Source organism: Pseudomonas sp. GM102 (assembly GCF_000282555.1).
Classification (GTDB): domain Bacteria; phylum Pseudomonadota; class Gammaproteobacteria; order Pseudomonadales; family Pseudomonadaceae; genus Aquipseudomonas.
In genome coordinates this window covers 1-44,523 of sequence record NZ_AKJB01000068.1, presented here as the reverse complement: position 1 = coordinate 44,523, position 44,523 = coordinate 1, and the positions used below count along the sequence as shown (strand labels likewise).

The 44,523-nt window shown below is 58.8% G+C and carries 46 protein-coding genes; 16 read left to right on the top strand and 30 right to left on the bottom strand.

Annotation, left to right across the window (positions count from 1 at the left end; all coding sequences use genetic code 11):
• Positions 1 to 87: 87 nt before the first annotated feature.
• The 3 genes from PMI18_RS11680 to PMI18_RS11690 all read right to left on the bottom strand — a co-directional run bounded on the left by PMI18_RS11680 (position 88) and on the right by PMI18_RS11690 (position 2,574).
• On the bottom strand, positions 88 to 954 hold the full coding sequence (locus PMI18_RS11680; RefSeq protein WP_007902475.1) for a carboxylate/amino acid/amine transporter: 867 nt from the start codon (positions 952 to 954) through the stop codon (positions 88 to 90).
• A 416-nt stretch (positions 955 to 1,370) separates the two neighbouring features.
• Positions 1,371 to 1,970: an FMN-dependent NADH-azoreductase gene (locus tag PMI18_RS11685; protein WP_007902473.1), complete on the bottom strand. Its 600-nt coding sequence runs from the start codon at positions 1,968 to 1,970 to the stop codon at positions 1,371 to 1,373.
• 274 nt (positions 1,971 to 2,244) lie between these two features.
• Positions 2,245 to 2,574 (bottom strand): hypothetical protein, encoded by a 330-nt coding sequence (locus PMI18_RS11690; protein ID WP_007902470.1) that lies wholly within the window; start codon positions 2,572 to 2,574, stop codon positions 2,245 to 2,247.
• A 49-nt stretch (positions 2,575 to 2,623) separates the two neighbouring features.
• Between PMI18_RS11690 and PMI18_RS11695 the strand changes: the two genes are divergently transcribed.
• The 4 genes from PMI18_RS11695 to PMI18_RS11710 all read left to right on the top strand — a co-directional run bounded on the left by PMI18_RS11695 (position 2,624) and on the right by PMI18_RS11710 (position 6,852).
• Positions 2,624 to 3,547, top strand: a complete 924-nt coding sequence (locus PMI18_RS11695) for a LysR family transcriptional regulator (RefSeq protein ID WP_007902468.1) — start codon at positions 2,624 to 2,626, stop codon at positions 3,545 to 3,547.
• A 14-nt stretch (positions 3,548 to 3,561) separates the two neighbouring features.
• Complete coding sequence (locus PMI18_RS11700; protein WP_007902466.1) at positions 3,562 to 4,365, top strand: alpha/beta fold hydrolase; 804 nt, start codon at positions 3,562 to 3,564, stop codon at positions 4,363 to 4,365.
• Between the two features lie 3 nt (positions 4,366 to 4,368).
• A complete protein-coding gene (locus tag PMI18_RS11705) occupies positions 4,369 to 4,926 on the top strand; it encodes a peptidylprolyl isomerase A (RefSeq protein WP_007902463.1) in 558 nt (185 codons plus the stop codon).
• 93 nt (positions 4,927 to 5,019) lie between these two features.
• Complete coding sequence (locus PMI18_RS11710) at positions 5,020 to 6,852, top strand: ABC transporter ATP-binding protein (RefSeq protein WP_007902462.1); 1,833 nt, start codon at positions 5,020 to 5,022, stop codon at positions 6,850 to 6,852.
• 107 nt (positions 6,853 to 6,959) lie between these two features.
• On the opposite strand, the gene PMI18_RS11715 is transcribed toward PMI18_RS11710, so the two are convergent.
• The 3 genes from PMI18_RS11715 to PMI18_RS11725 all read right to left on the bottom strand — a co-directional run bounded on the left by PMI18_RS11715 (position 6,960) and on the right by PMI18_RS11725 (position 8,768).
• The gene (locus PMI18_RS11715) at positions 6,960 to 7,448 is read right to left on the bottom strand and encodes a GNAT family N-acetyltransferase (RefSeq protein ID WP_007902458.1); all 489 of its coding nucleotides are present in this window, start codon (positions 7,446 to 7,448) and stop codon (positions 6,960 to 6,962) included.
• Between the two features lie 102 nt (positions 7,449 to 7,550).
• Positions 7,551 to 8,039: a GyrI-like domain-containing protein gene (locus PMI18_RS11720; RefSeq protein WP_007902456.1), complete on the bottom strand. Its 489-nt coding sequence runs from the start codon at positions 8,037 to 8,039 to the stop codon at positions 7,551 to 7,553.
• Positions 8,040 to 8,105: 66 nt separating this feature from the next.
• Positions 8,106 to 8,768 carry a LysE family translocator gene (locus tag PMI18_RS11725; protein ID WP_007902447.1) on the bottom strand — a complete coding sequence of 221 codons (663 nt, stop codon included), beginning with the start codon at positions 8,766 to 8,768 and terminating at the stop codon, positions 8,106 to 8,108.
• 137 nt (positions 8,769 to 8,905) lie between these two features.
• Here PMI18_RS11725 and alaC point away from each other — a divergent pair, with 137 nt between their 5' ends.
• Positions 8,906 to 10,123 (top strand): alanine transaminase, encoded by a 1,218-nt coding sequence (gene alaC / locus PMI18_RS11730; RefSeq protein ID WP_007902446.1) that lies wholly within the window; start codon positions 8,906 to 8,908, stop codon positions 10,121 to 10,123.
• Between the two features lie 166 nt (positions 10,124 to 10,289).
• Here alaC and PMI18_RS11735 read toward each other — a convergent pair whose 3' ends face one another.
• Together PMI18_RS11735 and PMI18_RS11740 are read right to left on the bottom strand one after the other, a co-directional pair.
• Positions 10,290 to 11,642 carry a GntP family permease gene (locus PMI18_RS11735; protein ID WP_007902445.1) on the bottom strand — a complete coding sequence of 451 codons (1,353 nt, stop codon included), beginning with the start codon at positions 11,640 to 11,642 and terminating at the stop codon, positions 10,290 to 10,292.
• 83 nt (positions 11,643 to 11,725) lie between these two features.
• Positions 11,726 to 12,259 (bottom strand): gluconokinase, encoded by a 534-nt coding sequence (locus PMI18_RS11740; RefSeq protein WP_007902444.1) that lies wholly within the window; start codon positions 12,257 to 12,259, stop codon positions 11,726 to 11,728.
• Positions 12,260 to 12,475: 216 nt separating this feature from the next.
• Here PMI18_RS11740 and PMI18_RS11745 point away from each other — a divergent pair, with 216 nt between their 5' ends.
• The 3 genes from PMI18_RS11745 to PMI18_RS11755 all read left to right on the top strand — a co-directional run bounded on the left by PMI18_RS11745 (position 12,476) and on the right by PMI18_RS11755 (position 14,822).
• Entirely contained in the window at positions 12,476 to 13,507 is a 1,032-nt protein-coding gene (locus PMI18_RS11745) for a LacI family DNA-binding transcriptional regulator (RefSeq protein WP_007902443.1), read from the top strand.
• Positions 13,508 to 13,574: 67 nt separating this feature from the next.
• Positions 13,575 to 14,207, top strand: a complete 633-nt coding sequence (locus tag PMI18_RS11750; RefSeq protein WP_007902441.1) for a glutathione S-transferase family protein — start codon at positions 13,575 to 13,577, stop codon at positions 14,205 to 14,207.
• Between the two features lie 234 nt (positions 14,208 to 14,441).
• Positions 14,442 to 14,822: a hypothetical protein gene (locus PMI18_RS11755; protein WP_007902439.1), complete on the top strand. Its 381-nt coding sequence runs from the start codon at positions 14,442 to 14,444 to the stop codon at positions 14,820 to 14,822.
• Positions 14,823 to 14,876: 54 nt separating this feature from the next.
• Here PMI18_RS11755 and PMI18_RS11760 read toward each other — a convergent pair whose 3' ends face one another.
• Positions 14,877 to 15,776: a LysR family transcriptional regulator gene (locus tag PMI18_RS11760; protein ID WP_007902437.1), complete on the bottom strand. Its 900-nt coding sequence runs from the start codon at positions 15,774 to 15,776 to the stop codon at positions 14,877 to 14,879.
• 99 nt (positions 15,777 to 15,875) lie between these two features.
• On the opposite strand from PMI18_RS11760, the gene gstA reads away from it, so the two are divergent.
• Positions 15,876 to 16,478, top strand: coding sequence for a glutathione transferase GstA (gene gstA / locus PMI18_RS11765; RefSeq protein WP_007902435.1), 603 nt, complete (start codon positions 15,876 to 15,878; stop codon positions 16,476 to 16,478).
• Between the two features lie 111 nt (positions 16,479 to 16,589).
• On the opposite strand, the gene PMI18_RS11770 is transcribed toward gstA, so the two are convergent.
• From PMI18_RS11770 to PMI18_RS11785, 4 genes are all read right to left on the bottom strand, one after another.
• Positions 16,590 to 17,603: an ABC transporter substrate-binding protein gene (locus PMI18_RS11770; RefSeq protein ID WP_007902434.1), complete on the bottom strand. Its 1,014-nt coding sequence runs from the start codon at positions 17,601 to 17,603 to the stop codon at positions 16,590 to 16,592.
• The gene (locus PMI18_RS11775; RefSeq protein ID WP_007902432.1) at positions 17,600 to 18,148 is read right to left on the bottom strand and encodes a sigma-70 family RNA polymerase sigma factor; all 549 of its coding nucleotides are present in this window, start codon (positions 18,146 to 18,148) and stop codon (positions 17,600 to 17,602) included. The genes PMI18_RS11770 and PMI18_RS11775 overlap by 4 nt, the downstream gene beginning before the upstream one ends.
• A 246-nt stretch (positions 18,149 to 18,394) precedes the next feature.
• Positions 18,395 to 19,186, bottom strand: a complete 792-nt coding sequence (locus PMI18_RS11780) for a phosphate/phosphite/phosphonate ABC transporter substrate-binding protein (RefSeq protein ID WP_007902430.1) — start codon at positions 19,184 to 19,186, stop codon at positions 18,395 to 18,397.
• Between the two features lie 138 nt (positions 19,187 to 19,324).
• A complete protein-coding gene (locus tag PMI18_RS11785) occupies positions 19,325 to 20,266 on the bottom strand; it encodes a fatty acid desaturase (protein ID WP_007902426.1) in 942 nt (313 codons plus the stop codon).
• A 342-nt stretch (positions 20,267 to 20,608) separates the two neighbouring features.
• On the opposite strand from PMI18_RS11785, the gene PMI18_RS11790 reads away from it, so the two are divergent.
• The gene (locus PMI18_RS11790) at positions 20,609 to 21,022 is read left to right on the top strand and encodes a GNAT family N-acetyltransferase (RefSeq protein ID WP_007902420.1); all 414 of its coding nucleotides are present in this window, start codon (positions 20,609 to 20,611) and stop codon (positions 21,020 to 21,022) included.
• Between the two features lie 88 nt (positions 21,023 to 21,110).
• On the opposite strand, the gene def is transcribed toward PMI18_RS11790, so the two are convergent.
• The 3 genes from def to PMI18_RS11805 form a co-directional block, all read right to left on the bottom strand.
• Entirely contained in the window at positions 21,111 to 21,650 is a 540-nt protein-coding gene (def, locus tag PMI18_RS11795) for a peptide deformylase (protein WP_007902418.1), read from the bottom strand.
• Positions 21,647 to 22,591, bottom strand: coding sequence for a YihY/virulence factor BrkB family protein (locus PMI18_RS11800; protein ID WP_007902417.1), 945 nt, complete (start codon positions 22,589 to 22,591; stop codon positions 21,647 to 21,649). The genes def and PMI18_RS11800 overlap by 4 nt, the downstream gene beginning before the upstream one ends.
• Positions 22,592 to 22,761: 170 nt before the next feature.
• A complete protein-coding gene (locus tag PMI18_RS11805) occupies positions 22,762 to 22,953 on the bottom strand; it encodes a CsbD family protein (protein ID WP_007902415.1) in 192 nt (63 codons plus the stop codon).
• Positions 22,954 to 23,144: 191 nt separating this feature from the next.
• Between PMI18_RS11805 and PMI18_RS11810 the strand changes: the two genes are divergently transcribed.
• Positions 23,145 to 23,522: a hypothetical protein gene (locus PMI18_RS11810; protein WP_007902414.1), complete on the top strand. Its 378-nt coding sequence runs from the start codon at positions 23,145 to 23,147 to the stop codon at positions 23,520 to 23,522.
• Positions 23,523 to 23,725: 203 nt separating this feature from the next.
• Here the strand turns inward: PMI18_RS11810 and fadD1 are convergent, their stop codons facing one another.
• Both fadD1 and fadD2 read right to left on the bottom strand, forming a co-directional pair.
• Entirely contained in the window at positions 23,726 to 25,426 is a 1,701-nt protein-coding gene (fadD1, locus tag PMI18_RS11815) for a long-chain-fatty-acid--CoA ligase FadD1 (RefSeq protein WP_007902413.1), read from the bottom strand.
• Positions 25,427 to 25,797: 371 nt separating this feature from the next.
• The gene (gene fadD2 / locus PMI18_RS11820) at positions 25,798 to 27,486 is read right to left on the bottom strand and encodes a long-chain-fatty-acid--CoA ligase FadD2 (protein WP_007902412.1); all 1,689 of its coding nucleotides are present in this window, start codon (positions 27,484 to 27,486) and stop codon (positions 25,798 to 25,800) included.
• A 244-nt stretch (positions 27,487 to 27,730) separates the two neighbouring features.
• On the opposite strand from fadD2, the gene PMI18_RS11825 reads away from it, so the two are divergent.
• Entirely contained in the window at positions 27,731 to 28,675 is a 945-nt protein-coding gene (locus PMI18_RS11825; protein WP_007902411.1) for an alpha/beta hydrolase, read from the top strand.
• Between the two features lie 43 nt (positions 28,676 to 28,718).
• Positions 28,719 to 29,189, top strand: a complete 471-nt coding sequence (locus tag PMI18_RS11830) for a MaoC family dehydratase (RefSeq protein ID WP_007902410.1) — start codon at positions 28,719 to 28,721, stop codon at positions 29,187 to 29,189.
• Positions 29,190 to 29,479: 290 nt separating this feature from the next.
• Here the strand turns inward: PMI18_RS11830 and PMI18_RS11835 are convergent, their stop codons facing one another.
• Positions 29,480 to 29,947, bottom strand: a complete 468-nt coding sequence (locus tag PMI18_RS11835; RefSeq protein WP_007902409.1) for a PA2169 family four-helix-bundle protein — start codon at positions 29,945 to 29,947, stop codon at positions 29,480 to 29,482.
• 204 nt (positions 29,948 to 30,151) lie between these two features.
• On the opposite strand from PMI18_RS11835, the gene PMI18_RS0129620 reads away from it, so the two are divergent.
• Together PMI18_RS0129620 and PMI18_RS11840 are read left to right on the top strand one after the other, a co-directional pair.
• Positions 30,152 to 30,388 (top strand): DUF3820 family protein, encoded by a 237-nt coding sequence (locus tag PMI18_RS0129620; RefSeq protein WP_007949456.1) that lies wholly within the window; start codon positions 30,152 to 30,154, stop codon positions 30,386 to 30,388.
• A gap of 25 nt (positions 30,389 to 30,413) precedes the next feature.
• The gene (locus PMI18_RS11840) at positions 30,414 to 31,595 is read left to right on the top strand and encodes an aminotransferase class V-fold PLP-dependent enzyme (RefSeq protein ID WP_007902387.1); all 1,182 of its coding nucleotides are present in this window, start codon (positions 30,414 to 30,416) and stop codon (positions 31,593 to 31,595) included.
• A gap of 2 nt (positions 31,596 to 31,597) precedes the next feature.
• Here the strand turns inward: PMI18_RS11840 and PMI18_RS11845 are convergent, their stop codons facing one another.
• The 4 genes from PMI18_RS11845 to zwf form a co-directional block, all read right to left on the bottom strand.
• A complete protein-coding gene (locus tag PMI18_RS11845) occupies positions 31,598 to 32,323 on the bottom strand; it encodes an intradiol ring-cleavage dioxygenase (protein WP_007902385.1) in 726 nt (241 codons plus the stop codon).
• Between the two features lie 291 nt (positions 32,324 to 32,614).
• Positions 32,615 to 33,280 carry a bifunctional 4-hydroxy-2-oxoglutarate aldolase/2-dehydro-3-deoxy-phosphogluconate aldolase gene (locus tag PMI18_RS11850; RefSeq protein WP_007902383.1) on the bottom strand — a complete coding sequence of 222 codons (666 nt, stop codon included), beginning with the start codon at positions 33,278 to 33,280 and terminating at the stop codon, positions 32,615 to 32,617.
• A gap of 17 nt (positions 33,281 to 33,297) precedes the next feature.
• Positions 33,298 to 34,011: a 6-phosphogluconolactonase gene (gene pgl, locus PMI18_RS11855; RefSeq protein ID WP_007902380.1), complete on the bottom strand. Its 714-nt coding sequence runs from the start codon at positions 34,009 to 34,011 to the stop codon at positions 33,298 to 33,300.
• Entirely contained in the window at positions 33,998 to 35,467 is a 1,470-nt protein-coding gene (gene zwf, locus PMI18_RS11860) for a glucose-6-phosphate dehydrogenase (protein WP_007902378.1), read from the bottom strand. Before zwf ends, pgl begins: the two co-directional genes overlap by 14 nt.
• Before the next feature lie 228 nt (positions 35,468 to 35,695).
• Between zwf and PMI18_RS11865 the strand changes: the two genes are divergently transcribed.
• Positions 35,696 to 36,556, top strand: coding sequence for a MurR/RpiR family transcriptional regulator (locus tag PMI18_RS11865; protein WP_173667542.1), 861 nt, complete (start codon positions 35,696 to 35,698; stop codon positions 36,554 to 36,556).
• Between the two features lie 108 nt (positions 36,557 to 36,664).
• Here the strand turns inward: PMI18_RS11865 and PMI18_RS11870 are convergent, their stop codons facing one another.
• From PMI18_RS11870 to PMI18_RS11900, 7 genes are all read right to left on the bottom strand, one after another.
• On the bottom strand, positions 36,665 to 37,534 hold the full coding sequence (locus PMI18_RS11870; RefSeq protein WP_007902373.1) for a D-hexose-6-phosphate mutarotase: 870 nt from the start codon (positions 37,532 to 37,534) through the stop codon (positions 36,665 to 36,667).
• Between the two features lie 311 nt (positions 37,535 to 37,845).
• Positions 37,846 to 39,192, bottom strand: coding sequence for a carbohydrate porin (locus tag PMI18_RS11875; protein WP_007902372.1), 1,347 nt, complete (start codon positions 39,190 to 39,192; stop codon positions 37,846 to 37,848).
• Between the two features lie 227 nt (positions 39,193 to 39,419).
• The gene (locus tag PMI18_RS11880) at positions 39,420 to 40,580 is read right to left on the bottom strand and encodes an ABC transporter ATP-binding protein (RefSeq protein WP_007902371.1); all 1,161 of its coding nucleotides are present in this window, start codon (positions 40,578 to 40,580) and stop codon (positions 39,420 to 39,422) included.
• A 3-nt stretch (positions 40,581 to 40,583) separates the two neighbouring features.
• Positions 40,584 to 41,429 (bottom strand): carbohydrate ABC transporter permease, encoded by an 846-nt coding sequence (locus PMI18_RS11885; RefSeq protein ID WP_007902370.1) that lies wholly within the window; start codon positions 41,427 to 41,429, stop codon positions 40,584 to 40,586.
• On the bottom strand, positions 41,422 to 42,330 hold the full coding sequence (locus PMI18_RS11890; protein WP_007902369.1) for a carbohydrate ABC transporter permease: 909 nt from the start codon (positions 42,328 to 42,330) through the stop codon (positions 41,422 to 41,424). The genes PMI18_RS11885 and PMI18_RS11890 overlap by 8 nt, the downstream gene beginning before the upstream one ends.
• Positions 42,331 to 42,521: 191 nt before the next feature.
• Positions 42,522 to 43,829: an ABC transporter substrate-binding protein gene (locus PMI18_RS11895; RefSeq protein WP_007902368.1), complete on the bottom strand. Its 1,308-nt coding sequence runs from the start codon at positions 43,827 to 43,829 to the stop codon at positions 42,522 to 42,524.
• Between the two features lie 117 nt (positions 43,830 to 43,946).
• Positions 43,947 to 44,523, bottom strand: a 577-nt coding sequence (locus PMI18_RS11900; RefSeq protein WP_007902367.1) for an AGE family epimerase/isomerase, incomplete at its 5' end; no start/stop codon positions are given.

The window sequence follows — 44,523 nt, the reverse complement described above, 5'->3', positions numbered from 1 at the left end:
AGATACCTATGCCGCGATGAGGGAGTATCAGTCAACGAATTTGGTACCTGACACTCCGCTATCGCGGGCAAGCCCGCTCCCACAGGTTCAGTGTGCTGTTACTGATTGGCGTACACCCAACCGACTAATCCACACCGCCATCAGAATCACCGACCCACCAAACAACAACCGCCCCAGCTCTTCATGCTGATTCCAGATCAACAAGTTGATCAGCAACCCCACCGGCACATGCAGGTTGTTCATCACCGCCAACGTTCCGCCGTTCACCAGACACGCGCCCTTGTTCCACCAGTACAGACCCAGCGCGGTCGAGACCAGGCCGAGGAACAGCAGCACGCCCCATTGCAGCGGTGCTTCGGGCAGGAAGTTCTGTTTGCCGAACAGCAGAAACGCCGGCAACGCCACCGCCAATGCGCCCAGGTAAAAGTATCCGAAGCGCCGGTAATGCGGCAGATCGCTCGGATGGCGGGCCACCAGATGTTTGTAGAGCACCTGCCCGGCGGCGTAGGTGAAGTTGGCGAGCTGCAGCAGCAGGAAACCCATGAAGAAATCCGGGTTGATTCGGTCAAAGCGAATCACTGCCGCCCCGAGTACCGCCACCAATGCCGCGATCAAGGCCCACGGATTGAAGCGCCGGTTCAGTGCGTCTTCGATCAGGGTCACGTGCAATGGCGTGAGGATGGTGAACAGCAACACTTCCGGCACCGTCAGCACCCGGAAGCTCAAATACAAACAGACGTAAGTCACGCCGAACTGCAACGCGCCGATCAGCAACATCCCACGCATGAAGGCCGGTTCCACCGAGCGCCAGCGCGTCAGCGGAATGAACACCAGCCCCGCCAGCAGCACCCGTACCAGTACCGCGAAATAACTGTCGACATGCCCGGCCAGGTATTCGCCGATCAAGCTGAAGGAAAACGCCTGGATCAGCGTGACAAAAAGTAGATAGCCCATGGTCGCCTCATTTCGAATGGCGGCGACGATAGCGGGTTTTGCTCGTCATCGCGACAGTCAGCCAACACACAAAACCCTGTGGGAGCGGGCCTGTGTGGCGAGGGGGCTTGCCCCCATTCGGCTGCGAAGCAGTCGTAAAACATTGTATGCGGTGCACCTGACACAACTCGATTGCAGGTTTTGGGGCCGCTTCGCGACCCAACGGGGGCAAGCCCCCTCGCCACAGGAACTCGGTTCCTACAGCCCCTCATGCGAGCCATCAAATCGCAGGCAAAAAAAGCCCGATCTCGCTAATGCGTTCAATCGGGCTAGAGCACTCAGGAGCAACAAGTGCAAAGGGAGGTTCGATGCGCGTACAGCTTGAAGGGTTACGCTAGGTCACTAGACCATCCAGCGATTATCTGGCGATTAACGTGTCAGGCGACCTGGGAAAGCTTCGCGTTGGCCTGGTTCAAGCCTTTCTCCTGGAAGTCACCGCCCAGGTTCATGCCTTCGGCGTGAATGAACGTTACGTCGTGGATGCCGATGAAGCCCATGACCTGACGCAGGTAGGGTTCCTGGTGATCCGCGGTGCTGCCGGCGTAGATCCCGCCGCGAGCGGTCAGCACATAAGCACGCTTGCCGTTGAGCAAACCTTGCGGGCCGGTTTCGGTGTACTTGAACGTCACGCCGGCACGCAGCACGTGGTCGAGCCAGGCTTTGAGGGTGCTCGGGATGGCGAAGTTGTACATGGGCGCAGCCATTACCAGCACGTCGGCGGCCAGCAGTTCATCAGTCAGCAGGTTGGACCGTTCCAGCGAGGCCTGCTCGATGTCGTTGCGTTGTTCGGCAGGTTTCATCCAGCCGCCCAGCAAATTGATGTCCAGGTGCGGCACCGGCGTGGTGGCCAGGTCACGGACGGTGATCTGGTCGGCCGGGTGGGCGGCTTTCCATTGGCTGATGAAGGTCTGGGTCAGTTGGCGGGAAACCGAGTCTTGCTGACGGGCACTGCTTTCGATGATCAGAACGCGGGACATGGGATGTAGCCTCCATCTGAGAATGCTGTAGGTCGATGGAGTGAAGGTTAAACAGAGTCATATCGATGAAAAAGCGCAAATAACTGCTATAAACCATCGATAAATTCGTTTATAAGCGGAGCATGCCCTGCGGGAGCACTGTGGCGAGGGGGCTTGCCCCCGTTTGAGTGCGTAGCACTCACAGGATCTTTGGTATATCAGATTCTTAGGGCTGCTTCGCAGCCCAACGGGGGCAAGCCCCCTCGCCACAGCCCGCTCCCACAGGGTTGTAAAGTCATTTCGGGGTGCAGGTCAGGTTGATACGCATCTTGATGATGGTCCGGGTGAACTTGGCAGTGGCGTTTTTGTGTTTACCCGCAGGCACTTCGATTGTGCGGTTACGCGGCGCTTCCGGGCCATTGTTGAAAACCACCTTGCAGATCGCATCGGTGCTGCCGTAGTTGTTCACCTGAATGGAGGCGATATCGGCATCTGTATCAAAGGCGTTGTAGTCGATGCTCAAGCCGTTCAATTGCTTTTGAACGTCGATCGGATAAGCAAACGCAGTCAACGGCAACATCGCCAACACAGCACAACCCGCCATCACACAACAAAGTTTTTTCATTCAGCAGCCTCCAATAAGGACTGCCAGCTTAGGACAAGAGGAGCTCAACATGAAAGCGCCCCGCGTGACCCTTGATCAATGGCGAACATTGCAGGCCGTGGTCGATCACGGCGGTTTCGCCCAGGCCGCCGAAGTGCTGCACCGCTCGCAGTCGTCGGTCAGCTACACCGTAGCGCGCATGCAGGACCAGCTCGGTGTACCGCTATTGCGCATCGACGGCCGCAAAGCGGTGCTCACCGAGGCCGGTGGCGTACTGCTGCGCCGTTCCCGGCAACTGGTGAAACAGGCCAGCCAACTGGAAGACCTGGCCCATCACATGGAGCAAGGCTGGGAAGCAGAAGTGCGGCTGGTGGTCGACGCCGCCTACCCCAGCGCACGCCTCGTTCGTGCACTGACCGCTTTCATGCCACAAAGCCGTGGCTGCCGGGTGCGTCTGCGCGAAGAAGTGTTGTCGGGTGTCGAGGAAGTGCTGCTCGAAGGCGTGGCCGATCTGGCCATCACAGGTTTCAGTATTCCCGGGTACCTGGGCGCAGAATTGAGCGACGTCGAATTTATCGCGGTCGCCCACCCCGAACACCCGCTGCATCGCCTGAACCGCGAACTGAACTTCCAGGACCTGGAAAGCCAGATGCAAGTGGTGATCCGCGACTCCGGCCGTCAACAACCGCGAGACGTCGGCTGGCTCGGCGCCGAGCAGCGCTGGACCGTCGGCAGCCTGGCCACCGCCGCGACCTTCGTCAGCAGCGGCCTGGGCTTCGCCTGGCTGCCCCGGCACATGATCGAGCGCGAACTCAAGGAGGGCACGCTCAAAGTGCTACCGTTGGATCAGGGCGGCAGCCGTAACCCGAGCTTCTTTCTGTATTCGAACAAGGACAAACCCTTGGGCCCGGCCACGCAGATTCTCATCGAACTGCTGCGCACCTTCGATACCGCGCCGCTGGATGCGCCCTTCGCCGCCCCTGAACAAGCCTGACACGGAGTGTACCCATGGCCTATTTCGAACATGAAGGTTGCAACCTGCACTATGAGGAATATGGCCACGGCACGCCGTTGCTACTGGTCCACGGGCTAGGTTCCAGCACTCTGGACTGGGAAATGCAGATCCCGGCGCTCTCGGCTCACCATCGGGTGATCGTGGCGGATGTGCGCGGCCACGGGCGCTCCGACAAACCCCGCGAGCGCTACAGCATCGCCGGGTTCAGCGCCGACCTGATCGCGTTGATGGAACACTTGAATCTTGGTCCTACACATCTTGTCGGGCTTTCAATGGGGGGCATGATCGCTTTTCAACTGGCGGTGGACCAGCCTCAACTGCTCAAGAGCCTGTGCATCGTCAACAGCGCGCCCGAGGTCAAACGGCGCAGCCGCAACGATTACTGGCAATGGTTCAAGCGTTGGAGCCTGATGCGCGCGCTGAGCATGGGCACCATCGGCAAGGCTCTGGGCGCCAAGCTGTTTCCCAAACCCGAGCAAGCTTCGCTACGACAAAAAATAGCGGCGCGCTGGGCAAAAAACGACAAACATGCTTATCTCGCCAGCTTCGATGCGATTGTTGGCTGGGGGGTTCAGGAACGACTTTCCAAAGTGTCCTGTCCAACCCTCATCGTCAGTGCCGACCGTGACTACACCCCGGTCGCGCTGAAGGAAACCTATGTAAAACTGCTGCCTGATGCGCGGCTGGTGGTGATCGCCGACTCGCGCCACGCCACCCCGCTGGATCAACCCGAACGCTTCAACCAAACACTGCTCGAGTTTCTCACCGCAGTCGACACCACCACTCAGGATCACTGACTTATGCTGAAAAAAATCGCCCTCGTCGCCGGCTCCGTTCTGTTTGCCGCCAACCTGATGGCCGCCACGCCCGCCAAGGCGCCGCACGTGCTGCTGGAAACCACCAACGGCCAGATCGAAATCGAACTGGACCCGGTCAAGGCGCCGATCAGTACCAAGAACTTCCTTGAGTACGTCGACAGCGGCTTCTACAACAACACGATTTTTCACCGTGTGATTCCTGGCTTTATGGTCCAGGGCGGCGGTTTCACTCAACAGATGCAGCAAAAAGAAACCAAGGCGCCAATCAAGAACGAATCCAAAAACGGCCTGCATAACGTGCGTGGCACGCTGTCCATGGCCCGTACTTCCGTCCCGGATTCGGCCACCAGCCAGTTCTTCATCAACGTCAAAGACAACGACTTCCTGGACCAGGGCGACGGCTATGCCGTGTTCGGTAAAGTCGTTAAAGGGATGGACGTGGTCGATGTCATCGTCAACTCCCAGACCACCACCAAAAGCGGCATGAAAGACGTGCCGGCAGACCCTGTCTTCATCAAGTCGGCCAAGCGCATCGACTGAGAGTAAGCTGGACAGGGAGTTTTGAGCGGCCGCCGGTGCTTCCGGCGCCGCTCATATCGTTTAAAGGAGAGCCCGTGCGCGGGCGAAGAACTGATGCTTTATCGCCGTTTTGAAAAACTGATCGACATTTTCCGCGATGCACCGACGGCGGCTCCGCCGGATCGGGTTCTCCCCTTCTATACCTATTACCTGAAGCAGGTCTGGCCGAGTTTCGCCGTCCTGCTGATCGTCGGCCTGTTCGGTGCGCTGATCGAAGTGGCGCTGTTCAGCTACCTGAGCCGCATCATCGACCTCGCCCAAGGCACGCCCAACGTCAATTTTTTCAAGGAACACGGCATCGAACTGGCCTGGATGGCGGTGGTTGCGCTGGTCCTGCGCCCATTATTCGTCGGCCTGCATGACTTGCTGGTGCACCAGACCTTGAGCCCGAGCCTGACCAGCCTGATCCGCTGGCAGAACCATAGTTATGTGCTCAAACAGAGCCTCAATTTCTTCCAGAACGACTTTGCCGGGCGCATCGCCCAACGCATCATGCAGACCGGCAACTCGTTGCGCGATTCAGCTGTGCAAGCGGTGGACGCGCTATGGCACGTGCTGATCTACGCGATCAGTTCGCTGGTGCTGTTCGCCGAAGCCGACTGGCGCCTGATGATCCCGCTGCTGACCTGGATCGCCGCCTTCATCGGCGCCCTCTACTACTTCGTGCCACGGGTCAAGGAACGCTCGGTGGTGTCGTCCGATGCGCGCTCCAAGCTCATGGGACGAATCGTCGATGGCTACACCAACATCACTACCCTGAAGCTGTTCGCCCACACCAACTTCGAACAGCAATACGCCCGCGAAGCGATCAAGGAACAAACAGAAAAAGCCCAACTGGCCGGCCGTGTGGTGACCAGCATGGACGTGGCCATCACCAGCATGAACGGCCTGCTGATCGTCAGCACCACTGGCCTCGCGCTGTGGCTGTGGACGCAATCTCTGATCACGGTGGGCGCCATCGCCCTCGCGACTGGCCTGGTGATCCGCATCGTCAACATGTCTGGCTGGATCATGTGGGTGGTCACTGGCATTTTCGAAAACATCGGCATGGTTCAGGACGGTTTGCAGACCATTTCCCAGCCGGTCAGCGTCACCGATCGCGAGCAGGCCAAACCTTTGAATGTGGCGCGTGGCGAGGTGCGTTTCGATCACGTCGATTTCCACTACGGCAAGAAAAGCGGGATCATCGGCGACCTCAACCTCACCATCAAACCGGGCGAGAAAATCGGTCTGATCGGCCCGTCCGGTGCCGGCAAATCGACGCTGGTCAATCTGCTGTTGCGTCTCTATGACGTACAGGGAGGGCGGATTCTCATTGATGGCCAGAACATCGCCGAAGTCGGCCAGGAAAGCCTGCGCGAACGCATCGGCATGATCACCCAGGACACTTCGCTGCTGCACCGCTCGATCCGCGATAATTTGTTGTACGGCAAACCCGATGCTACCGACGCCGAACTATGGGAAGCGGTACACAAGGCCCGGGCCGACGAATTCATCCCGTTGCTGTCGGACTCCGAAGGCCGCACCGGTTTCGATGCTCACGTCGGTGAACGCGGCGTGAAACTCTCCGGTGGCCAGCGTCAGCGGATTGCCATCGCCCGGGTCCTGCTCAAGGACGCGCCGATCCTGATCATGGACGAAGCCACCTCGGCCCTGGACTCGGAAGTCGAAGCGGCGATCCAGGAAAGCCTCGAAACCCTGATGCAGGGCAAGACCGTGATCGCCATCGCCCACCGCCTCTCGACCATCGCGCGAATGGACCGCTTGGTAGTGCTGGAAAACGGCAAGATCGCCGAAACCGGCAGCCACGCCGAACTGCTGGCCCATGGCGGCTTGTATGCGCGGTTGTGGCAGCACCAGACCGGCGGGTTTGTCGGAATCGATTGAGGCAACACGCCCTTGTGGGAGCGGGCTTGCTCGCGAAGGCGGTGTGTCAGTTGGCATCAATGCTGTCTGTCACACCGCCTTCGCGAGCAAGCCCGCTCCCACACGGGTTACAGCGTCAACACCATCTCATGCCACGCCATCCCGCCATGGTCGGACGCCGAGGGCTTGATGTAGGCAAAACCAAACCCGGCATAGAGCGCAATGTGCCGCTCTTTGCACATCAGATGAATGCTGGCCTTGTTCAGTGCGCGCATGCGCTGGATGAATTCACCCATCAAGCGTTTCGCCAAACCCTGCCCTTGATAATCCGGATGCACCACCACCGACATGATCACCACATGCGGGCCGGCCGGGTCGTGGCCGATCAGCTCCTTGAACGCTTCGTCCGACATCTCCACCTCAAATGCAGCACCGGAATTGATGAAACCGGCTACAACGCCATCCACTTCAGCAACGATGAAGCCCTCGGGCCAGGTGGCAATGCGGGTGGCGATTTTCTCGCGGGTGGCGGCTTCATCACCTTCGTAGGCAATGGTTTCGATGGCATAGCAACGGTCCAGGTCAGCGGGGCTGACGTGGCGGATGACGGTGTTCATGGCAGCTCGGAATCGGCGTGGGAAAGGTTGGGGATCATAAATCAATAAGGTGTTGATATCGATCAGAGCGGCGGACCGACGATCCGCCGCTTGACCCGATCATCACACTTTTAGCGGCAGCCAGATTTCCAGCACGCCGGTATTGAGCTTGGGGTTGAAATCGTCGCTGTAGCGTTCGAAATCCGGAGCGTCCGCCGCTTCATGACCGGACTTCGGCAACCAGGTTTTCCAGATGTATTGAAAGGTCTGAGGCAAGGTATCCAGAGAGCCTTTGTGTTCGAACACTGCATATTTCTGAGGCTGAACTTCGATCCAGCGGTATTTCTCGGGCAGGTCGTCGAGCTTGCTGATCTCAACGCCGGCGATGTATTCAAAACCACCCTTGCCGTCGGGATTACAGCAAACACCGTAGGTCACTTCGCCCTGTTGGCCAGGCACATTGCCAAGGTGGGGGACGAATTTTTCCCACAGCTTGGGAATCTGCTTTGGGGCCGTCTCTTGGGTAAATCGTCCGCCAAGCCCTGCGATGAGCATGAAGTGCCCGTTTTCGAAGCGTGGTTCGGCCGTTTCGACGCCTGTTTGCTCATCCATGACTCAACTCCTGGTACAAAAGGTGGGTTCGGCTGGGAGTATAGAAGCCAAACCCGATTCGCCAAATTACAGTGCGTGCAACTGTTCGATGGCGCCTGGACTGATGAACTCGTTATAACCCGATAGGATCACGTAGACCGCGAAATAACAGAAGATCGCTGCCGATGCCATGTAGGAATAACGCAGTAGTTTGTCACCGAGCAATTTGCCGCCGTGGCTCGCAGCGAAGCACAGACCAACACACCAGAGCACCCCGGCGCACAAGAAACCGCCGAGAAACAGCGCCGAACTGAGCGCGCCACCACCGCCGGAACGGGCAATCAGTGTGCCGCCCACCGCGGCGAACCAGAGAATGGCACTGGGCGATGACATGGCGAGAAAAATCCCGCGGAAAAACTCACGACGGTGCGAGTTGTGCCCCACTTCCGGGGTTTGCGCCAACAGCGCTTCATGATGAATGGCCGAATAGATCATCTTCGCCGCGAAATACACCAACAGCGCCGAGCCGCCGATCCACAACACCCAGCGCACGGTTTCGTACTGCAGCAATACGGTCATGCCGGCCAATGCCAGCACCGCGTAAATCAAGTCGCCGACACACGTCCCCAGCCCCAGGGCAAAGCCTTGAAAATAGCCGCGCTGCATCGCCAGCGTGATCATCGCGATATTGGCCACGCCGATGTCCAGGCACAGCGAAAGGCTCAGCAAAAAGCCGCTGGTAAACTCCATCAACCGATTTCCTTCGCAAAATTTGTTTACATAGACGCTGGACAGTCTGCCACAGCTACCCTTACATTCCGTACAGGCCACCGCAGTGGCCAGCGTCGCTCGGACGGTTCCGGGCGCTTACGTTATCCGAGGCAACAATGGCCGAACAAGGTTCGCCGCGCCGCTTTGCGCGCATAGATCGACTCCCCCCTTACGTTTTCAACATCACTGCCGAGCTGAAGATGGCCGCCCGTCGTCGTGGCGAAGACATCATCGACTTGAGCATGGGCAACCCCGACGGCGCCACGCCGCCGCACATCGTCGAAAAACTCGTCACCGTTGCCCAGCGTGAAGACACCCACGGTTACTCCACGTCCAAAGGGATTCCGCGCCTGCGCCGGGCAATTTCCAATTGGTACAAGGATCGCTACGCGGTCGATATTGACCCGGAAACCGAAGCCATCGTCACCATCGGCTCCAAGGAAGGTCTGGCGCATTTGATGCTGGCCACCCTCGATCAGGGCGACACCGTGCTGGTGCCAAACCCCAGCTACCCGATCCACATCTACGGTGCCGTGATTGCCGGCGCCCAGGTGCGTTCGGTGCCGCTGATTCCTGGCGTGGATTTCTTCGCCGAGCTGGAACGGGCAATTCGCGGCTCGATCCCGAAACCGAAAATGATGATCCTCGGTTTCCCGTCCAACCCCACCGCCCAGTGCGTGGAGCTGGACTTCTTCGAGCGAGTGATCGCCCTCGCCAAGCAATACGACGTTTTGGTGGTGCACGACCTGGCCTATGCCGACATCGTCTACGACGGCTGGAAAGCCCCGTCGATCATGCAAGTGCCTGGCGCCAAGGACATCGCGGTGGAGTTTTTCACCCTGTCCAAGAGCTACAACATGGCCGGCTGGCGCATCGGTTTCATGGTCGGCAACCCGGAGCTGGTCAACGCACTGGCGCGGATCAAGAGCTACCACGACTACGGCACGTTCACCCCGCTGCAGGTCGCGGCCATTGCGGCACTGGAAGGCGATCAGCAGTGCGTCAAAGACATTGCCGATCAGTATCGGCAGCGTCGCAACGTGCTGGTCAAAGGCCTACATGAACTGGGCTGGATGGTCGAAAACCCGAAAGCGTCGATGTACGTCTGGGCCAAGATTCCCGAGGCTTACGCACACATGGGTTCGCTGGAATTCGCCAAGAAACTGCTGGCCGAAGCAAAGGTCTGTGTCTCGCCGGGCGTGGGATTTGGCGAGTATGGGGATGATCATGTGCGCTTCGCGTTGATCGAAAACCAGGACCGGATTCGTCAGGCAGTACGCGGGATTCGCGGGATGTTCCGGGCGGATGGGTTGGTTCAGAAAGCCAACGCCTGATTTATCAAGCAGACACAAAAAAACCGCAGCGATGCGGTTTTTTTGTGCCTGATCGTTCCCACGCTCTGCGTGGGAATGCATCCCGTGACGCTCCGCGTCACAGTGGACGCAGAGCGTCCATGGCGGCATTCCCACGCGGAGCATGGGAACGATCAATGCAGTGTGTTTAAACGAACAACGACAACAGCAGGATGAAGCCCAGGCCCACCACGGACAGGATGGTTTCCATCGCGGTCCAGGTCTTGAAGGTTTCCGCCACGGTCATGTTGAAGTACTGCTTCACCAGCCAGAAACCGGCGTCGTTGACGTGGGACAGGATCAACGAACCGGCACCGGTGGCCAGTACCAGCAGCTCACGGTTCACGCCCGGAATCATCCCCACCACCGGCACCACGATGCCCGCGCCAGTAATGGTCGCCACGGTCGCCGAACCGGTTGCGATGCGAATCACCGCCGCCACCAGCCAGGCCAGCAGGATCGGCGAGATCTGTGCGTTCACCGCCATGTGGCCGATCACATCGCCCACACCGCTGGTCACCAGCATCTGCTTGAAGCCCCCACCGGCACCGATGATCAGAATGATGGCGGCGGTCGGCGCAAGGCTTGCATCGAGCCATTTCATCATTTGGCTGGAACCGATGCCCTGCTTGTAGCCGAAGGTATACAGCGACAGCAGCAATGCCAGCAGCAACGCCGAAATCGGGTGACCGATCAGGTCCATGAACGCGCGGAAGATGTTGCCATCGGGCAGCACCACGTCGGCAAATGTCTTGAGCAGCATCAGGAACACCGGCAGCAGCACGGTCACCAGAGTGATGCCAAAGCTCGGCAGTTCAGCCGAATCCGTTTCGCGCGATAGTTGATCCACCAGCTCCTGGTTCGGATGACCGGGAATGTGCTTGGCAATGAACGTACCGAAGATCGGGCCAGCGATGATGGCCGTTGGCAGTGCAACGATCAGGCCGTACAGAATGGTTTTACCGATGTCGGCACCGAACACGCCGATGGCCAGCAGCGGACCCGGGTGCGGCGGCACCAGGCCGTGTACCGCGGACAGACCGGCCAGCAGCGGGATACCGATCTTAATGATCGACACGCCAGTGCGACGGGCCACGATGAACACCAGCGGAATCAGCAGCACGAAGCCGATTTCGAAGAACAGTGGAATGCCGACCAGGAACGCGGCGAACATCATGGCCCACTGCACCTTGTCCTTGCCGAAGGCGCGGATCAACGTCTGCGCAATCTGATCCGCACCGCCTGATTCGGCCATCATTTTGCCGAGCATCGTGCCCAGCGCCAGGATGATGCCGACGAAACCGAGTACCCCACCGAAGCCATCCTGGAACGCCTTGATGATGGTGCCGATCGGCATGCCGGACGTCAGCCCGAGGAAGGCGGCGGCGATGATCAGTGCGAGGAATGGGTGCAACTTGAACTTGGTGATCAGGACGATAAGCCCGATCACTGTGACCACTGCGTCTAGCAGCAGGAATGACTCGTGGGACATGCCAAACATGGGGGGTGTCTCCGTTGTTTGTTGTTGTTATGTAAGCGGTTATTCAAAAGCCGTCAGGACAGCGCTATCTCTTGGAGAAAAACTCAACTGGCGAGTTTCAAGCCATGATCGAGCCACCAGGCATGAGCCTGCTTCGCCAACTCATCGACGCTGTGGCTGGACGCATCCAGAGCCAGGGTCAGGGGCTCACCAACGGGCGATTCAAGTGTGGCGAACTGGCTGTCGATCAAGGTCGACGGCATGAAGTGACCCGGTCGATGGGACACACGATCGGCGGCGACTTCGGGGGTCAGCTCAAGGAAAACGAAGCCCAGGCCCGGCAAGGCACTGCGCAAGCGTTCGCGGTAACTGTGTTTGAGGGCCGAACAGGTCAGCACCGGGCGCTCGCCTTTGGCATCAACGCGGCGCAGTTCATCGCACAGGCTGTCGAGCCAGCCGGCACGGTCTTCATCGTTCAGGGGGATACCCGCGCTCATCTTTTCGATATTGGCGGCAGGGTGGAAAGTGTCGCCTTCAATGGCGGTCGCGCCGCTAAGCTGGCACAGGGACTGGCTGACGCACGTCTTGCCGCAACCGGCAACGCCCATGATGACCAGGGCGGTGATGGGATGATTCATGTAACACCTCAGCGCGCAGACAGCGCTACCTTTGCGACGTAGAACTCTAGTGCAAAAGCAGAAGTTGCCGACGCCTTCTTGTCATTTTTGTGGGTTGCAGCATGTTCGTTCTCGATGCCAAAAAAGCGAGGATCAGGCAAACCTCGTTCACGCATTTGCAGCTGCATCGAGACAGCGCTACCTTAGTGCCTTGAATTTTGTTTGGCAAGCCGTCCGATGAATACCCCTAAAAACGATAAAAATACTCGCACCACTGGCCGCCCTACCCTCAACGAAGTCGCGCGCTTGGCCGGTGTCAGCCCGATTACAGCGTCCCGCGCCCTGCGCGGCGTCAGCACGGTGGCCACCGAACTGGTGGAAAAAGTCCAGAAGGCCGCCCTCGACCTGAACTACGTGGTCAACCCCGCCGCCCGCGCCCTGGCCTCGGCCCAGAGCCATTCCGTCGTGGTTTTGGTGCCGTCATTATCCAACCTGCTGTTCATCGACACGCTGGAAGCCATTCATCAGGTTTTGCGACCAAAGGGCTTCGAAGTGCTTATCGGCAACTTCCATTACTCGCGTGATGAAGAAGAAAACCTGCTGCGCAATTACATGGCTTATCAGCCTCGCGGTCTGTTACTGACCGGTTTCGACCGCACCGAAAGTTCGCGGCGAATGATCGAGGCCAGCAACATTCCCTGCGTCTACATGATGGAACTGGACAGCGCGGCCGGGCTCAATTGCGTCGGCTTTTCGCAAGTCGCTGCCGGCGAAACCGCTGCCGGGCATTTGCTGTCACGCGGTCGCAAACGCCTGGCCTACATCGGCGCGCAACTGGACCAGCGCACGCTGTTACGCGGCGAAGGTTTCCGTCGCGCGCTGCAAAAGGCCGGTTTGTATGATCCGGCCCTGGAAGTGCTGACCCCACGAGCCTCGTCGGTGGGTCTGGGCGGCGAATTGTTCCTGCAACTGCTCGCTACCCATCCAGACGTCGATGCGATTTTCTTCGGCAACGACGACCTGGCCCAGGGCGCGTTGCTCGAAGCGTTGCGCTGCGGGATCAAGATCCCCGAACAAGTGGCGATTCTCGGATTCAACGACCTGCCGGCATCTGAGCACATGGTGCCGCGCCTGAGCAGCATCAGCACTCCACGAGAAGCCATTGGCCGTCGCTCCGCGGAGCTGATGCTGACCTTGCTGGCCGGCAATTCAGTGACCAAACCGGTACAGGATATGGGGTTTGAATTGAAGGTGCGCGAGAGCACCTGACGCACGACCATTCCCATGCTCCGCGTGCTAGATTCCCGATACCTGGAACAGCAAACGGAGTAGCTCAATGGGACATACGCTGAAGATTTTGGGTAGGGCCTCGTCAATCAACGTCAGAAAAGTCCTGTGGACCTGCGACGAACTGGGTGTTTCCTACGAACGCGAAGACTGGGGCAGCGGCTTCGCATCAACCCAGAGCCCGGAATTTCTCCAGCTCAACCCCAACGCACAGGTGCCGGTGCTCATCGACGAAGCCGGCGTGCTGTGGGAGTCCAATACCATTTGCCGGTACCTGGCCGGTAAACACCAGAACACTGACCTGTTGCCTATCGAACCGGCGGCCCGCGCTCGCGTGGAGCAGTGGATGGACTGGCAAGCCACCGAGCTCAATCCGTCGTGGGGCTACGCATTTTTTGCGCTGGTCCGGCAATTGCCGAACTTCCAGGACTCGCAGCGGATTGCTGATGGCATTCGCGGCTGGAACGCGAAAATGGGCATTCTCGAAGAGCAACTCGCAGCGACCGGTGCATATGTCGCCGGACCGCAGTTCACACTGGCCGATATCCTCATCGGATTGTCGGTCAACCGCTGGCGGATGACCCCGATGGAGCGCCCGAACTACCCCGCCGTCGACGCCTATTGCCGGCGGCTGGCGTTGCGGCCGGGGTTTATGGCGCATGCTTGCAATGGCGTGCCTTAATTTCACCTAAACGACTTACCTGGCCTCGCTTTTGAATGGGCGGTCGACCTCTGCCGCCCAATGGCAACAGTTGACCGTTGGCCCATCCCCTTCGCACTACCCTCTACCGTCCATCCAGAAAACGCTCGTACTGTCAGATATGACAGTAGCTGTGCTCCCATTCGATTTGTTTAATGATCCGGGTGAACCAATGCGAGTTCACCGCACATTTATCACGTAGAACAGGAGTTCAACATGAGCACAGATCTATTTGTGGGAAAAATGAACGTCAAATTTTCTTTCGAGGATGGAGAACCGGCGGGTCCAGACTTTGATACAGACAAAATCCAGATAGCGCCTAATGCTGTTCAAGCCTCCGAATCGAAAAAATTCGTTCAGATGACTTACAAGGAAAACCTGCCGGTGGGCCCTCATGACTTTAAGGTGGGACCGGAGGAGCCTTCGAGACTCGAATATAACAATGGCGAAAGACTTATCCAGGTGACAGGAACAGCGCATGTGACGGTGAGCAACAGTCAGCGTCAGCAGGATGGCAACTTCGATGGCACCTTCGAACTTGACGGGTTTACAAGACAGATGAAGGGCACTTTTGATTGTAAATACTTCGTCGAGTAATAGCCGTTAACCTGCATCGAAAAGCGCTAAAGGGTCCCATTAACGGACCCTTTTTTAGTTCACGGACGAGTCAGCCGATAACTGATGCACCGCCAGCATCCCCAACAACACCCGCACCGCCGCCGAAGGCTCTTTATGCGGCGCAACCACCAAGGCAAATTCCCGCTCGATACGCGGCCTCACCGGCACTACTCGCAACCCCTGACGATTGCCCGGCAGAGTCATTTCCGGCACCAAAGTCACACCGATGTTTTCTCGCACCAGGGTGAACGCACTGCTCCACTCTCGCACCTCGGCTCGCACATCCAGCAGTTGCAGCCCGGCGTCGGCGGCCAGGCTGCGGGCATTGGTCGAACAACCGCCCGTGGCCAGCACAAAGGGTTGCTCCGCCAGTTCAGCCAATGAAACACCCTCTTCATTCGAGCGGCGCGCCAAGGGGTGACCACCGGGCAGCACCGCCACCCAGGCATCACGTCCCAAACGACCGGCATTGCGCGCGGGTGCGGGGTTCAACACCACGCCGACATCCACCAGCCCGGTACTGAGCAATGTTTCCACTTCATCGTCGCTGACCTCCAGTGCCACCACTTGAATGCCGGGATACAGCCGATTCAACTGGCGCAGCAGCGGCGGCAGAAAGGTCGCCAGCACCAACGGAAAACTGGCCAGGCGAATCGTCCCGCGCTGGATATCTTTAGTGGCGTCGACGGTACTGCGAATGTTCTCGAGGGCGCCGAGCATGGTTCGCGCCTGTTCGATCACAGGCAAGCCGATGGCGGTCGGCAAGGTCTGACGGTTTTCCCGGCTGAACAGTTGAACGCCCAGGGTTTCTTCGATCAGTGCCAGCGCCTGACTGGCACCGGACTGGGTGATCCCGACCCGCTCGGCGGCCCGGGTGATGTTGCCGGTATCGGCCACCGCCACCACCATTCGCCAATGCATCAGGTTCATCATGGCAGTAGCTTTCCTAATGGCAGTGTTCTGAAAGATTAATTTTACCGAGAGTGCCGCGCACTATGACACTGGCGCAAACCCGCAACCAGAGCCCTGCCCATGAAGTTGTATTACGCCCCGCAAGCCTGCTCATTGGCGCCGCACATCGTGCTGCGCGAACTGGATCTGCCGTTCGAGCTGGTCCGCGTCGACAACAGCACCAAGCAAACCGCCTCAGGCGATGATTTCCTCGCCATAAACCCCAAAGGTTACGTCGCGGCGTTGCAGCTGGATAACGGTGATGTGCTGACCGAAGGCCCGGCGATCCTGCAATACCTGGCGGACTTGCGGCCCGAGGCCAACCTGGCAGCGGAGAACGGGACGTTCGAGCGGGTGCGTTTGCTGGAATGGCTGAATTTCGTTTCGACCGAGATTCATGGCGGGCTGGGTTGGCTGTTCAATTCGCAGTTTCCGGATGATGTGAAAGCGCTCATCAAAGAGAAGTTGTTCAAGCGTTTTGTCGTGTTGAGTCAGACGCTGGAGGGGCAGAATTACTTGATGGCTAGCGGATTCAGTATTGCTGATGCGTATCTGTTTACGGTGTTGCGCTGGACGCAGGTGTTTGGCATCGATCTGGATCAATGGCCGGCGTTGGCGCGGTTTCAGGTACGGATTGGTCAGCGGCCAGCCGTGAAAGCGGCGTTGGCTGTGGAGTTGGCGTAAGGCTTTAGATCGCTTCGCGGGCAAGCCCGCTCCCACAGGATTTGTGAACACCGAAGATCCAGTGTGGGAGCGGGGCTTGCCCGCGATAGCTATCGATCAAACACCGCTGAACTACAAACTCGAATTCACCTTCGTAGCCACCTCCCCCGGCACCCAACTCTTCCACACCTGCGGCTGATCGCGCAAAAACGCTTCGGCCACCTGACGCGGTTGCTGGCGTTTTTCGCTCATCTGCCCAAGGGTCTGGTTTAGCAGATCAATTGGCAAATCGACTTTTTCGAAGAACGCCACCAGGTCCGGGTACTGCGCCTTGAACGGTGCCGACACACCGATGGCCAGGCTGGCCGGCATCGATCGCGTGCCCTTGGGGTTCGGGTTGTTGGCATCGGCCAGGGTTTTCCAGGCTTGCGCGTCGAATGGCGGCTCTTCGAGTTTCACCAGTTTGAAGCGACCCAACAGTGGCGTTGGCGACCAGTAGTAAAACAGCACCGGTTTGCCACGGCGGATCGATGAAGCGACCTCGGCATCCAGCGCCGCGCCGGAACCGGTGCGGAAGTTGACGTAGCTGGCAGTCAGGTCATAAGCCTTGAGTTTCTGGCTGTTGACGATCTCCGACGTCCAGCCGGTCGGGCTGTTGAGGAAGCGTCCGCGACTTGGGTCTTCCGGGTCACGGAACACGTCCTTGTAGCGCGCCAGGTCGGCGACGGATCTCAGCTCCGGCGCCAAAGGTTTAATGCCGCGTTCCGGGTCGCCCTTGATCACATATTCCGGCACCCACCAACCTTCGGTGGCGCCTTTGACCGTGTCGCCCAAACCAAACACTTTGCCCTCCGATGCCGCCTTGACCCAGGCCGGACTGCGCCCCGCCCACTCTTCGCCAATCACTTGAATGTCGTTCTTGGCCAACGCGGCTTCGAGGCTGACGGTACTGCCCGGCAAAGTGTCAGTCGGGTAGCCGTAACCTTTCTCGACGATCAACCGCAGGATCTCGGTGATCAGGCTGCCACTTTCCCAGGTGATGTCACCGAAGTGGATGGGCGTGGTTTTTTCTGCGGCCGGAGCGTGCCCAGCCACAAGGCTCAGGGCCAGCAGCGAACTGCCGAGCAGGGTTTTGATCGATCTCATGCGGACCTCTGGGTCAGGGGTGGTCGGTTCAAGGGTTCGTTGGCGCTGTGCTGGGCGCACAGTGCCTGGGAGCGGGTCATGTAGACGCTGACCGAACGCTGGGAAATGCCCAGTTCGGCGGCGATTTGTGGGTAGGTCAGGCCATCGATTCGCGACAACAGAAACGTTGCCCTGACCTTGCCCGGCAGGCGGTCGAGGGTCCGATCAAGGCGCGTCAGGGTCTGGGAAAACTGCGCCAGGTCTTCAGGCGATGGTCCGCCGAGCGGGTCAATCGGCGATAGCTGATCGAGGTGCTGGCGTTCCAGATCGCGACGACGCCACAGCTGATAAATCAACCGATGGGCAATGGTGGTGAGCAAGGCGCGAGGTTCGCGAATGGGCGTCAGGCCTGGCGATTCGAGCAACTGTACGAAGGTCTCGGCAGCGATGTCTTCGACGCTGGGACTGGCCCCCAGATATCGGCGTAGCCGTGTGCACAGCCAGGCGTAGTGGGCGCGGAACAATCCGCCCACATCGTTGCGATGGGAAAGGTCGGCGCCGGACATAGAGGCTCCATGGGTTAGGGGTCGCTGAATGTCCGGTGATCCGGTGGCGCGATCCTAGCAAGGAGTCTTATTCATTAATAATACTAAAACAGAATTTTTATATTCTATTTTTGAATTTAAGATATAGGTCGATCAAGCCATCGCTTTCGTGGGCAAGCCTCGCTCCTACAGGACCGAGTCGATCCGCGATGATGGGCTCGATATAAACACTGTAGGAGCGAGGCTTGCCCGCGAACAATCCTTCAGTCAACGCAACCGCCCATAGCCCAATGCTTCGGCTTCTTGCTGGTAGTCGAGTACGACTTGATAGTCGCTTTCGGTGGCCGGCATCACTTCTTGCAGGCCGAGGATTTCCGCGACATCGGGCAGCTCCTTCAACGTCTGATTCATCACCCGTCGAAGCTGTTCAGCCTGCTCATCGGTGGTGCCAGCGGCTGCGATGTAGGGCAACGTCGGGCTGAACGCTGTACGTGCCAACACGCGCAGCCCCGTGACCTCCGCCTGGGCATGCTGCGCCAGATAGGCGAAGGTCACGCTATCGATGGCGGCCAGGTCCGCCAGGTCATCACGCAACCAACGCAGGCTTTCGCGATGGCTGCCGCTGATGGCGACGGTGGCAAAAAACTCCCCGTCGCGGTGCAGTGGCGCCAGTCGGTGACGCAACAGGTTCATGCCACTGTTGGAGTCTTCGCCGTTGATCACACCGCGACTGCCTCGCAAGGCTGACAAGGTCCATCGAGGATCGTCGGCGCGAGTCAATAACAGGCTGCAATGGTTACCGTCGTTGCTGTCCGGGAGTTCGTAACGAGGACGGCCGATAACCCGGACACGACCGCGTAAAGCCGTCATCAAGGGATAGCCGCAAGTCTGGGTCAACAGCAGGTGCGGGGACAGCCAGAGGTCCATCAGCGACAGCCCTTCGGCATCGAGGCGAGTGCTGCCGAGCTGTTCGAGAATCCGCACCAGCCAACGCTCGTTGGCTTGGCGAATCGACTCGGGAGCGACGTACATCAGTAGTTCAGCGAGGTGTTGTGCCATTGAAACCCTCTAAGCAACAAATAACCCTGTGGGAGCGGGCTTGCCCGCGATAGCGCCGGACCAGTCACCCGGTGTGTTGGATGTGAAATAGCAATCGCGGGCAAGCCCGCTCCCACAGGATTCAATGGTGGCCATGCATCAACTAAAAGGATGCCGCGGACTGTCGATCGCCCTCACCCCATGCTCGCGCACCAACTGAGCATACCCCTGCACCAGAAACCCGCCACTACGCGTCAGCCATTGCTCGCGGCGCGCACGATAGGCCCGCGGCAGGTCGTACCAGGGCAGACCCGGCAAGTCGTGGTGCACCAGGTGCAAGTTGAGATTCAGGAACAGCCAGCGCCACGGCCATGCCGCTTCATTGATGACAGTGCGTTGCTCGGGTTGCATGTGGGGACGGTGTTCATAGTAGGAGCGGATCATCGCAATCGACAGCGCCGGCACGCTGATCAGCAACAGGTAATGCCAGACCGGCAGCACGCTATAGCGCGCGATGAACGTCAGCATCAGCAGCGTCAGCGCACCGTGGGTCAGCCACATCAACCAGGCCTGGCGCTCACCCGCTTTTAGCCGTTGCAGCTCTTCCCGGGCCAGCGCCAACAAGGCCAGTGGCGCACCGAGGACAAAGCGCCCGAGCACGGTTTTGTTCAGCCAGTGCAGGCTTTGTTCGAACGGCGAACGACGCTGCCACTGTTCAGCGCTCAGGTAACGGCTTTCCGGATCGCGACCAGGCACGGTCAGGTCTTCATCACGGTGATGCAACAAATGACTGTCGCGGTACAAGGTGTAGGGATACCAGACCGCGAACGGCGCATAACCGAGGACTTTGTTCAGCATTTGCCAACGGGTGGGATGGCCGTGCAGCAATTCGTGCTGCACCGACAACCACAACACCAACAGTGGAATCAGCAGCAACGTGCTCCACCAGAGCCCCAATCGGGCGCTGCCCAGGACAATGCTGAACCAGCCGACGTACACGCCGATCAACAGCAGCCAGGTTGGCCACTCGGTGCGAGCAGTCAGGCGTTGGCGCAGGGTTTCGATTTCTTCACGGTGGGCAGCATCAAAATAATGGGGCATGGCTTTGCTCAGAACGGGAACCAGTCCCCCTCTGTGCAACGGCGCAGGGATTTCTTGCAGATTATCTGGTTATATCGATAGGACTGAAAAACAAGGAGCCCGAGAACTCGGGCTCCTTTGACGCGGGATCAGTGGCCGAACACACCCACCTTCTTGGCCTTCTTGTCCGCACGTTTTTCATCGGCGGTTTTAGCCGGTTTTTTCTTTGCCGCTTTCTTTGAATCCATGCCTTTGGCCATGATACATACTCCACTCATACGGGACGTGAGATCAGGTATACACCTATCTCTGCACCGGCGTTCTTTTATAATCACCCGCTTTGCGCACTGACAGTCCAGGCCCATGCCCAACACCCAGTACACCTTGCTCGACGAGCCGTTATGGCCGTTGATGAACAAGTTTTACCGCGCCCACCAGTCGTCGATGAAAGCGGTTCGCGACGCTCGCCTGTGGGTCGCAAAACGCGATGAGATCATTGCGGCGTTATGTTTGCGACCAGTGGCCGGCGGGCATTGGCTGACCGGGTTGTTCGTCGCCCCGAGCTGTCGCGAGCAAGGGATCGCCGCGACGTTGATCGCCCACGCCATCAAGCACCTCAAAGAGCCGGTCTGGTTGTTCTGCCATCCGGATTTGCGTGGCTTTTATGAGCGCCGCGGTTTTACCTTCGACCCGCTTCTGCCCTACGCCATGGCTGAACGGTTGAGCCGTTATGCGCGGAGCAAACCGATGATTGCGATGGGTTTGCAACCTGGTTAGAAGATCAAAAGATCGCAGCCTTCGGCAGCTCCTACAGGGTTTTGTGTACACCCGTAGGAGCTGCCGAAGGCTGCGATCTTTTAGCGATTTAATCGTCCGCTGCAGGATCGAGATCCGGGAACATCACCTCGGTAAACCCGAATTTGCTGAAATCACTGATGCGCGATGGGTATAGCCGGCCGATCAGGTGATCGCACTCATGCTGCACCACCCGCGCATGAAATCCCGAGGCAATGCGTACGATCGGCTCGCCCTTGGGATCGAAGCCTTCATAGCGAATCTGCTGATAACGATCCACCGCGCCGCGCAAGCCCGGCACCGACAGGCAGCCTTCGACCCCCTCTTCGAGGGTCGGGCTTAATGGCGTGATCAGCGGATTGATCAGAATCGTCTGCGGCACCGCTTCGGCGTCCGGATAGCGTTCGCTGTGTTCGAAACCAAAGATCACCAGTTGCAGGTCGACACCGATCTGCGGCGCGGCCAGGCCAACTCCGCCGACGCTTTCCATGGTCTGGAACATGTCGTCGATCAGTTGCCACAACTCGGGGCTGTCGAACATCTCTGCCGGTACCGGTGGGGCAATACGCAGCAGGCGTTCATCGCCCATTTTCAGAATTTCACGGATCATTTCAGGGCTTCGTCAGTGGTCGGCTTGATTGAGTGGTCGCGCCCCAATCCCGAAACGTGGTGTTTGGGTTCTTCGGGCACGTTTTCGCCGTGTTTCTTGTTTTCGGATGACATGTGCTCGATCACCGCGTTCATTTCCGCGCCGAGCAACAGCACCGCGGCGGAAATATAGAAGTACAGCAACAACACGATGATCGCGCCGATACTGCCATACATGGCGTTGTAGTTGGCGAAGGTTTTGACGTAGAGGCCGAAGCCCAGCGAAGCGATGATCCAGACCACCACGGACAACACCGCACCTGGGGTGATGAAGCGAAACTCTTGTTTGACGTCGGGCATGACGTAGTAAATCAGCGCCACCGCCATCATCAGCAGAATCACCACCACCGGCCAGCGGACGATGGTCCAGACGGTCACAATGAAATCTTCGAGGCCCACTTGCGCGGCGATCCAGCTCATCACCTGCGGCCCGAGCACCATCAGCGCTGCGGCGATCAGCAGCATGCCGGCGATGCCGATGGTGTAGAAAATCGACAGCGGAAAGCGCTTCCAGATCGGACGGCGCTCGACCACATCGTACGCGGCGTTCATCGCGCTCATCATCAGCCGCACACCGGCAGATGCGGTCCACAGGGCAATCACGATACCCACCGAGAGCAAGCCGCCCTTGGATTGCTGGAGCTGGTCGATCACCGGGTTCACCTGTTCCAGCGCCTGGGGGGGCAGGACCAGTTCCGATTGCAGGCGCAGCCAGGAGAAGAAGTCCGGCAAGTGCAGAAAACCGATCAGGGCGATCAGGAACAGGATGAAAGGGAACAGCGAGAACAGCATCTGATAGGCCAGCGCCGAGGCATAGGTCGACATCTCATCGTCGACGAACTCGGTGACCGTGCGCATCATCACCCGATGCAGGGGCAAACCTTTCATGGTCGGAAAAAACATTAGCGTCTCCTTTCGCCGCAAAAAGGTTGAAGTCATGGCGACTCAGGGGCCGTTTTCTACAACAAAGTAGCGTACTTGGCGACTTTGAAACAATTTCCTTGCTCAAGTTCAAGCTGACACAGAAACGGCCATCCGCGGATGGCCGTTTCTGTTACTCGTCAAAGCCCGGATTATGCCTTGTCGATGCCTTTTTTAAGAGCATCCTTGATTTTGCCGACTGCTTGCTGGTTTTCGCCTTTCCTCTCCTGCGCCACGCCTTCGGAGCGCAGTTTTTCGTTACCGGTGGCCTTGCCGACGCCTTGCTTGACGTTGCCGGCCGCTTCGTTTGCCATACCTTTAACTTTATCGCCAGTGCTGCTCATGGCAGTTCTCCTGTGAACATTTCAACGGGGAAAGTGGTTACACAAGGATTGACCGGGGGCCTTTGCGCGGAGTTTCATTTATTTATTAACCGGAGATTTCGCAGGTTAGGCTTTATGTTTGCAGGCTTTGCCCCGAGAATGCGCAACGTATTCAGGCCATGGCGCTGAAGATCCAATCCCGTAGGAACGTTATGAAACTCGATAAAAAACTGGCCATTGCCCGCAGAAACCAGGAACTCGGCGGTGCTGTGCTTGGCGTCAACAACTGCCATTTCACCGAATTGAACCGCAACCGCAATATCTTCTGGTTCGATATTCCGGTCGCGCGGCTGGCCGTTGGTCAGTACGAATGGATTCACTTGCTGATGCACACCCCGGATACCGACGAACTGCTGCACTTGAAAGTGCCGACGGTGTTCCTGCGCGAGAAGCTGGAAGGCCTGGTGGTGCGCAACCAAGGCAAGCGCAAGGCAGCCCTGAGCCTGGAACTGAGCGCCGACAAGGACTCCTACCTGCAAGACATGCGCCCGGCCGGTACCAACGTCAATTTCGCGCAGTTCCGCCAGTAACCACCCGCTGTACTGAGAACTATTGTGGCGAGGGAGCTTGCTCCCGCTGGGGTGCGCAGCGCCCCCAAATCAGGCACCTCGATTCACCCGATGACAGCTTTTACGACTGCTGCGCAGCCGAACGGGAGCAAGCCCCCTCGCCACAAAAGCATTCTTATATCGCTTTAAACAAGAAGCCCCGCATCTGCGGGGCTTTTGTTTGACTAGGCGCTGACTTTCTTCACGCCCAGTTTCTTCAGCTCTTCGTCGCGCAGTTCGCGGCGCAGGATCTTGCCAACGTTGGTGGTTGGCAGCGCGTCGCGGAACTCCACGGCTTTCGGTACCTTGTAGCCGGTAACGTTGGCGCGCATGTGCTCCATCACCTGTTCCTTGGTCAGGGTCACACCCGGTTTGACGACGATGAAAATCTTGATCGCCTCACCCGACTTCTCGTCCGGCACACCGATGGCCGCGCATTGCAGCACGCCCGGCAGGGTCGCCAACACATCTTCCAGTTCGTTCGGGTACACGTTGAAACCGGACACCAGGATCATGTCTTTCTTGCGATCGACAATACGCATGTAACCGTCAGGCTGGATCAGCGCAATGTCACCGGTCTTCAACCAGCCTTCGCTGTCGAGGATTTCATCGGTGGCGTCCTGACGCTGCCAGTAGCCCTTCATGACTTGCGGACCTTTCACACACAGTTCACCGATGGCGCCCAACGGCTGTTCAACACCGGCATCGTCGATGACTTTGCACAGGGTCGATGGCACCGGAATACCGATGGTGCCGATCTGGATGTTCTGGCTCGGGTTCACCGTGGCCACCGGGCTGGTTTCGGTCATGCCGTAACCTTCGCAGATCGGGCAACCGGTGACCGCTTTCCAGCGTTCAGCCGCAGCCAGCTGCAAGGCCATGCCGCCAGACAGGGTGATTTTCAGATTCGAGAAATCCAGCTTGCGGAACGCTTCGTTGTTGCACAACGCGACGAACAGCGTGTTCAGGCCGACGAAACCGCTGAACTTCCACTTCGACAGTTCCTTGACCATCGCCGTCAGGTCGCGCGGGTTGCTGATAAGGATGTTGTGGTTGCCAATCAGCATCATCGCCATGCAGTGAAAGGTGAAGGCATAGATGTGGTACAGCGGCAGCGGAGTGATCAGGATCTCGCAACCTTCGTTGAGGTTGGAGCCCATCAGCGCCTTGCACTGCAGCATGTTCGCCACCAGGTTGCGATGGGTCAGCATCGCGCCCTTGGCCACGCCGGTGGTGCCGCCGGTGTATTGCAGCACGGCAACGTCGCTGCTGGCCGGGTTGGCCTCAGCCACTGGCTGGCCATGGCCCTTGCTCAGCACGTCATTGAACTTGATGGCCTTGGGCAAGTGAAACGCCGGGACCATCTTCTTCACGTACTTGATGACGCTGTTGACCAGCAGGCGCTTGAGCGGCGGCAGCAGGTCGGCCACTTCAGTGACGATCACGTGCTTGACGCCGGTTTTCGGTACGACGGTCTCGGCCAGATGCGCCATGTTGGCCAGGCAGACCAGGGCCTTGGCACCGGAGTCGTTGAATTGGTGTTCCATTTCCCGCGCGGTGTACAACGGGTTGGTGTTGACCACGATCAGCCCGGCGCGGATCGCACCGAAGACGGCGACCGGGTATTGCAACAGGTTGGGCAGTTGCACGGCGATTCGATCACCGGGTTGCAAATCGGTATGCTGTTGCAGGTAAGCGGCAAAGGCACCGGACAATTCGTACAGCTCACCGTAGGTGATTGTCTTGCCCAGGTTGCTGAATGCCGGTTTGTCAGCGAAGCGTTGGCAGGATTGCTTCAACACTGCCTGAATATTCGGATACTCGTCTGGATTGATCTCGGCAGCAATTCCAGCTGGGTACTTATCCTTCCAAAAGTCTTCGATCATGGAAGCCCACTCCTCAGCAACGCGAATTCAAATACCGCATTCGGTGCGATTATTATTGGTGTGTGTTTTTGGTGAGTCTGGCTTTTAACATAGGCCGAGAAGTCACAAAGCGCGCCGAGAGTAGCAGCTTTGCCAAGGGCCGACTAGAGCCAAAATCGGCCTCTACGGTCACATTTTTGACTCTTGAATATTCAATAGTCACTTTTAGAGCAAAAATTCTATAACTCCTTGAAAGCCTTTGAAATCGGGGCTTCAGCCCCTTAAAAGCTTCGCGGGCAAGCCTCGCTCCTACAGGGTTCGTGTCGTTCAGACCACTGAACCTGTAGAAGCGAGGCTTGCCCGCGAACGCGCGAAGCGCGGCCATTCAACGATCAGGCGATCTCTCGCAACTCCCGCCGCAGAATCTTGCCCACCGGCGTCATCGGCAACGACTCACGCAAGACGATGTGCTTGGGGACTTTGTATGCAGTGAAATTTTCCTTGCAGTACGCCTTCAGTTCTTCAAGGCTGACCCCGGATTCACGGGCCACCACAAACAACTTCACCGCCTCCCCCGAGCGTTCGTCCGGCACGCCAATCACTGCGCAGTTGGCGACTTTCGGGTGGGCCATCACCACGTCTTCGATCTCGTTGGGGTACACGTTGAAGCCCGAGACGATGATCATGTCTTTCTTGCGATCGACGATGCGCACAAAACCGTCCAGGTCGATCACCCCGATGTCGCCCGACTTGAACCAACCGTCGGCGTCCAGCACTTCGTCGGTGGCTTCGGGTTTCTGCCAGTAGCCCTTCATGATCTGCGGGCCCTTGATGCACAGTTCGCCACGCTCGCCCAGCGGCTGCTCGACGCCTTCATCGTTGATCACTTTCAGGGTCGTGCCCGGCACGGGCAGGCCGACCGTGCCGATGCGCGACTTGTCGCCGTAAGGGTTGGTGCAGGCCACCGGCGAGGTTTCGGTCAGGCCGTAACCTTCGGTGATGCGGCAACCGGTGAGCTGTTCCCAACGCTCGGCCGTAGCCTTGACCAGCGCCGTGCCGCCGGAGTTGGTGAGCTTGAGACTGGAGAAATCCAGGGTCTTGAAGTCGGGATGGTCCATCAGCGCGACGAACAGCGTGTTAAGCCCCAGCAGCGCCGAAAACCGCCAGTTCTTCAGTTCCTTGATGAAGGCGCCAATGTCCCGTGGATTGGTGATCAGCACGTTGTGGTTGCCGGTCACCATCATGCACATGCAGTTCGCCGTGAAGGCATAGATATGGTACAGCGGCAGCGGCGCGATCATCACTTCCTGGCCTTCGCGCAATAGCGGCTGACCGTCAGCGCCGAATTGCCCCAGACACGCCCGCGCCTGCTGCATGTTCGCCACCAGATTACCGTGGGTCAGCATGGCGCCCTTGGCCAGCCCGGTGGTGCCGCCGGTGTATTGCAGCACGGCGATGTCGGCGAGGCCGACGTTCAGCGGTTTGATGCCCAGGCCCCGGCCCAGACGCAGCGCGCTCTTGAAAGAAATCGCCTGCGGCAAGGAATAGTCCGGGACCATTTTCTTGACCTTGGCGACCACGGTATTGATCAGCCAGCCCTTGGCGGTGGGCATCAGGTCGCCCATCTTCGCTTCAATCAGGTACTGGATGTCGGTGTCGGGCAGCACTTCCTGGACCTTCTGTCCGAACACGTTCAGGTAAACCAGCGCCCGGGCACCGGAGTCCTTGAACTGATGACGCATCTCCCGCGCGGTGTACAACGGGTTGGTATTGACCACGATCAGCCCGGCGCGCAAGGCACCGAACACGGCAATCGGGTAATGCAGGACATTGGGCATCTGCACCGCGATGCGATCGCCCGGCGCCAGGTCGGTGTGGGCTTGCAGGTAACCGGCGAACGCGGCGCTGTAGCGTTCCAGTTCGGCGTAGGTCAGGGTCACGCCCATGTTGCTGAACGCCGGGCGGTCGGCAAATTTCTTGCAGGAACGCTCGAACACCTCGATCACCGACTTATAGGCCCCAAGGTCAATATCCAGGGGCACGCCGGCCGGGCGTTTGTCATTCCAGAAATCAGGTTGCATTATTCTTGTCCTCTTTACCTGAGCCTATCCGGGGCCGCTTTTTGTCACTTCTGAAAAAGCGGTGCTTCCCGGACACTAGCAGCTATGGTGAATCAGGCAAATATGCGCACGGTCGTCATTGATCGCGTGAATCTTGCTGCCCCGGCGTGGCCTGATCAGACGGTAGGCGTTGGATGCGCTATACAATGCGACGGGGCTGTTCCCCACCCAGCAGCCTCATGCAGCCCAACGCAAAGGAATCGCCATGATCCACGACACTTTCTGGCTGACCGCGAGTGACCGCAGCCGCCTCTTCGTCAACCAGTGGCTGCCGGCCGCGCCACTCAAGGCGGTGATCCTGCTGGCCCACGGCATGGCAGAACACAGCGGTCGCTACGCCCGCCTGGCGCAAGCATGCTGTGATCAGGACTACGGTGTTTATGCGCCGGACTTGCGTGGACATGGCAAAACTGCCGAAAACGGTACGCTGGGCCATTTCGCCGACGATGATGGCTGGTGCAAAGTGGTCGGCGACCTGGCCAGCCTTAACCAACATATCGGTCAACAGCATCCCGGCGTGCCGATCGTGCTGCTGGGCCACAGTATGGGCAGCTACATCGCCCAGGCTTACTTGCTGCATCACAGCGCCAGCCTGCACGGGGCGATTCTCAGCGGCTCGAACTTCCAGCCCGTGGCGCTCTATCGCGCCGCGCGACAGATTGCTCGTCTCGAACGCCTGCGCCAAGGGCCTAAGGGGCGCAGTGCGCTGATCGAATGGCTGTCGTTCGGCTCGTTCAACAAGAAATTCAAACCGGCGCGCACGCCGTTCGACTGGCTGAGCCGCGACCCGGCCGAAGTCGACAAATACGCCAATGACCCGCTCTGCGGCTTTCGTTGCACCAATCAGTTGTGGATCGATTTGCTCGGTGGCTTGCAGCAAATCAGCAAAGCGTCCAATCTCGCCCAGATCGATCGGGGCCTGCCGTTGCTGGTGATTGGCGGTGAATGTGATCCGGTGAGCGAAGGCAAACGTCTGAAAGATCTGGCCCACGCCCTGCGCGACGCTGGCTGCCAGAGCCTGCAGCTGACTATTTACCCGCAGGCCCGGCATGAGCTGTTTAACGAGAGCAACCGCGACGAAGTGACGGCCGACGTGCTGAACTGGATCGCCCAGGCCTTGAGCAACCGCCGGCCACCCAGAGCCGAATAGTTTTTTTGTGGATTTATTTAATTCGTCACAGGAATCGAGACAGATGACCCAGGTTACCAACACCCCTTACGAAGCCCTCGAAGTCGGCCAGACCGCCAGCTACAGCAAGACCGTCGAAGAACGCGACATTCAGTTGTTCGCCGCGATGTCCGGTGATCACAACCCGGTGCACCTGGACGCCGAATTCGCCGCCGCCAGCATGTTCAAGGAGCGTATCGCCCACGGCATGTTCAGCGGCGCGTTGATCAGCGCGGCGGTCGCTTGCGAGTTGCCTGGGCCGGGGACTATTTACATCGGTCAGACGATGAGCTTTCAGAAGCCGGTGAAAATTGGCGACACGCTGACTGTGCGCCTGGAAATTCTCGAGAAACTGCCGAAGTTTCGTGTGCGTATCGCCACTCGGGTATTCAACCAGCGCGATGAATTAGTCGTGGATGGCGAGGCGGAAATTCTGGCGCCGCGCAAGCAACAGACCGTGACGTTGCCGACGTTGCCGGCGATCAGCATCGGCTGATTCACCGCTTATCTGTGGCCAGTGGCGGGCCTGTGGGGAGATTTACTGTGGCGAGGGAGCTTGCTCCCGCTGGGGTGCGCAGCGCCCCCAAATCTGGCACTTCGATTCACCTGATCAGGTGCGGTGACGGCTTTTACAACTGCTGCGCAGCCGAACGGGAGCAAGCTCCCTCGCCACAATGACCACAGCGCTGCAGTTCTTGTTGCCTACCTTCCTGCGCCTGCCCACTCGCCGTCATTCTCCACAAAAAAACGCCAGACTGGCTGGCGTTTTTGGCAGGCAACGAACCCTTACGAGCGTGCGCGAGCCTGATTACGCAGGGCTTTCACCTGATCGTGGTTGCGTTGTACGCCGTGATACTGGCGTTCAACGATGTCACGAATGCTCACCAGGTTGTCCTTGTTGATTTTCTCCAGTGCTTCCTTGTAAGCCTTCAGCGCGTGGTCTTCACCGCGTTCGGCTTCGTTCAGCACTGCCTCTTCATCCTTGCCGGTGAACATCGCCTTCACGTCGACCCAGCGACGGTGCATATCGCCACTGACACTGGTGGAGGTTTCCGGATCACCGCCCAGGGAACGCACAGTGGCTTGCAGTTCGGCAGCGGCAGCAGCGCAGTCGGCGGAGCGCTGTATGAACAGGTTTTTGAGTTCTGGATTCTTGATGTCTTCAGCGCAAGTCTTGAACCCTTCCTGACCGTCTTTACTGGTTTCAATCAGGTCGTTGAGTACAGAGATCGCTTCTTTATTAATGTCGGTCATTTTTCAATTCCTCGCGGTTGATGAAAGATGCATTAAGTAATTGCATCCTGCATGCCAGCCTCGAACCTATTATTTTTTCTTATATTTCAAATAGTTAAACTTAAATCCTAAATCTACATCCGCTTTTTTTGCATGATCTGTCATTTGGCCTGCATGCAGAATGCCTGTATTTTCCAGACTGTTTTTGAATCAAGACGACTGATGATGAATCCCGAAAAACTCGAACTGCTGATTACCCGCGAAATGCCCTTCGGCAAATACAAGGGCCGCATCATCGCCGACCTGCCCGGCCAGTACCTGAACTGGTTCGCTCGCGAAGGTTTCCCTCATGGCGAACTGGGCGGTTTGCTGGCCTTGATGCAGGAAATCGACCACAACGGTTTGTCGGAGTTGCTCGAACCGCTGCGCGCCAAACACGGCAAACCCGCCCCTCGTCACTGATCTGTCCTACCTCACCGAGTAGCCCATGCCCGATAACACCCGCCGTGCCCGTGATGAAGTCTTTTGGCAAACCTTTGCCGACCGCTACGCTGTCGAACCCGGCCCCCTGAATCTGGAGAACGGTTACTTCGGGCGCATGTCTCGCACGGTAGTCGAGGAGTATCAGCGCAACATCGAACTCATCAACCGCGGCAATTCGGTGCATGTGCGCCAGCGCTTCGAACAGGGCGAAAGCGTCGGGATTTGCGCGCAACTGGCCGAGTTGATCGGTGCACCGGCCGAAGCCGTCGCCCTCACCCGTAACGCCTCGGATGGCCTGCAATCGCTGATCCGCAACTACAACCGTCTGGAACCGGGCGATCAGGTACTGCTGTGCGATCTGGAGTACGACACGGTCAAGGGCGCGATGCGTTGGCTGGCGCGCTATCGAGGCGTGGAAGTGATCGAGATCGAACACCATCACCCCGCCAGTTTCGACAGTTTGCTGACCACGTACCGCGAAGCTTTCGTGCGTTATCCGCGACTGAAGCTGATGGCGCTGACCCACGTCACCCATCGCACCGGACTGGTGATGCCGGTGCAGGCGATTGCTGCCGCCGCCAAGGAACACGGCATCGATGTGATTCTCGATGGCGCCCATGCCCTCGGCCAGATCGCGTTCAATCTCGATGAACTGGGCATCGCCTTTGCCGGCTACAATCTGCACAAATGGATCGGCGCGCCGCTGACCCTGGGTTTCATTTACATCGCGCCCGAGCGCCTGGCCGACATCGACCCGGACATGGGCGAGATGCATTTCCCGGTCACCGACATTCGCGCCCGCACGCCCTACAGCACGCCCAATATTCCGGCCCTGCTGACCCTGCCGCTGGTGTTCGAAGAACATCACGCCATGGGCGGTTCCGTCGCCAAGGGCACGCGGCTCAATTACCTGCGCAACCGATGGGTGAATGCCGTTCGGGGGCTACCGGGGATCGAAATCATGACCCCGGATGACCCGCGCCTGTATTGCGGCATCACCTCGATGCGCTTTACCCGGCATGCCGACCAACAGGTGATGGTCGAGCGACTGCTCAACGACTACAACCTGTTTACCGTGGCGCGCAGTGGCGCGGCATGTGGCCCGTGCATCCGCATCACGCCGGGGCTCACCACCACGGCGGCCGACATGGATCGGCTGGCCCAGGCGCTGACTGAATTGCGCTGACGTCACACGGTGTACTTGTCGAAGTCCTCGGGCTTGATCTGCGATGACACCGCAAACGTGTCGACACCGATGGTCATGTGCCCGAAAAAACCGTCTTCATTCGAGTCTCGACCGATGGCGTGAACGTTCAGGGTCGAGGCTTCACCGCCCATGGTTTCGTAGAAAAAATCCTGATCGTTGGTCAGCGGTGAAGCGACTCGACCGCTGTACTCACGGGTATTAAGTACCGACCTTGATGCAACCTGCGGTAAGTAAAGCTGCCCGACCCAAGCGACATGTCGCTCTTCCAGATAGTTGTTGCCGGCCGTGATGCGAACAGCAACATGGATATGCAAAGCGCGTCCGGCGTAATACCCCGGATAAATGGTGGTAAACCGCACGATGCCGTTTTTATCGGTGAACTGCCCACCGCGCAGGTAGGTATCGTCATCGGTGCGCGGAATCGAGCCGATATCACCGACATCGACTTCCTGGTCCGGATTGACCTTACTCCAACCCGAATACGCCCCGCGCGCGTTGCAATGCCAGATGTCGACCACGGCCCCCGTGACCGGTTGACCGGTCATGGCATCGACGATCGTCAGTCGCAGCACCAAGGGGATGCCATCCATGCCTTCGCTGATGTTGCGTCTGATCAGTTTCGGGTTTCGAAAATACGGGCCGGCGATCTGTTCGGGTGACAGCTGATAAACCGGTGATGGGGATGCAGCTGAGGTGTTGTCGTCCATGACGTTCTCTCTTCCATAAGATGAACGCAGGTTAACGCTGGACGAGCTCAGAGATGCGGTAACTATGTATCGCTTCTTTTCCTGTAGGAGCGAGGCTTGCCCGCGAAGGCGATCTTCCAGCCACATCAATACTGAATGTACCGACGCCTTCGCGGGCAAGCCTCGCTCCTACAAAAAAAACAGCTGGCAGCCATAAGGGTTTTATTTCAGGCAAAAAAAAACGGTGCACCGACCAAGCGCACCGTAAAGCCGTAGAACACACAACGAAGTGTTTGGTAAAAATCCGATGAATCAGTCCAGCAGGGCCAACGCCTCGGCGGTGCACTCCTGGATGCGAGCCCAGTCGCCGTTCTTGATCCACTCGGGGTCAAGCATCCAGCTACCGCCCACGCACATCACGTTTTTCAACGCCATGTAGCTCTTGATGTTGGCCGGGCTGACGCCGCCGGTCGGGCAGAATTTAACTTCGCCGAACGGGCCGCCCAGGGCCTTGATGGCCGCGACGCCGCCGCTGACTTCCGCCGGGAACAGCTTGAAGCGGCGATAACCCAGGCTATAGCCTTCCATGATGCCGGAGGCATTGCTGATGCCCGGCAACAGCGGGATCGGGCTGTTGACACTGGCTTCAAGCAGATCACGGGTGATACCCGGCGTGACGATGAATTGCGAACCCGCCGCCTCGGCCGCGGCCAGCATGCTGCGATCAAGCACGGTGCCGGCACCGGTCACCAGTTCCGGTCGCTGCTCGCGCAGAATCTGGATCGCCTTGAGGCCGAACTGCGAACGCAGGGTCACTTCCAGCGCCGTCAGGCCACCGGCCGCCAGGGCGTCGGCCAACGGCAGTACGTCCTGTTCACGGGCGATGGTGATCACCGGCAGAATCCGCGCCTTGGCGCAAAGGCTGTCGATCAGGGCAACTTTGTCCGCCATGGAAACGGTCGGGGATGTGTTTGTCATAGCGGCTGATCCTTGGTTCATGGGCACCAGTAAATCTCTAACGTAGGTTGCAGAAACGCCCGAATCGGCATGGCGGAGACATCGTCACCGGTCAGTGCGGCATTCAGGGTGGTCAGCTTGGACTGACCGGAAATAGACAAAACGGTGTACTTCGCCGAGGCCAGCAACGCGCGACTCATGGTCAGGCGTTGATGGGGCACGGTCGGCGCCAGCATCGGCCAGCAACGACGGGTGCCGTCGACGTTCAAGGCGTCGGCCAGGTTCGGGCTGTTGGGGAACAGCGACGCGGTGTGACCGTCGTCGCCCATACCGAGTATCAGAACGTCGATCGGCGGCAATTCGCCGAGCAGGCGATCCGCCTGCTCGGCGGCCTGTTCCAGGTTGGCGGTGGCGCTGTAGAGGCTCAAGAACTGAGCCTTGGCCGCCGGGCCTTGCAACAGGTAACGCTTGAGCAGGCCGGCATTGCTGTCGGCATGCTCCACCGGCACCCAGCGCTCGTCAGCCAGGCTGACCACCACCTTCGACCAGTCCAGCTTCTGCTTGGCCAGGTGCTGGAAAAACGCCACCGGGCTGCGCCCACCGGACACCACCAGCGTCGCGGCGCCCTGCGCGGCAATCGCGTCACTCAGTTGCCTGGCTACCGTCAATGCCAGCCCTTCGGCCAGCAGCACCGGGCTCTTGAACTCATGGGCGCTGACGCCCTGAGGCAGTTTCAATTCAGATATCGCCATACCACGACCTCCCGTCCCGCGTGATCAGTGCAATGGAGCTCATCGGCCCCCACGACCCGGCCGCGTACGGCTTGGGCGCATCACCGGATTTTTTCCACCCGGCGATCAACTGGTCACACCACTTCCACGCGGCTTCGATTTCATCTTTACGGACAAACAAATTCTGATTGCCGCGCATCACTTCCAGTAACAACCGCTCGTAGGCGTCGGGAATCCGCGCGCTGCGATAAGTGTCGGAAAAATTCAGCTGCAACGGCCCGCTGCGCAGCTGCATGCCCTTGTCCAGGCCTTGTTCTTTGGTCATCACGCGCAAGGAAATGCCTTCATCCGGTTGCAGGCGGATGATCAGCTTGTTGCTGATCTGCAAGCGCTGCTCGGGGGCGAAGATGTAGTGCGACGGTTCCTTGAAGTGGATGACGATCTGCGACAACTTTTGCGGCATGCGCTTGCCGGTACGCAGGTAAAACGGCACGCCGGCCCAGCGCCAGTTACGAATGTCGGCACGCAGGGCGACGAAGGTTTCGGTGTCGCTCTGGGTGTTGGAATTAGGCTCTTCCAGATACCCGGGTACCGATTTGCCTTCGCTGTGACCGGCGATGTACTGGCCGCGCACCACTTGAGTGGTCAGGCCTTCCGGGCTGATCGGCGCCAGCGCCTTGAGGACTTTGACTTTCTCATCGCGAATGCTGTCGGCGGACAGGTCGGCCGGCGGGTCCATGGCGATCAGGCAGAGCAGTTGCAGCAGGTGATTCTGGATCATGTCCCGCAGCTGGCCGGCTTTGTCGAAATAGCCCCAACGGCCTTCGATCCCGACCTGCTCGGCCACGGTGATTTCCACGTGGGAGATGTAATTCTGGTTCCACTGGGTTTCGAACAGGCTGTTGGCAAAACGCAGGGCGATCAGGTTTTGTACGGTCTCTTTGCCCAGGTAGTGGTCGATGCGGTAGGTGCGGTTCTCCGGGAAGAACTGCGCCACGGCGTCGTTGACCTTGCGCGAGGATTCCAGGTCCGAACCGATGGGTTTTTCCAGCACCACACGGGTGTTTTCGGTCAGGCCGACCTTCGACAGGTTCTCGCAAATAGCGCCATAAACCGCCGCCGGGGTGGCGAAGTAAGCAATCACCCGCTGGGCACTGCCGGCCTGCTCGGCCAGGGCGACGTAATCGTCAGCCTTGAGGAAGTCGACGTGCAGATAACTCAAACGGGCCAGGAAGCGCTCGACCACCGTTTCATCCAGCTCTTTGGCACCGACATAGCGGCGCAGCTCAGCGGCGATGAACGCCAGATGCTGTTGCTCGCTGCCGGGTTCACGGGCCAGCGCGATAATGCGCGTATCCTCATGAAGCAGGCCGGCGCCATCGAGTTGATAGAGGGCAGGAAACAGCTTGCGCAGGGCTAGATCGCCGAGAGCGCCGAACAAGGCAAAGGTGCACGGTTCAACCGTAATCGAAGGCATGATGTTTGTTCTTTTATCAAGTTAAGCTACAAATACCTTTTTTCAAGGCATCACTCAAGGGAAAATGTAGTAATAACCACAACATTTTCGCAAAATACAGATTCCGAGTGGTGGTCGGTCGGAGCCATCAGTAGGATAGGCCACCGTTATGGGCCGTATCAAAGGCCCAATTTGCATTAGTCGAACGCTTATTTGCGCTGCTGACCTAAGGAACATGAAATGGATCGCGTGCGAAATTTACTGGAACAGATCCAGAATCGCCTTGAAGACCTGAATAAGGCTGAACGCAAAGTCGCCGAAGTGATTCTGCTCAACCCGGAGCAGGCCACCCGGTTCAGCATTGCCGCCCTCGCCCAGGCCTCGAAGGTCAGCGAGCCGACCGTCAACCGTTTCTGCCGCTCGTTCGGCGTCAGCGGCTACCCGGAACTGAAACTGCAGCTGGCCCAGAGCCTGGCCAGTGGCGCGGCGTATGTCAGCCGGGCGGTTGAAGCCGATGACAATCCGGAAGCGTATACAAAAAAGATTTTCGGCAGCGCCATCGCCTCTTTGGACAGTGCATTACAGGCGCTTGACCCGAACCTGATCAGCCGCGCCGTCGACCTGTTGATTCAGGCCCGGCAGATCCACTTCTTCGGCCTCGGCGCCTCGGCCCCGGTGGCGCTGGATGCGCAGCACAAGTTCTTCCGCTTCAACCTGGCGGTGACTGCCCATGCCGACGTGCTGATGCAACGCATGATCGCCTCGGTGGCCCACACCGGTGAGTTGTTCGTGATCATTTCCTACACCGGTCGCACCCGCGAACTGGTGGAAGTGGCGCGCATCGCCCGGGAAAACGGTGCTTCGGTGCTGGGCCTGACGGCGGAGGGTTCGCCGCTGGCCAAGGCCAGTACTTTGAGCCTGAACATTCCGCTGCCGGAAGACACCGACATCTACATGCCGATGACGTCACGGATCATTCAGCTGACCGTGCTCGATGTGCTCGCCACCGGCATGACCCTGCGCCGGGGCGTGGATTTCCAGCCGCATTTGCGCAAGATCAAGGAAAGCCTGAATGCCAGTCGGTATCCGATTGGGGATGAGTTTAATTAACTCGTACCGATCGTTCCCACGCTCTGCGTGGAAATGCCTCTAGGGACGCTCCGCGTCCAGTGACGCGGAGCGTCACGGGCTGCATTCCCACGCAGAGCGTGGGAACGATCAAGCGCAGAGCGTGGGAACGATCACCCGCGCCTGCAAACTCAAATGCGCCCGCTCACCCGGTGCCAGGCTCAAGCTGTCGGTCCCGCCGCTGGCCGCCTCCACACAGACGAACTCTAAAATCTCGTTCCAGCTCACGCCCAGCAATGGCCGCGAGCCGGGATGCCAGACCACCGTGTCCGCATGGTCACCGGTGTCGATGCACAATTGCCGCTGCCAGGCGTGGTCCTTGAGCTGCAATTCGCCGTCATGCTGGAACACTCGCTGACAACCACCGTCGACCCGCAACTCGCCTTCTTGCTGGCAAACCTGGCGGCTCAACTGGTCGTAACCTTGCGCGCCATCAAGCCCAGACAGCGCTACCTCGCCCACGTCGCCAATACGCCAATAGGCATGCAACGCCTGGCTCAACTGGCACGGCATGTCGTCTTGATGCTCGGTGCTCAGGTGCAAATCCATGCGTTCGCCCAGATGCGCGTGCAAGTCCACTTGCCAGTCGCACAGCTGTAACTGCCAGTGCAGGTGCACGCCATCGTCATCACTGCTGCTGTCGAGCAGTTTCCAGTCGAGCAAACGCGCCCAGCCATGGGACGGCCAGGCGTTTTCGCTCGGATGACGGCCGTACCACGGCCAGCAAACCGGCACACCGCCGCGAATCGCACCGACATGCGGCCACTTCGCCGCGCACCACAGCCAGGGTTTCTGACCCTTGGGCTGGAAGTGCAGCAGCTGTGCGCCCTGCCGACTGAACACCGCCTGACACAGCGGATGGTCGATCACCAGCACATCGCGCATCTGATAGCGCTCCCACGCAAACACCGGACGTTCGCGCAAGGATTTGAAGAAGCGTTGTAGCGGATGCTCAAGCATGTGCCACGGTCCTGAAAATCATGGGTGTACTCACAACCTCTGAAAACAACAGCGTTTTTGTAGCCAGTGAATTCTCTGTGGCGAGGGAGCTTGCTCCCGCTGGGCTGCGAAGCGGCCCTAAAACCATTCACTGCGGTGCTTCAGGCAAACCGCATTCGCCGCGTTTACGACTGCTACGCAGCCGAGCGGGAGCAAGCTCCCTCGCCACAATGCAATCGTCAGCCGCCTGGCTGATCAGCCCCCAAAAAAAAGCGGACAGCCATGGCCGTCCGCAAATATGCGCACATAGAGAGGAGCTTATCGCAACAGCGTTAGAACACCGACTGAATTTTCAGACCAGCCACCAGAGCGTTGTCGACTTCATCCACACCGCCTGGGTGAGTGATGTATTGCAGGTTAGGACGGACGGTCAGCCAGTTGGTAACGTGGAAGCCGTAGTTGATCTCGTAGTTGTACTCGGTGGAACGCAACGGCGAGAACAGCGGGTCTTCGTAGTCGGTGACACCATTGGCGGCGTTGACCAATTCAGCGTTTTTCTTCACATCATCGTTGACATGGATACGGGCGAAACCGATCCCGACATCATCTTTAGGACGCGCATCAAACGGCCCCTTGTACACAAACATCAGCGACTGGTAGTTGTCGACGAAGTTGGTGTCCTTGTCGTGGAAGGTGGCGTTGGCCGCGATGTTCAGACCGCGCGAAGCATCACCGTTATGCGTGGTGAGTTGTTGCTGCGCCACGAACCAGTAGCCGTGCTTGCTATCGTGACTGCGATAGGCGTTGCCGCTGGTTGCCGCATCGTCGCCGTTGTCGTCTTTACGCACGTCATCGGCGTTAGCAGTGCTCTTGTAGTAACCGACACGGTATTCGCCCGGCAGGTTGTTGACCTTCGGCGACCAGACCAATTCAACCGGCAAGACGGTGCCCTCGGTACCACTGCCGCTGAGCTTGAAGCCGTTACCGTGCTCAAGTTGCGACGGGTTCTGGTTGTACGCGCCGATCTGCGCATAGAACTCAGGCGTGATGTTGTACTTCACGCGAACCGCCGCCTGCATGACCGGCCAGTTGTACCAGATGTTGGTCGCCCAGTTACCCGCTTGTGAACCGCAGAACGCCAGGTTCTGGAACTCGCAAGGGAAGGTGTTGAAGTCTTCGCCTTCGCCGAAGTAACCGGCCTTGACGTCCAGTTTACCGTCGAGAAACTGGTGCTTGATCCACAATTGGGTCAGACGGACCATGTGGCCACGGCCGTAGACTTCCTGGGAGGAACTCAAGGTGCCGGCACGCGGGTCGCCGACACGGTCATTGGAGATGTTCTCACCGTTACGGTTGGTAAGTTGAATTTTCGCCTGGGTGTTATCCCAGCCCCACAGCTTTTCCAGGTCCAGCGCCACGCCCAGGCCAAACTGGTCGGCGTAACGCGCCGTCTTGTCGTCGTTGTAGCCGCCATGCAGGTTGGCGCCCACTTCACCGACGTAGTCGGCCTTGATGTCGATACCTTGTTCGATCAGCCTGGTACGCTCACCACCCCAATCCCCGGTCATCCACTGCGAGTCGGCACTGAACGCGTCAGCCGCGTGTGCGCTACCGGCCATCGTCATCATCGCAAGCGCTGACAATTGGCAGATAAGCTGAGCGTTGTTCTTCTTCTTCATCCCTACATCCTCGTCTTTATTGTTATTAACTGTTTTTATCTAACGCGGTTTACATCGATTGCGACGGATGTCCCCATCCGCCGCAGATCCCCCTTGTGGGAGCGGGCCTGTGGCGAGGGGGCTTGCCACCGTTCGAGCGCGTAGCGCTCGTAGGTCTTGGGTCCGCTGCGCGGCCCAACGGGGGCAAGCCCCCTCGCCACAAAAGCCCATTCCCACATTTTTGATCTTCAGCGGCCTTTGAATTGGGCCACGTTGGCGCTGTGAGCTTCGGTTTTCGGCAGGCCGGCCACCCCCAGGCGTTCACCGGTCTTGGCATCGAACAACAGCACTTTCGATGGATCGAATTGCAGGGTCAGGGTCTCGCCCACGGCCGGCGCGACGTCCGGTGCCAGGCGGCAGCAGACTTTGGTGTCGTTGAGGTTGACGAACACCAGGGTGTCGGGACCGGTCGGTTCGGTGACCTGCACTTCGGCGCGAATGGTCGGCAAACCATTCGGCTCGCTGCCCGCCAGCACGATCTGCTCCGGGCGCATGCCGAGGATCACTTCGCGGTCTTCGAGCCCGGCGTCCTGCATGCCCAGCGGCAATTCGCAGCGCGCCTGACCGCTGTCGAGCAGCGCCACCAGACGACCTTCCTTACGCTGCAAACGCAGGGGGATGAAGTTCATCGGCGGCGAACCGATGAAGCTCGCCACGAACAGGTTGGCCGGGTTGTTGTAGATGTCTTTCGGCGTGCCGAACTGCTGAATGATCCCGTCCTTCATCACCGCCACTTTGTCGCCCAGGGTCATGGCTTCGATCTGGTCGTGAGTCACGTAGACCGTGGTGGTTTTCAGGCGCTGGTGCATCAGTTTCATTTCAGTGCGCATCTCGACCCGAAGCTTGGCGTCGAGGTTGGACAGCGGCTCATCGAACAGATAAATCTTCGGCCGCCGCGCCAGCGCCCGGCCCATGGCCACGCGCTGTTGTTGACCACCGGAAAGCTGGCCCGGTTTGCGGCTGAGCAGGTGTTCGATCTGCAGCAGCTTGGCCACGCGAGCGACTTCTTCGTCGATTTCGGCGGTGGGCATTTTGCGAATCTTCAAGCCGAACGCGATGTTGTCCCGCACGCTCATGGTCGGGTACAGCGCGTAGGACTGGAACACCATGGCGATGTCGCGATCTTTCGGGCTCATGCCGCTGATGTCGGCGTCGTCCACCAGAATCGCCCCGCCGCTGATGTTTTCCAGACCCGCGATGCAGTTCATCAAGGTGGATTTGCCACAGCCCGATGGACCGACCAGGATCAGGAACTCACCGTCATTGATCTTCAGTTCGATGTTTTTCAGGGTGTCCGGCAAACCGGCACCGTAGGTCTTGTTGACGTTGCGTAATTCGAGAGTTGCCATGTTCTACCCCTTGACCGCGCCGGACGTCAGCCCACGCAGGAAATACTTGCCAGCGAATATGTAGACCAGCAGTGTCGGCAGCCCGGCGATCATCGCGGCGGCCATATCAACGTTGTATTCCTTGGCCCCGGTGCTGGTGTTGACCAGGTTGTTCAGGGCCACGGTAATCGGCTGGGCATCGCCACTGGCGAAGACCACGCCGAACAGGAAGTCATTCCAGATCTGCGTGAACTGCCAGATCAGGCAGACCATCACGATCGGGATCGACATCGGCAGCAGGATCTTCCAGAAAATCGTGAAGAAGCCCGCGCCATCCAGTCGCGCCGCCTTGACCAGCGCATCCGGAATGCTCACGTAGTAGTTGCGGAAGAACAGCGTGGTAAACGCCAGGCCGTAGACCACGTGCACCAGCACCAGGCCCGTGGTGGTGTTGGCCAGGCCGATCTTGCCGAGGGTGAACGAGGCTGGCAGCAGCACGGTCTGGAACGGCAGGAAGCAGCCGAACAACAACAGGCCGAAGAACAGTTGCGAACCACGGAAGCGCCACATCGACAGCACGTAGCCGTTCATGGCACCGATGAACGTAGAGATCAGGACCGCCGGCACGGTGATTTTCACCGAGTTCCAGAAGTAGCTGCCGACACTGTCCCAGGCCTTGATCCAGCCGATGCCATCAATCACTTGCGGCCAGCTCAAGAGGTTGCCGGTGCGAATGTCTTCCGGGGATTTGAAGCTGGTCAGCAGCATCACCACCAGCGGGATCAAATAGATCGCGGCGGCCAGCAGCAAGGTTGCGTAGATTGCGATGCGGCTGAAGCTGATCGCCGGTTTTCCGAGTTGATTACTCATGGCGTTTGCCTCGCAATTCGGAGTACAGGTACGGCACCAGAATCGCCAGGATCGCGCCGAGCATCATCATGGCGCTCGCCGAACCAATGCCCATCTGGCCACGGCTGAAAGTGAAGGAGTACATGAACATCGCCGGCAGGTCGGACGAGTAGCCCGGACCACCCGCGGTCATTGCCGCCACCAGGTCGAAGCTCTTGATCGCGATGTGCGCGAGGATCATGAAGGCGCTGAAGAACACCGGGCGCAGGCTCGGCAATACGATCTTCAAGTAGATGGTCGGCAGGCTCGCACCGTCGACTTGCGCCGCGCGGATGATCGATTGATCGACGCCACGCAGGCCGGCCAGGAACATCGCCATCACAAAACCGGAGGCTTGCCACACGGCGGCGATCACCAGGCAATACACCACGCGATCCTGATCCACCAGCCAGTCGAGACGGAAGCCTTCCCAGCCCCAGTCACGCAGCATTTTGTCCAGGCCCAGGCCTGGGTTGAGCAGCCATTTCCACGCGGTACCGGTAACGATCATCGAGAGCGCCATCGGGTACAGGTAAACGGTGCGGATGAAGCCTTCCTTGCGAATACGCTGATCCAGCAGCACCGCGAGGAACACGCCCAGCACCAGGCTGATGCCGATGAACATGCCGCCGAACACCGCGAGGTTCTTGCTCGCGACCCACCAGCGATCGTTGTCCATCAGGCGGATGTATTGCTGCAGGCCGACCCACTTGTAGCTCGGCATGAAGCTGGAATTGGTGAAGGACAGAACAAATGTCCAGATGATGTAACCGTAAAAACCAACCAGGACGATCAGCATGCTCGGCGCCAAAACCAGTTTGGGAAGCCAGCGCTGCAGTGCGTCGAACGGTGAGGCTTTGCTGAAAACCGCCACAGAGCTCATCGGGATAATCCAGTTGAAGAGGAATGAAATAGGCACGGCGATCCCTTGTGGGAGCGGGCTTTTGTGGGAGCTGGCTTGCCTGCGATGGCATCAACTCGGTTTGAAGTTAAACCGAGTTGACTGCATCGCGGGCAAGCCCGACTCCCACATAAGCCCCATTCCCACAGGGGTCACGCGGCGTCAGGGATTACTTACTGGGCAGCTTTGACGGCCGACGCCAGTTGCTTGCTGGCCGTCGCCGGATCAGCGTTCTTGTCGTTCATGAAGTTGGTCACTACATCAAAGATCGCGCCCTGCACGGCCAGGGACGTGGCCATGTTGTGCGCCATGCTCGGTTGCAGGCCGCCGGTCTTCTCGTCAGCCAGGAAATCCTTGGCGGACGCTTGAGCGCAAGAGTCGAAGCCCAGCGCGCTCATGTCGTTAAGCATGTCGGTACGCACCGGGATCGAGCCTTTGTTGATGCTGAAGACTTTCTGGAAGTCTTTGCCCAGAGCGACCTTGGCCAGGTCTTGCTGGGCGGCGATGTCGCCTTTGCGATCGGCTTTGAGCTTGAACACGGCCATCGAGTCGATGTTGTAGGTGAAGGCTTTTTCAGTGCCCGGGAACGGCACGCACTGGTAGTCCTTGCCCGCAACTTTCTTGGCGGCGGTCCATTCGCTCTTGGCCCAGTCGCCCATCATTTGCATGCCGGCCTTGCCATTGATGACGTCGGCGGCAGCGATGTTCCAGTCACGACCGGCGCGGTTCGGGTCCATGTAGCCGGTGATTTTTTTCAGCTCGGTGAAGGCCTTGGCCATCTCAGGCCCCGAGAGGGTTTTCTGGTCCAGGTCGACCAGGGCTTTCTTGTAACCGTCTGCGCCCATGACCGAGAGCACCACGTCTTCAAACACGGTGCTGTCCTGCCAAGGCTGGCCACCGTGGGCAAGCGCAATGAAGCCGGCGGCTTTGAGCTTGTCGCCAGCGGCATAGAATTCTTCGAGGGTGGTCGGTGCTTTTTCGATCCCGGCTTTCTTGAAGACTTCCGGGTTGATCCACAGCCAGTTGACGCGGTGGATGTTCACCGGCACGGCGACGTAATCGCCTTCGTATTTCACGGTGTCGGAGACTTTCTTGATCAGCAGGTTATCCCAGCCTTCGGACTTGGAAACCTCTTTGAGGGTGTCGGTGCTGAGCAGGCCAGTGCTGCCCCACTCCTGAATGTCCGGCCCCTTGATCTGGGCAACGCCCGGCGGGTTACCGGCCACGGCGCGGCTTTTGAGTACGGTCATGGCTGTGGAGCCGCCACCGCCGGCAACTGCGCCGTCCTTCCAGGTGAAGCCGTCTTTTTCGACTTGGGCCTTGAGTACATCGACGGCTGCTTTTTCACCACCAGACGTCCACCAGTGAACGACTTCCACCGAACCTTTGGCATCGGCGGCAAGGGCACTGACGGGGAATGCAGCAACAGGAAGCAGTGAAGCGAGAGAAATGACAGTAGCGAGGCGAGAAATCGCATTCATCTAGTAGTACCTTTCTTGTTGTTATGCATGCAAGTCTGGTGCTTGCGCTGCATAGGATTCTAAACAGGGGATGCCCCTTCGCAGGTAACGAAGGGACGCGCGAATGTCACCACATGGTTACACAGCAACGCTCTGGGACAACTGCGCCAGCGCACTGGCCATGCTCGGCGCCAGCGGCAGGCGCGGAATCAAAACGGCTTGCCAGGCGTGATAGAGGTCGGGTTTGCCGGCCCAGATATCGGCGCTCGGACGGTTCAGAGGATCGAGTTCGTGATGCCAGCTGCCATCGCAACGGTCAATGAAATGACTGTCACAGAATTCCCAAAACAGTCGGTACCAGCGCTCGTATTGCTCATCACCGGTGCGTTTGAGCAGCGCACTGGCGGCGGCGCTGGCTTCGCAATGAGTCCAGTGCAAGCGATGGCGAACCACCGCACGGTTATCCCAATCGAGGGTGTAGACAATGCCCGGTGCACCGTCGACATCCCAACCGTGACGGCAATTGTGCTCGAAGAGTTTTTGCGCATCGGTTGCCAGCCAGCCCGGTGTGAGTATCCCGGCCTGCACCCGCGCCGCTTCAAGATGCAGCAACAGCCGCGCCCATTCGAAGCCATGGCCCGGCGTGGTGCCGTAAGGGCGGAAACCGTCAGCCGGGTTGTCGTGGTTGTAGTCGCGTAGCGGCTGCCAGTCGCGG

What these genes read in the sequence shown, in the direction of transcription:
- PMI18_RS11680 (WP_007902475.1), bottom strand. Translation starts at nt 954, where the DNA reads ATGGGCTATCTACTTTTTGTCACGCTGATCCAGGCGTTTTCCTTCAGC.
- PMI18_RS11685 (WP_007902473.1), bottom strand. Translation starts at nt 1,970, where the DNA reads ATGTCCCGCGTTCTGATCATCGAAAGCAGTGCCCGTCAGCAAGACTCG.
- PMI18_RS11690 (WP_007902470.1), bottom strand. Translation starts at nt 2,574, where the DNA reads ATGAAAAAACTTTGTTGTGTGATGGCGGGTTGTGCTGTGTTGGCGATG.
- PMI18_RS11695 (WP_007902468.1), top strand. Translation starts at nt 2,624, where the DNA reads ATGAAAGCGCCCCGCGTGACCCTTGATCAATGGCGAACATTGCAGGCC.
- PMI18_RS11700 (WP_007902466.1), top strand. Translation starts at nt 3,562, where the DNA reads ATGGCCTATTTCGAACATGAAGGTTGCAACCTGCACTATGAGGAATAT.
- PMI18_RS11705 (WP_007902463.1), top strand. Translation starts at nt 4,369, where the DNA reads ATGCTGAAAAAAATCGCCCTCGTCGCCGGCTCCGTTCTGTTTGCCGCC.
- PMI18_RS11710 (WP_007902462.1), top strand. Translation starts at nt 5,020, where the DNA reads ATGCTTTATCGCCGTTTTGAAAAACTGATCGACATTTTCCGCGATGCA.
- PMI18_RS11715 (WP_007902458.1), bottom strand. Translation starts at nt 7,448, where the DNA reads ATGAACACCGTCATCCGCCACGTCAGCCCCGCTGACCTGGACCGTTGC.
- PMI18_RS11720 (WP_007902456.1), bottom strand. Translation starts at nt 8,039, where the DNA reads ATGGATGAGCAAACAGGCGTCGAAACGGCCGAACCACGCTTCGAAAAC.
- PMI18_RS11725 (WP_007902447.1), bottom strand. Translation starts at nt 8,768, where the DNA reads ATGGAGTTTACCAGCGGCTTTTTGCTGAGCCTTTCGCTGTGCCTGGAC.
- alaC (WP_007902446.1), top strand. Translation starts at nt 8,906, where the DNA reads ATGGCCGAACAAGGTTCGCCGCGCCGCTTTGCGCGCATAGATCGACTC.
- PMI18_RS11735 (WP_007902445.1), bottom strand. Translation starts at nt 11,642, where the DNA reads ATGTTTGGCATGTCCCACGAGTCATTCCTGCTGCTAGACGCAGTGGTC.
- PMI18_RS11740 (WP_007902444.1), bottom strand. Translation starts at nt 12,259, where the DNA reads ATGAATCATCCCATCACCGCCCTGGTCATCATGGGCGTTGCCGGTTGC.
- PMI18_RS11745 (WP_007902443.1), top strand. Translation starts at nt 12,476, where the DNA reads ATGAATACCCCTAAAAACGATAAAAATACTCGCACCACTGGCCGCCCT.
- PMI18_RS11750 (WP_007902441.1), top strand. Translation starts at nt 13,575, where the DNA reads ATGGGACATACGCTGAAGATTTTGGGTAGGGCCTCGTCAATCAACGTC.
- PMI18_RS11755 (WP_007902439.1), top strand. Translation starts at nt 14,442, where the DNA reads ATGAGCACAGATCTATTTGTGGGAAAAATGAACGTCAAATTTTCTTTC.
- PMI18_RS11760 (WP_007902437.1), bottom strand. Translation starts at nt 15,776, where the DNA reads ATGATGAACCTGATGCATTGGCGAATGGTGGTGGCGGTGGCCGATACC.
- gstA (WP_007902435.1), top strand. Translation starts at nt 15,876, where the DNA reads ATGAAGTTGTATTACGCCCCGCAAGCCTGCTCATTGGCGCCGCACATC.
- PMI18_RS11770 (WP_007902434.1), bottom strand. Translation starts at nt 17,603, where the DNA reads ATGAGATCGATCAAAACCCTGCTCGGCAGTTCGCTGCTGGCCCTGAGC.
- PMI18_RS11775 (WP_007902432.1), bottom strand. Translation starts at nt 18,148, where the DNA reads ATGTCCGGCGCCGACCTTTCCCATCGCAACGATGTGGGCGGATTGTTC.
- PMI18_RS11780 (WP_007902430.1), bottom strand. Translation starts at nt 19,186, where the DNA reads ATGGCACAACACCTCGCTGAACTACTGATGTACGTCGCTCCCGAGTCG.
- PMI18_RS11785 (WP_007902426.1), bottom strand. Translation starts at nt 20,266, where the DNA reads ATGCCCCATTATTTTGATGCTGCCCACCGTGAAGAAATCGAAACCCTG.
- PMI18_RS11790 (WP_007902420.1), top strand. Translation starts at nt 20,609, where the DNA reads ATGCCCAACACCCAGTACACCTTGCTCGACGAGCCGTTATGGCCGTTG.
- def (WP_007902418.1), bottom strand. Translation starts at nt 21,650, where the DNA reads ATGATCCGTGAAATTCTGAAAATGGGCGATGAACGCCTGCTGCGTATT.
- PMI18_RS11800 (WP_007902417.1), bottom strand. Translation starts at nt 22,591, where the DNA reads ATGTTTTTTCCGACCATGAAAGGTTTGCCCCTGCATCGGGTGATGATG.
- PMI18_RS11805 (WP_007902415.1), bottom strand. Translation starts at nt 22,953, where the DNA reads ATGAGCAGCACTGGCGATAAAGTTAAAGGTATGGCAAACGAAGCGGCC.
- PMI18_RS11810 (WP_007902414.1), top strand. Translation starts at nt 23,145, where the DNA reads ATGAAACTCGATAAAAAACTGGCCATTGCCCGCAGAAACCAGGAACTC.
- fadD1 (WP_007902413.1), bottom strand. Translation starts at nt 25,426, where the DNA reads ATGATCGAAGACTTTTGGAAGGATAAGTACCCAGCTGGAATTGCTGCC.
- fadD2 (WP_007902412.1), bottom strand. Translation starts at nt 27,486, where the DNA reads ATGCAACCTGATTTCTGGAATGACAAACGCCCGGCCGGCGTGCCCCTG.
- PMI18_RS11825 (WP_007902411.1), top strand. Translation starts at nt 27,731, where the DNA reads ATGATCCACGACACTTTCTGGCTGACCGCGAGTGACCGCAGCCGCCTC.
- PMI18_RS11830 (WP_007902410.1), top strand. Translation starts at nt 28,719, where the DNA reads ATGACCCAGGTTACCAACACCCCTTACGAAGCCCTCGAAGTCGGCCAG.
- PMI18_RS11835 (WP_007902409.1), bottom strand. Translation starts at nt 29,947, where the DNA reads ATGACCGACATTAATAAAGAAGCGATCTCTGTACTCAACGACCTGATT.
- PMI18_RS0129620 (WP_007949456.1), top strand. Translation starts at nt 30,152, where the DNA reads ATGAATCCCGAAAAACTCGAACTGCTGATTACCCGCGAAATGCCCTTC.
- PMI18_RS11840 (WP_007902387.1), top strand. Translation starts at nt 30,414, where the DNA reads ATGCCCGATAACACCCGCCGTGCCCGTGATGAAGTCTTTTGGCAAACC.
- PMI18_RS11845 (WP_007902385.1), bottom strand. Translation starts at nt 32,323, where the DNA reads ATGGACGACAACACCTCAGCTGCATCCCCATCACCGGTTTATCAGCTG.
- PMI18_RS11850 (WP_007902383.1), bottom strand. Translation starts at nt 33,280, where the DNA reads ATGACAAACACATCCCCGACCGTTTCCATGGCGGACAAAGTTGCCCTG.
- pgl (WP_007902380.1), bottom strand. Translation starts at nt 34,011, where the DNA reads ATGGCGATATCTGAATTGAAACTGCCTCAGGGCGTCAGCGCCCATGAG.
- zwf (WP_007902378.1), bottom strand. Translation starts at nt 35,467, where the DNA reads ATGCCTTCGATTACGGTTGAACCGTGCACCTTTGCCTTGTTCGGCGCT.
- PMI18_RS11870 (WP_007902373.1), bottom strand. Translation starts at nt 37,534, where the DNA reads ATGCTTGAGCATCCGCTACAACGCTTCTTCAAATCCTTGCGCGAACGT.
- PMI18_RS11875 (WP_007902372.1), bottom strand. Translation starts at nt 39,192, where the DNA reads ATGAAGAAGAAGAACAACGCTCAGCTTATCTGCCAATTGTCAGCGCTT.
- PMI18_RS11880 (WP_007902371.1), bottom strand. Translation starts at nt 40,580, where the DNA reads ATGGCAACTCTCGAATTACGCAACGTCAACAAGACCTACGGTGCCGGT.
- PMI18_RS11885 (WP_007902370.1), bottom strand. Translation starts at nt 41,429, where the DNA reads ATGAGTAATCAACTCGGAAAACCGGCGATCAGCTTCAGCCGCATCGCA.
- PMI18_RS11890 (WP_007902369.1), bottom strand. Translation starts at nt 42,330, where the DNA reads ATGAGCTCTGTGGCGGTTTTCAGCAAAGCCTCACCGTTCGACGCACTG.
- PMI18_RS11895 (WP_007902368.1), bottom strand. Translation starts at nt 43,829, where the DNA reads ATGAATGCGATTTCTCGCCTCGCTACTGTCATTTCTCTCGCTTCACTG.